This is a genomic window from Citrobacter sp. C5_2 (assembly GCF_014596845.2).
GTDB lineage: Bacteria > Pseudomonadota > Gammaproteobacteria > Enterobacterales > Enterobacteriaceae > Citrobacter > Citrobacter werkmanii.
In genome coordinates this window covers 4,895,096-4,952,766 of sequence record NZ_CP115032.1, presented here as the reverse complement: position 1 = coordinate 4,952,766, position 57,671 = coordinate 4,895,096, and the positions used below count along the sequence as shown (strand labels likewise).

Annotated in this window: 51 protein-coding genes, 2 tRNA genes, 3 rRNA genes and 3 pseudogenes (2 of these 59 running past the window's edge); 34 read left to right on the top strand and 25 right to left on the bottom strand. The window is 52.1% G+C overall.

Going from position 1 to position 57,671, the window contains the following annotated elements; translation table 11 throughout:
• The 5 genes from ubiB to tatD all read left to right on the top strand — a co-directional run.
• On the top strand, window positions 1–382 hold the end of the coding sequence (gene ubiB, locus ICA20_RS24015) for a ubiquinone biosynthesis regulatory protein kinase UbiB (RefSeq protein WP_038634465.1). 1,259 nt of this gene lie to the left of the window's left edge; 382 of the gene's 1,641 nt are visible here — the last part of the coding sequence; its start codon lies beyond the left edge, outside the window; it ends in the stop codon at window positions 380–382.
• A 78-nt stretch (window positions 383–460) separates the two neighbouring features.
• Entirely contained in the window at window positions 461–715 is a 255-nt protein-coding gene (gene tatA, locus ICA20_RS24010; protein WP_003017888.1) for a Sec-independent protein translocase subunit TatA, read from the top strand.
• A 3-nt stretch (window positions 716–718) separates the two neighbouring features.
• Complete coding sequence (gene tatB, locus ICA20_RS24005) at window positions 719–1,267, top strand: Sec-independent protein translocase protein TatB (protein ID WP_038634462.1); 549 nt, start codon at window positions 719–721, stop codon at window positions 1,265–1,267.
• A gap of 2 nt (window positions 1,268–1,269) precedes the next feature.
• Entirely contained in the window at window positions 1,270–2,061 is a 792-nt protein-coding gene (gene tatC, locus ICA20_RS24000; protein WP_038634459.1) for a Sec-independent protein translocase subunit TatC, read from the top strand.
• Between the two features lie 41 nt (window positions 2,062–2,102).
• Window positions 2,103–2,885 carry a 3'-5' ssDNA/RNA exonuclease TatD gene (gene tatD, locus ICA20_RS23995; protein ID WP_038634456.1) on the top strand — a complete coding sequence of 261 codons (783 nt, stop codon included), beginning with the start codon at window positions 2,103–2,105 and terminating at the stop codon, window positions 2,883–2,885.
• A gap of 6 nt (window positions 2,886–2,891) precedes the next feature.
• On the opposite strand, the gene rfaH is transcribed toward tatD, so the two are convergent.
• Window positions 2,892–3,380, bottom strand: a complete 489-nt coding sequence (gene rfaH, locus ICA20_RS23990) for a transcription/translation regulatory transformer protein RfaH (RefSeq protein WP_038634455.1) — start codon at window positions 3,378–3,380, stop codon at window positions 2,892–2,894.
• A gap of 204 nt (window positions 3,381–3,584) precedes the next feature.
• On the opposite strand from rfaH, the gene ubiD reads away from it, so the two are divergent.
• From ubiD to ICA20_RS23970, 4 genes are all read left to right on the top strand, one after another.
• Entirely contained in the window at window positions 3,585–5,078 is a 1,494-nt protein-coding gene (gene ubiD / locus ICA20_RS23985; RefSeq protein ID WP_038634451.1) for a 4-hydroxy-3-polyprenylbenzoate decarboxylase, read from the top strand.
• Between the two features lie 40 nt (window positions 5,079–5,118).
• The gene (gene fre, locus ICA20_RS23980) at window positions 5,119–5,820 is read left to right on the top strand and encodes an NAD(P)H-flavin reductase (RefSeq protein WP_038634448.1); all 702 of its coding nucleotides are present in this window, start codon (window positions 5,119–5,121) and stop codon (window positions 5,818–5,820) included.
• A gap of 228 nt (window positions 5,821–6,048) precedes the next feature.
• On the top strand, window positions 6,049–6,957 hold the full coding sequence (locus ICA20_RS23975) for an ROK family protein (RefSeq protein ID WP_038634445.1): 909 nt from the start codon (window positions 6,049–6,051) through the stop codon (window positions 6,955–6,957).
• Between the two features lie 14 nt (window positions 6,958–6,971).
• Window positions 6,972–7,952, top strand: a complete 981-nt coding sequence (locus ICA20_RS23970) for a LacI family DNA-binding transcriptional regulator (RefSeq protein ID WP_038634443.1) — start codon at window positions 6,972–6,974, stop codon at window positions 7,950–7,952.
• 213 nt (window positions 7,953–8,165) lie between these two features.
• Here the strand turns inward: ICA20_RS23970 and fadA are convergent, their stop codons facing one another.
• Both fadA and fadB read right to left on the bottom strand, forming a co-directional pair.
• On the bottom strand, window positions 8,166–9,329 hold the full coding sequence (fadA, locus tag ICA20_RS23965) for an acetyl-CoA C-acyltransferase FadA (RefSeq protein ID WP_038634440.1): 1,164 nt from the start codon (window positions 9,327–9,329) through the stop codon (window positions 8,166–8,168).
• A gap of 9 nt (window positions 9,330–9,338) precedes the next feature.
• Window positions 9,339–11,528: a fatty acid oxidation complex subunit alpha FadB gene (gene fadB, locus ICA20_RS23960; RefSeq protein WP_038634438.1), complete on the bottom strand. Its 2,190-nt coding sequence runs from the start codon at window positions 11,526–11,528 to the stop codon at window positions 9,339–9,341.
• Window positions 11,529–11,715: 187 nt separating this feature from the next.
• Here fadB and pepQ point away from each other — a divergent pair, with 187 nt between their 5' ends.
• The 9 genes from pepQ (at window position 11,716) to rrf (ending at window position 21,239) form a co-directional block, all read left to right on the top strand.
• Window positions 11,716–13,047, top strand: coding sequence for a Xaa-Pro dipeptidase (gene pepQ, locus ICA20_RS23955; RefSeq protein WP_038634435.1), 1,332 nt, complete (start codon window positions 11,716–11,718; stop codon window positions 13,045–13,047).
• Entirely contained in the window at window positions 13,047–13,661 is a 615-nt protein-coding gene (locus tag ICA20_RS23950; protein WP_038634432.1) for an IMPACT family protein, read from the top strand. Before pepQ ends, ICA20_RS23950 begins: the two co-directional genes overlap by 1 nt.
• A gap of 38 nt (window positions 13,662–13,699) precedes the next feature.
• Entirely contained in the window at window positions 13,700–15,151 is a 1,452-nt protein-coding gene (gene trkH / locus ICA20_RS23945) for a Trk system potassium transporter TrkH (protein WP_003017848.1), read from the top strand.
• Between the two features lie 11 nt (window positions 15,152–15,162).
• Window positions 15,163–15,708, top strand: coding sequence for a menaquinone-dependent protoporphyrinogen IX dehydrogenase (hemG, locus tag ICA20_RS23940; RefSeq protein ID WP_038634428.1), 546 nt, complete (start codon window positions 15,163–15,165; stop codon window positions 15,706–15,708).
• Window positions 15,709–16,059: 351 nt separating this feature from the next.
• Window positions 16,060–17,599 (top strand): 16S ribosomal RNA (locus tag ICA20_RS23935).
• A 71-nt stretch (window positions 17,600–17,670) separates the two neighbouring features.
• Window positions 17,671–17,747, top strand: a tRNA-Ile gene (locus ICA20_RS23930).
• A gap of 105 nt (window positions 17,748–17,852) precedes the next feature.
• Window positions 17,853–17,928 (top strand) — tRNA-Ala (locus ICA20_RS23925).
• Window positions 17,929–18,126: 198 nt separating this feature from the next.
• A 23S ribosomal RNA gene (locus ICA20_RS23920) occupies window positions 18,127–21,031 on the top strand.
• Between the two features lie 92 nt (window positions 21,032–21,123).
• Window positions 21,124–21,239: ribosomal RNA gene (gene rrf / locus ICA20_RS23915) — 5S ribosomal RNA — on the top strand.
• The 16S, 23S and 5S rRNA genes sit together here with 2 tRNA genes alongside, the layout of an rRNA operon.
• A 163-nt stretch (window positions 21,240–21,402) precedes the next feature.
• Here rrf and mobB read toward each other — a convergent pair.
• Both mobB and mobA read right to left on the bottom strand, forming a co-directional pair.
• On the bottom strand, window positions 21,403–21,906 hold the full coding sequence (mobB, locus tag ICA20_RS23910; protein ID WP_038635815.1) for a molybdopterin-guanine dinucleotide biosynthesis protein MobB: 504 nt from the start codon (window positions 21,904–21,906) through the stop codon (window positions 21,403–21,405).
• Window positions 21,903–22,487 (bottom strand): molybdenum cofactor guanylyltransferase MobA, encoded by a 585-nt coding sequence (mobA, locus tag ICA20_RS23905; RefSeq protein WP_038635818.1) that lies wholly within the window; start codon window positions 22,485–22,487, stop codon window positions 21,903–21,905. Before mobA ends, mobB begins: the two co-directional genes overlap by 4 nt.
• Window positions 22,488–22,556: 69 nt before the next feature.
• Here mobA and ICA20_RS23900 point away from each other — a divergent pair, with 69 nt between their 5' ends.
• From ICA20_RS23900 to dsbA, 3 genes are all read left to right on the top strand, one after another.
• A complete protein-coding gene (locus ICA20_RS23900; protein WP_003028616.1) occupies window positions 22,557–22,826 on the top strand; it encodes a YihD family protein in 270 nt (89 codons plus the stop codon).
• A 76-nt stretch (window positions 22,827–22,902) separates the two neighbouring features.
• On the top strand, window positions 22,903–23,889 hold the full coding sequence (locus ICA20_RS23895; protein ID WP_038635824.1) for a serine/threonine protein kinase: 987 nt from the start codon (window positions 22,903–22,905) through the stop codon (window positions 23,887–23,889).
• Between the two features lie 16 nt (window positions 23,890–23,905).
• The gene (gene dsbA, locus ICA20_RS23890) at window positions 23,906–24,529 is read left to right on the top strand and encodes a thiol:disulfide interchange protein DsbA (protein ID WP_038635827.1); all 624 of its coding nucleotides are present in this window, start codon (window positions 23,906–23,908) and stop codon (window positions 24,527–24,529) included.
• Between the two features lie 13 nt (window positions 24,530–24,542).
• On the opposite strand, the gene ICA20_RS23885 is transcribed toward dsbA, so the two are convergent.
• Entirely contained in the window at window positions 24,543–25,478 is a 936-nt protein-coding gene (locus ICA20_RS23885) for an acyltransferase (RefSeq protein ID WP_038635830.1), read from the bottom strand.
• Between the two features lie 363 nt (window positions 25,479–25,841).
• Between ICA20_RS23885 and polA the strand changes: the two genes are divergently transcribed.
• Entirely contained in the window at window positions 25,842–28,628 is a 2,787-nt protein-coding gene (polA, locus tag ICA20_RS23880) for a DNA polymerase I (protein ID WP_038635834.1), read from the top strand.
• A gap of 333 nt (window positions 28,629–28,961) precedes the next feature.
• Here the strand turns inward: polA and yihA are convergent, their stop codons facing one another.
• A complete protein-coding gene (gene yihA, locus ICA20_RS23875) occupies window positions 28,962–29,594 on the bottom strand; it encodes a ribosome biogenesis GTP-binding protein YihA/YsxC (RefSeq protein ID WP_038635836.1) in 633 nt (210 codons plus the stop codon).
• 209 nt (window positions 29,595–29,803) lie between these two features.
• On the opposite strand from yihA, the pseudogene ICA20_RS23870 reads away from it, so the two are divergent.
• The 3 genes and pseudogenes from ICA20_RS23870 (at window position 29,804) to hemN (ending at window position 32,230) form a co-directional block, all read left to right on the top strand.
• Window positions 29,804–30,052, top strand: a pseudogene (locus ICA20_RS23870) (hypothetical protein).
• Window positions 30,053–30,155: 103 nt separating this feature from the next.
• On the top strand, window positions 30,156–30,668 hold the full coding sequence (gene yihI, locus ICA20_RS23865; protein ID WP_038635839.1) for a Der GTPase-activating protein YihI: 513 nt from the start codon (window positions 30,156–30,158) through the stop codon (window positions 30,666–30,668).
• Window positions 30,669–30,856: 188 nt separating this feature from the next.
• Window positions 30,857–32,230, top strand: a complete 1,374-nt coding sequence (hemN, locus tag ICA20_RS23860) for an oxygen-independent coproporphyrinogen III oxidase (protein WP_038635842.1) — start codon at window positions 30,857–30,859, stop codon at window positions 32,228–32,230.
• Between the two features lie 87 nt (window positions 32,231–32,317).
• Here the strand turns inward: hemN and ICA20_RS23855 are convergent, their stop codons facing one another.
• The 4 genes from ICA20_RS23855 to glnA all read right to left on the bottom strand — a co-directional run bounded on the left by ICA20_RS23855 (window position 32,318) and on the right by glnA (window position 36,702).
• Window positions 32,318–32,428 (bottom strand): YshB family small membrane protein, encoded by a 111-nt coding sequence (locus ICA20_RS23855; protein ID WP_003028631.1) that lies wholly within the window; start codon window positions 32,426–32,428, stop codon window positions 32,318–32,320.
• Window positions 32,429–32,540: 112 nt separating this feature from the next.
• Complete coding sequence (gene glnG, locus ICA20_RS23850; RefSeq protein ID WP_038642954.1) at window positions 32,541–33,950, bottom strand: nitrogen regulation protein NR(I); 1,410 nt, start codon at window positions 33,948–33,950, stop codon at window positions 32,541–32,543.
• Between the two features lie 11 nt (window positions 33,951–33,961).
• A complete protein-coding gene (gene glnL / locus ICA20_RS23845) occupies window positions 33,962–35,011 on the bottom strand; it encodes a nitrogen regulation protein NR(II) (protein WP_038635845.1) in 1,050 nt (349 codons plus the stop codon).
• A 281-nt stretch (window positions 35,012–35,292) separates the two neighbouring features.
• Window positions 35,293–36,702, bottom strand: coding sequence for a glutamate--ammonia ligase (gene glnA, locus ICA20_RS23840; RefSeq protein WP_038635848.1), 1,410 nt, complete (start codon window positions 36,700–36,702; stop codon window positions 35,293–35,295).
• A 380-nt stretch (window positions 36,703–37,082) separates the two neighbouring features.
• Here glnA and typA point away from each other — a divergent pair, with 380 nt between their 5' ends.
• Window positions 37,083–38,906: a ribosome-dependent GTPase TypA gene (gene typA / locus ICA20_RS23835; protein WP_003028641.1), complete on the top strand. Its 1,824-nt coding sequence runs from the start codon at window positions 37,083–37,085 to the stop codon at window positions 38,904–38,906.
• 70 nt (window positions 38,907–38,976) lie between these two features.
• On the opposite strand, the gene ompL is transcribed toward typA, so the two are convergent.
• From ompL to yihU, 8 genes are all read right to left on the bottom strand, one after another.
• Window positions 38,977–39,669, bottom strand: a complete 693-nt coding sequence (gene ompL / locus ICA20_RS23830; protein WP_038635850.1) for a porin OmpL — start codon at window positions 39,667–39,669, stop codon at window positions 38,977–38,979.
• Between the two features lie 66 nt (window positions 39,670–39,735).
• The gene (locus ICA20_RS23825; RefSeq protein WP_038635853.1) at window positions 39,736–41,157 is read right to left on the bottom strand and encodes an MFS transporter; all 1,422 of its coding nucleotides are present in this window, start codon (window positions 41,155–41,157) and stop codon (window positions 39,736–39,738) included.
• Window positions 41,158–41,200: 43 nt separating this feature from the next.
• Window positions 41,201–42,583 (bottom strand): MFS transporter, encoded by a 1,383-nt coding sequence (locus ICA20_RS23820; protein WP_149282302.1) that lies wholly within the window; start codon window positions 42,581–42,583, stop codon window positions 41,201–41,203.
• Window positions 42,584–42,628: 45 nt separating this feature from the next.
• Window positions 42,629–44,665 (bottom strand): alpha-glucosidase, encoded by a 2,037-nt coding sequence (locus ICA20_RS23815; protein ID WP_038635859.1) that lies wholly within the window; start codon window positions 44,663–44,665, stop codon window positions 42,629–42,631.
• A 48-nt stretch (window positions 44,666–44,713) separates the two neighbouring features.
• A complete protein-coding gene (locus ICA20_RS23810; RefSeq protein WP_038635862.1) occupies window positions 44,714–45,556 on the bottom strand; it encodes an aldose-1-epimerase in 843 nt (280 codons plus the stop codon).
• 18 nt (window positions 45,557–45,574) lie between these two features.
• A complete protein-coding gene (gene yihS / locus ICA20_RS23805; protein WP_038635866.1) occupies window positions 45,575–46,816 on the bottom strand; it encodes a sulfoquinovose isomerase in 1,242 nt (413 codons plus the stop codon).
• Between the two features lie 14 nt (window positions 46,817–46,830).
• Complete coding sequence (yihT, locus tag ICA20_RS23800) at window positions 46,831–47,706, bottom strand: sulfofructosephosphate aldolase (RefSeq protein WP_038635868.1); 876 nt, start codon at window positions 47,704–47,706, stop codon at window positions 46,831–46,833.
• 10 nt (window positions 47,707–47,716) lie between these two features.
• On the bottom strand, window positions 47,717–48,613 hold the full coding sequence (gene yihU, locus ICA20_RS23795) for a sulfolactaldehyde 3-reductase (protein WP_038635871.1): 897 nt from the start codon (window positions 48,611–48,613) through the stop codon (window positions 47,717–47,719).
• A gap of 166 nt (window positions 48,614–48,779) precedes the next feature.
• Between yihU and ICA20_RS23790 the strand changes: the two genes are divergently transcribed.
• The 6 genes from ICA20_RS23790 to fabY all read left to right on the top strand — a co-directional run bounded on the left by ICA20_RS23790 (window position 48,780) and on the right by fabY (window position 53,504).
• On the top strand, window positions 48,780–49,676 hold the full coding sequence (locus ICA20_RS23790; protein ID WP_038635874.1) for a sugar kinase: 897 nt from the start codon (window positions 48,780–48,782) through the stop codon (window positions 49,674–49,676).
• A 33-nt stretch (window positions 49,677–49,709) separates the two neighbouring features.
• Window positions 49,710–50,513: a DeoR/GlpR family DNA-binding transcription regulator gene (locus tag ICA20_RS23785; protein ID WP_038635877.1), complete on the top strand. Its 804-nt coding sequence runs from the start codon at window positions 49,710–49,712 to the stop codon at window positions 50,511–50,513.
• A gap of 105 nt (window positions 50,514–50,618) precedes the next feature.
• Entirely contained in the window at window positions 50,619–51,218 is a 600-nt protein-coding gene (gene yihX, locus ICA20_RS23780) for a glucose-1-phosphatase (RefSeq protein ID WP_038635879.1), read from the top strand.
• Window positions 51,212–52,084 carry a virulence factor BrkB family protein gene (locus tag ICA20_RS23775; RefSeq protein ID WP_038635882.1) on the top strand — a complete coding sequence of 291 codons (873 nt, stop codon included), beginning with the start codon at window positions 51,212–51,214 and terminating at the stop codon, window positions 52,082–52,084. The genes yihX and ICA20_RS23775 overlap by 7 nt, the downstream gene beginning before the upstream one ends.
• On the top strand, window positions 52,081–52,518 hold the full coding sequence (gene dtd / locus ICA20_RS23770) for a D-aminoacyl-tRNA deacylase (protein ID WP_038635885.1): 438 nt from the start codon (window positions 52,081–52,083) through the stop codon (window positions 52,516–52,518). Before ICA20_RS23775 ends, dtd begins: the two co-directional genes overlap by 4 nt.
• A 44-nt stretch (window positions 52,519–52,562) precedes the next feature.
• Complete coding sequence (gene fabY / locus ICA20_RS23765) at window positions 52,563–53,504, top strand: fatty acid biosynthesis protein FabY (protein WP_032940213.1); 942 nt, start codon at window positions 52,563–52,565, stop codon at window positions 53,502–53,504.
• 5 nt (window positions 53,505–53,509) lie between these two features.
• Here fabY and ICA20_RS23760 read toward each other — a convergent pair.
• From ICA20_RS23760 to ICA20_RS23750, 3 genes and pseudogenes are all read right to left on the bottom strand, one after another.
• Window positions 53,510–53,797 (bottom strand): annotated as a pseudogene (locus tag ICA20_RS23760) (type II toxin-antitoxin system RelE/ParE family toxin).
• On the bottom strand, window positions 53,790–54,032 hold the full coding sequence (locus tag ICA20_RS23755; protein ID WP_038635888.1) for a type II toxin-antitoxin system ParD family antitoxin: 243 nt from the start codon (window positions 54,030–54,032) through the stop codon (window positions 53,790–53,792). The pseudogene ICA20_RS23760 and the gene ICA20_RS23755 overlap by 8 nt, the downstream one beginning before the upstream one ends.
• A gap of 64 nt (window positions 54,033–54,096) precedes the next feature.
• Window positions 54,097–55,005, bottom strand: a complete 909-nt coding sequence (locus ICA20_RS23750; RefSeq protein WP_038635890.1) for an alpha/beta hydrolase — start codon at window positions 55,003–55,005, stop codon at window positions 54,097–54,099.
• A gap of 217 nt (window positions 55,006–55,222) precedes the next feature.
• On the opposite strand from ICA20_RS23750, the pseudogene ICA20_RS23745 reads away from it, so the two are divergent.
• Together ICA20_RS23745 and nadS are read left to right on the top strand one after the other, a co-directional pair.
• Window positions 55,223–55,533: pseudogene (locus ICA20_RS23745) on the top strand (type II toxin-antitoxin system RelE/ParE family toxin).
• Window positions 55,534–55,821, top strand: a complete 288-nt coding sequence (gene nadS, locus ICA20_RS23740) for a NadS family protein (protein ID WP_038635893.1) — start codon at window positions 55,534–55,536, stop codon at window positions 55,819–55,821. It begins immediately after the preceding pseudogene.
• Between the two features lie 43 nt (window positions 55,822–55,864).
• Here the strand turns inward: nadS and fdhE are convergent, their stop codons facing one another.
• The 3 genes in view from fdhE to fdoH are tightly spaced (each overlapping or abutting the next) and all read right to left on the bottom strand, a layout consistent with a single transcriptional unit that may run on beyond the window.
• The gene (gene fdhE / locus ICA20_RS23735) at window positions 55,865–56,794 is read right to left on the bottom strand and encodes a formate dehydrogenase accessory protein FdhE (protein ID WP_006686145.1); all 930 of its coding nucleotides are present in this window, start codon (window positions 56,792–56,794) and stop codon (window positions 55,865–55,867) included.
• Complete coding sequence (gene fdoI / locus ICA20_RS23730; protein ID WP_038635897.1) at window positions 56,791–57,426, bottom strand: formate dehydrogenase cytochrome b556 subunit; 636 nt, start codon at window positions 57,424–57,426, stop codon at window positions 56,791–56,793. Before fdoI ends, fdhE begins: the two co-directional genes overlap by 4 nt.
• Window positions 57,423–57,671, bottom strand: the final stretch of a protein-coding gene (fdoH, locus tag ICA20_RS23725; RefSeq protein ID WP_003028691.1) for a formate dehydrogenase O subunit beta. It continues 654 nt past the right edge of the window; only the last 249 of its 903 coding nucleotides appear in the window; its start codon lies beyond the right edge, outside the window; its stop codon occupies window positions 57,423–57,425. Before fdoH ends, fdoI begins: the two co-directional genes overlap by 4 nt.

Below are 57,671 nucleotides of genomic sequence, written 5' to 3'. Positions count from 1 at the left end.
TCCGCAGTTAGATTTGTGGAAAACGGCCAAGCCGTTTCTCGAATCCTGGATTAAAGATCAGGTCGGTATTCCTGCGCTCGTCAGGGCATTTAAAGAAAAAGCTCCGTTCTGGGTCGAAAAAATGCCAGAAATACCTGAACTGGTGTATGACAGTTTGCGCCAGGGCAAATATTTACAGCACAGTGTTGATAAGATTGCCCGCGAGCTTCACACGAATCATGTGCGTCAGGGACAATCCCGTTATTTATTGGGCATTGGCGCAACATTGTTGCTAAGTGGAACATTCCTGCTGGTAAGCCGCCCTGAGTGGGGGCTTATGCCGGGCTGGTTAATGGCGGGAGGCGTCATAGCCTGGATAATCGGCTGGCGCAAAATGCGCTGAATTTTTCATCGCCCAAGGCAGGCCGTGTAACGTATACTACGGCCTTATTAATTCATCATCTATGACAGAGGAACATGTATGGGTGGTATCAGTATTTGGCAGTTGTTGATCATTGCCGTCATCGTTGTACTGCTATTTGGCACCAAGAAACTCGGCTCCATCGGTTCCGATCTTGGCGCGTCTATTAAAGGCTTCAAAAAAGCGATGGGTGATGATGAACCTAAGCAAGATAAAACCAGCCAGGACGCTGATTTTACTGCTAAATCCATTACCGATAAGCAGGGCGAAGTGAAAAAGGAAGACGCCAAAAGCCAAGATAAAGAGCAGGTATAATCCGTGTTTGATATCGGTTTTAGCGAACTGTTATTGGTATTCGTGATCGGCCTCATTGTCCTGGGGCCGCAACGACTACCCGTGGCGGTAAAAACGGTTGCTGGCTGGGTTCGCGCTTTGCGTTCCCTTGCAACTACTGTTCAGAACGAACTGACCCAGGAGCTTAAGCTTCAGGAATTCCAGGACAGCCTGAAGAAAGTAGAGAAAGCGAGCCTGACAAATCTGACCCCGGAGCTGAAAGCATCAATGGATGAGCTGCGTGAAGCGGCGGAGTCGATGAAGCGTTCTTATAGCGTGCACGATCCTGAGAAAGCCAGCGATGAAGCGCACACTATCCATAATCCGGTGGTGAAAGACGGTGAAGCGCAGCGAGAAGGGGCCACCCCAGCTGCCGCTGAAAACCAGGCCAGTTCGCCGGAGCAAAAACCGGAATCCACGGGTGCTAAAACGCCAGAGCCGACGGAAAACACTTCCGCCACGTTGATGGATGCAGAAAAGAAAGCTGCCGCACCTGTTGTCGAATCCTCCCCCTCGTCGAGTGATAAACCGTAAACATGGCTGTAGAAGATACCCAACCGCTCATCACGCATCTTATTGAGCTGCGTAAGCGACTCCTGAACTGCATTATTGCTGTGTTCGTGATCTTTCTGGCATTGGTGTACTTTGCCAACGACATTTACCATATGGTTGCGGCGCCGTTGATCAAACAGATGCCGCAGGGCGCAACAATGATCGCCACCGATGTGGCCTCGCCGTTCTTTACCCCGATAAAGTTAACCTTCATGGTGTCGCTGATTCTGTCAGCGCCAGTGATCCTTTATCAGGTCTGGGCATTCATTGCGCCTGCTTTGTACAAACATGAACGTCGCCTGGTTGTGCCGTTGTTGGTCTCCAGTTCGTTATTGTTCTACATCGGTATGGCATTCGCCTATTTTGTCGTCTTCCCGTTGGCGTTTGGTTTCCTTGCCAATACGGCTCCGCAAGGCGTACAGGTATCGACAGACATTGCCAGCTATCTCAGTTTCGTAATGGCGCTGTTTATGGCTTTCGGTGTCTCTTTTGAGGTCCCTGTCGCCATTGTGCTGCTATGCTGGATGGGCATTACGACGCCTGAAGACTTACGCAAGAAACGCCCTTACGTTGTAGTGGGGGCATTTGTCGTCGGGATGCTATTGACCCCGCCTGATGTGTTCTCGCAAACGCTGTTGGCGATACCGATGTACTGCCTGTTCGAGGTGGGTGTGTTCTTCTCTCGATTCTATGTCGGTAAGCGACGTACGCGAGATGAGGATAACGAGGCTGAAGAAGCAAAAGAAGCTGAAGCCACCGAGAAAACTGAAGAATAAACGCAACCGCCCGTCAGGGCGGTTGTCATATGGGAGGAAGCATGTTTGATATTGGCGTTAATTTAACCAGTTCACAATTTGCGAAAGACCGGGATGAGGTCGTGGCGCGCGCCTTTGCTGCGGGCGTAAACGGAATGCTTCTGACCGGAACAAACCTGCACGAAAGCCAGCAGGCTTTAACGTTGGCGCAGCATTATCCGCATTGCTGGTCCACGGCTGGCGTGCACCCGCATGACAGCAGCCAATGGCAGTCCTCAACAGAAGCAGAAATTATTGCGCTGGCAAACCATTCGCAGGTGGTCGCTATTGGTGAGTGCGGCCTGGATTTCAATCGCAATTTCTCCACGCCGCAGGAGCAGGAGCGTGCTTTTGTGGCACAACTGCGCATTGCTGCTGAACTGCAGATGCCGGTTTTCATGCATTGTCGGGACGCCCATGAGCGTTTTCTGACGTTACTGGAGCCATGGCTGGACAGCCTGCCCGGTGCGGTGCTGCACTGCTTTACAGGCTCGCGCCAGGAGATGCAGGACTGTGTAGACCGCGGTCTTTACATTGGTATCACCGGGTGGGTGTGTGATGAGCGCCGGGGCATGGAACTGCGTGAGCTGCTGCCCTTTATCCCGGTTGAGAGATTGCTGATCGAAACCGATGCGCCCTACTTACTTCCCCGGGATTTAACGCCTAAACCAGCGTCACGGCGCAATGAACCTGCGCACCTACCCCATATTCTTGAGCGTATTGCCCACTGGCGCGGCGAGGATCCTCAATGGTTGTCAGCAACCATTGATGCGAACGTCAGAACGCTGTTTGAAGTGACTTTCTAAGGCGACTTAAATTTTTCGAAAGCCGGTGTTTTTCACGCTCTGCTTAACCTCTTTATTCAATAGGTTAAGCAGCAGCATGGAACGCGCTTCGCCATCGGGTTCGGTAAAGATCGCTTTCAACCCCTCAAACGCACCTTCGGTAATAATCACACTGTCCCCCGGATGAGGGGTTTCAGGGTCAACAATACCTTCAGGTTTATAGATAGAAAGTTGATGAATGACGGGAGAAGGAACGGTCGCCGGCGTCGCACCGAAACGGACGAAATGGCTGACACCACGCGTGGCATTGATGGTGGTGGTGTGGATCACTTCCGGGTCGAACTCGACAAACATATAATTAGGGAATAGGGGTTCACTGACTGTGGTCCGTTTACCGCGCACCATTTTTTCCAGGGTGATCATAGGCGTCAGGCAGTTCACCGCCTGTCTTTCCAGATGTTCCTGGGCTCGCTGAAGTTGCCCACGTTTGCAGTACAGTAAATACCAGGATTGCATAATAACTCTTATCCGCTTGTTCTGAGCGCCAGCATAGCAAAAGCCATGAGTTAAGTTAATTATACCCGCCGCAAAGCAGGCTGAAACCCAATGGGTATATACTCCCAGGCCTGATATGTATCGCCAGAGTTCACGCTAATTTAACAAAAATACAGCATCACAATGATGAACGCCGTATAATGAAGCGCTTACGAAGAGGCCACAATGGACGCCATGAAATATCACGATTTACGCGACTTCCTGACGCTGCTTGAACAGCAGGGCGAGCTCAAACGCATTTCGCTTGAGGTGGATCCCCACCTGGAGATCACTGAAATTGCCGATCGCACCTTGCGTGCCGGTGGGCCTGCGTTACTGTTTGAAAATCCTAAAGGCTATACAATGCCGGTGCTGTGTAACCTGTTTGGCACACCGAAGCGTGTGGCGATGGGGATGGGGCAAGAAGATGTCTCGGCGCTACGGGAAGTGGGTAAGCTGTTGGCGTTTTTGAAAGAGCCTGAGCCACCGAAAGGATTTCGCGATCTGTTCGATAAGCTGCCGCAGTTTAAGCAGGTGTTGAACATGCCGACTAAGCGGTTACGCGGCGCGCCTTGCCAGCAAAAAATCTATTCAGGCGATGAAGTCGACTTAAACCGTATTCCGATTATGACCTGCTGGCCAGAGGATGCTGCGCCGCTGATTACCTGGGGGCTGACCGTTACGCGCGGCCCGCATAAAGAGCGGCAGAATCTCGGTATCTATCGTCAGCAGTTGATTGGCAAAAACAAGCTCATTATGCGCTGGCTTTCCCATCGCGGCGGCGCGCTTGATTATCAGGAGTGGTGCGCGGCGCATCCTGGTGAACGGTTCCCGGTTTCTGTGGCCTTGGGAGCAGACCCGGCAACAATTCTGGGCGCTGTTACCCCTGTCCCGGATACATTATCTGAGTACGCATTTGCCGGGCTGTTGCGTGGCACCAAAACTGAAGTGGTCAAATGTATTTCCAACGATCTGGAAGTGCCTGCCAGTGCTGAAATTGTGCTGGAAGGCTATATCGAACCGGGTGAAATGGCCCCGGAAGGACCATATGGCGATCATACTGGTTACTACAATGAAGTAGATAGCTTCCCGGTCTTTACCGTCACGCACATTACTCAGCGTGAAGATGCAATTTATCACTCTACCTACACCGGACGCCCGCCGGATGAGCCCGCAGTGCTTGGCGTGGCGCTGAATGAAGTCTTCGTGCCTATTCTGCAAAAGCAGTTTCCGGAAATCGTCGACTTTTACCTGCCTCCGGAATGCTGCTCATATCGCCTGGCCGTGGTAACGATGAAAAAACAGTACGCAGGTCATGCCAAACGCGTCATGATGGGTGTCTGGTCGTTTTTGCGTCAGTTTATGTACACCAAATTTGTTATTGTCTGCGATGATGACGTCAACGCACGCGACTGGAATGATGTGATTTGGGCGATTACGACGCGTATGGACCCGGCCCGGGATACTGTACTGGTAGAGAATACACCCATTGATTACCTGGATTTTGCCTCGCCGGTTTCCGGTCTTGGTTCAAAAATGGGGCTGGATGCCACCAATAAATGGCCGGGCGAAACCCAACGCGAATGGGGACGTCCGATAAAAAAAGATCCTGAAGTCACTGCACGTATTGACGCAATTTGGGATGAACTGGCCATCTTTAATGACGGCAAAAGCGCCTGAGGCGCGATCGTTTTGCCTATTGATCCGACAGAGAGAGCGCATGACAACCTTAAGCTGTAAAGTGACCTCGGTAGAAGCTATCACTGACACCGTATATCGCGTTCGTTTAGTGCCAGACGCGGCGTTTTCCTTTCGTGCCGGCCAGTATTTAATGGTCGTGATGGACGAACGAGATAAGCGCCCGTTCTCCATGGCATCTACGCCGGACGAGCAGGGGTTCATTGAACTGCACGTTGGCGCTTCTGAGCTAAATCTGTACGCCATGGCCGTGATGGACCGCATTCTGAAAGACCGGGAAATTAAGGTCGACATTCCGCATGGCGAAGCCTGGCTACGTGATGAGGACGAACGACCGTTGCTCCTGATTGCCGGCGGGACGGGATTCTCTTACGCGCGTTCCATTCTGCTTACCGCGCTGGCGCGCAATCCAAATCGCGATATCACTATTTACTGGGGCGGGCGCGAAGAGAAGCATCTCTACGATCTCTCTGAGCTGGAAGCGCTGTCAGTAAATCATCCGAATCTGCGCGTTGAGCCAGTGGTAGAACAGCCTGAAGAAGGCTGGCGTGGCCGTACGGGCACCGTATTAACGGCAGTATTACAGGATTACGGTACCCTGGCGGAACACGATATCTACATTGCCGGACGTTTTGAAATGGCTAAAATTGCGCGCGATCTGTTCTGCAATGAACGCAGTGCGCGTGAAGACCGCCTGTTTGGCGACGCGTTCGCGTTTATTTAAGCGCTGTGCGCCGGAGCCCTTCCGGCGCATTCATCACTCACCTTACTTCTACTACAGGGTGCAAGCCCGGTCCCGTTGCCTCTCTTATCTCACCAGTTTTTTAGTAAACTTTTTTTGTCTATCTATTAATCATAAAAATAAGCTTTTGTGACGGAACTCTTTTTGTTTAGTAAACAAAGTTGGCAAGCTATGCAGCATCACATTACAAGGCGCAAACGAGGGAAAACCATGAGGCTTGGTCTGGATATTGGCGGGACTAAAATCGAAGCGGTAGTGATTGATAATACGGGGGAAATTGTTTATCGCGAGCGATGCGCAACCCCAAAGCAGAGCTATGGCGATTTTTTCCACGCCGTAACGGAGATGATTGCTAAGGCCAGGCAGGCCGTTAATCAGCCTTTCTCGGTTGGCGTTGGGGTGCCCGGTGCGGTGGATAGCGAAGGGTTAATCAAAAACTCCAACATTCTGGTGCTGAATCAGCAGAGCTTTGCGCAAGATCTTGAGCAAGCGTTAGGGATGGCTGTGCCCGTCACCAACGATGCTAACTGCTTTACGCTGTCAGAGGCGATGGACGGCAGCGGATATGGACACAGCGTCGTTTTTGGCGTCATCCTCGGTACCGGTTGCGGCGGCGGTGTGTGTATCGATAACCGCCTGATTTCCGGCCCTAACGCCTGCGCAGGCGAGTGGGGGCATAATGCCTTGCCGCGTTATCATGAATCCCGGGATGGGGCCGCAGTGACATGCTATTGCGGACAGTTGAACTGTATCGAAAGCTTTATTTCCGGCAGCGGTCTGGAACGCCAGTATTTGAACCACACCGCGCAACATGCGGGTGTGCCACAAATTATGCGACAGGTAGAATCGGGTGATGCAGATGCGTGTTCGTTATGGGAACGCTATTGCGATCAACTGGCGCGGGCGTTGGCAAGCGTGGTGAATACGCTCGATCCCGATGTGATTGTGTTGGGGGGCGGGGTATCTAATATCGATTTACTGTATTCTGGCTTGCAGGCGCGAGTAGCACAGTACGTATTTGGTAAACAGTGCCGTACACCGATCGTTCCGGCCAGACACGGCGACAGCAGCGGCGTGCGTGGTGCCGCCTGGCTGGGGGCGCAACGAGCCTGCGTATAATCAATGAGAGTGAAATGACGAAACCTGTACGTATCAGAGACATTGCCGAAGCATGTGGGGTCTCAGTTGGCGCTGTTTCCCGCGCCCTAAAAGGGCAGCCGGGGCTGCGTGAAGATACCCGGTTGCGCATTATTTCTGTGGCGCAGCAGCAGGGTTATGATTTTTCCCGCTTGCGCAGCGACAAGATCAAACGCGTCCTGTTTTTGCTGCATCGTCAGCACAATATTAGCCGCGCATTACCGTTTTACTCCCAACTGCTGTTAGGTATAGAAGATCTTTGTCGCGAGAATGGTATTGCGCTGAGCTTTCTGTCTATCGGTCCGGGTGATACGGTGAGTGAGCAGGTGCTGCTGCACCAGCCGGATGCGCTGATCTGCGCCGGATTTTTTGAGCCTGAATTGCTTGGGCTGCTGCAACAGATGAAACTGCCGCTGGTGCTGGTGGATCTCTGGGCGCCTGGCCTGCCTTGTGTCAATCCGGACAATACCCAGGGCGGCTATCTGGCCACGCAACACCTGATTGCACAAGGTCGCAACCGCATCGCGTTTCTTGCCAGTACACTTTCTCACTACAGTATTCGTCAGCGTGAGAAGGGCTATCGTCATGCATTGTATGAAGCCCGGTTGCTGATGCCGCCAGAGTACGAAGCCATCGCGCCGCCGTTGCTCGATACCGAGCAATCTTTGGTAGAGGCGGTTAATGAGCTGCTCAGGTTGCCGGAGCCACCCGATGCCATTTTTGCCTATAACGATGCGGCAGCGATGGTTGTTCAAAGAGTGTGCGCGCAGCAGGGCATACGTATCCCGGAAGACCTTGCGCTGGTAGGGTTTGATGATATTGATGCCGCAGCCTGGTCACATCCGCCGCTGAGCACTATCGCGGTTGATAAGCAACAGCTGGGTCGGGAAGCGCTGCGTTTACTACTCGAAGAGAAGCAGGAAGAGAATCTGCTGCTGCCGGTGCAGTTAGTGGTACGTGGTAGTTCAGGGAAATAAAAAACCCGCCCCTGACAGGCGGGAAGAACGGCAACTAAATTTTCTCTCTTCGCCATTGGCACCATAACTGTGTTGGCTGCGCTCATTCACCCGAATCACTTACTACACGTAAGCTCATCGGGATTCATTCACTTGCCGCCTTGTTCTGGCACCAATGCCTTTGAGATAACATTTCGTAGGCCGGGCAAGCGAAGCGCCCCCGGCGTGCCTTGATTAAACTCGCTCGAATACCGTCGCGATACCCTGACCTAACCCGATACACATCGTCGCCAGACCAAACTGTACGTCTTTGCGTTCCATCAGATTGAGCAGGGTAGTGCTGATACGCGCACCGGAACAACCCAGCGGGTGACCCAATGCGATCGCCCCGCCGTTGAGGTTGATCTTCTCGTCGATCTGCTCCATCAGCCCCAGATCTTTAATACACGGCAGGATCTGGGCGGCAAAAGCTTCATTCATCTCAAACAAGCCGATGTCGCTGGTGGAGAGTCCCGCTTTTTTCAGCGCCAGCTTTGAAGCCGGAACCGGACCGTAACCCATGATGGAAGGGTCGCAGCCGACAACGGCCATTGAACGAATTCGGGCACGTGGCGTCAGACCCAGCTCACGGGCACGGCTTTCGCTCATGACCAGCATCGCGGCAGCACCATCGGAAAGCGCGGAAGAGGTACCGGCCGTCACCGTGCCGCTAACTGGATCGAATGCCGGGCGCAGGGTAGAAAGCGCTTCAACCGTGGTCTCCGGGCGGATAACTTCATCGTAGTTAAACTGCTTCAGCACGCCGTCTGCATCATGACCGCCAGTCGGGATGATTTCATTTTTAAATGCGCCAGACTGTGTAGCAGCCCAGGCGCGAGCGTGTGAACGCGCGGCGAAGGCATCCTGCATTTCACGGCTAATACCGTGCATGCGGGAGAGCATTTCCGCCGTCAGGCCCATCATCCCCGCGGCTTTCGCCACGTTGCGGCTCATACCCGGGTGGAAATCAACCCCGTGACTCATCGGCACATGGCCCATATGTTCCACGCCGCCAATCAGGCACGCCTGAGCATCGCCGGTCATGATCATGCGTGCTGCATCATGCAGCGCCTGCATGGATGAACCACAGAGACGGTTAACGGTCACTGCCGGTACTGAATGTGGGATTTCCGCCAGTAGTGACGCGTTACGAGCGATATTGAAACCCTGCTCCAGCGTTTGCTGCACACAGCCCCAGTAAATATCATCAAGCGCGGATGGCTCCAGCGCCGGATTACGCGCCAGCAGGCTACGCATTAAATGTGCGGAGAGGTCTTCTGCCCGCACGTTACGAAACGCTCCCCCTTTTGAACGGCCCATCGGGGTACGGATCGCATCAACAATTACAACCTGTTCCATTGTGACTCCTTAAGCCGTTTTCAGGCTGCCAACCGGGCGGGCAGGCTCAACCTGGGGATAATACGGTTCGTTATGGCGCGCTTTATCACGCATACCGGCCGGAACTTCATACAGTGGGCCTAGGTGCTGATACTGTTGGGCCATATCGAGATACTTCGCGCTGCCGAGCGTATCCAGCCAGCGGAACGCGCCGCCGTGGAACGGAGGGAAGCCCAGGCCATAAACCAGCGCCATATCGGCTTCTGCCGGGCTGGCGATAATGCCTTCTTCCAGACAACGCACCACTTCGTTGACCATTGGGATCATCATGCGGGCGATAATCTCGTCATCGCTGAAGTCGCGTTTCGGTTGGCTGACCTCTGCCAGCAGACCATCAACGGCGGTATCTTCTTCTTTCTTCGGCTTGCCCTTGTTGTCTTCTTTATAACGCCAGAACCCGAGACCGTTTTTCTGTCCGAAACGGTTAGCATCAAACAGGGCATCGATCGCATCGCGATAATCTTTCTGCATACGCTGTGGGAAGCCCGCAGACATCACCGCCTGTGCGTGATGCGCGGTATCAATCCCCACCACGTCCAGCAGATAAGCCGGGCCCATCGGCCAGCCAAACTGTTTTTCCATCACTTTGTCGACTTTGCGGAAATCCGCTCCGTCGCGCAGCAACTGGCTGAAACCGGCAAAATAGGGGAACAGCACGCGGTTGACGAAGAAACCAGGGCAGTCATTGACCACAATTGGCGTTTTGCCCATCTGGCTTGCCCAGGCGACAACCTTAGCGATGGTTTCATCTGAGCTTTTTTCGCCGCGAATGATCTCAACCAACGGCATGCGGTGTACCGGGTTAAAGAAGTGCATGCCACAGAAGTTTTCCGGGCGTTTGAGCACGCTGGCCAGTTCGTTGATTGGAATGGTTGAGGTGTTCGAAGCCAGTACGGTGTCCGGGCGTACCTTATCTTCGGTTTCCGCCAGTACCGCTTTTTTCACTTTCGGGTTTTCCACAACCGCTTCGACTACCACGTCCACACGCTCGAAGCCGCTATAGTCGAGGGTTGGATGGATAGTGGAAATCACGCCCGCCATTTTCAGGCCGTCAATTTTGCCGCGCTCGAGCTGTTTGTTCAGCAGCTTGGCCGCTTCGGTCATGCCCAGCGTTAATGATTTGTCGTTGATATCTTTCATCACAACCGGCACGCCTTTCCAGGCCGACTGGTAAGCGATACCGCCGCCCATAATCCCCGCGCCCAGCACCGCCGCTTGCTTTGGCGCCTCAATATTTTTGGTGAGCTTTTTGGCTTTGGCTTTCACGAACTGATCGTTAAGGAAGATCCCAACCAATGCGCGAGCTTCACTGGTGTGCGCCAGTGGAACAAAACTTTTATTTTCCAGGTTCAGCGCTTCTTCACGGCCAAAACGGGCTGCCGCCTCAATCGTTTTCACGGCAGTGATTGGTGCGGGATAATGCTTCCCGGCCGTCTGCGCCACCATACCTTTGGCGATAGTAAAGCTCATCGCCGCTTCAATTTTGCTGAGTTTCAACGGTTCCAGCTTCGGCTGGCGTTTGGCTCTCCAGTCGAGATCGCCGTTAATCGCCTGACGTAATATGGCGATCGCGCCATCAAGCAGTTTCTCGTGTTTCACGACGCCATCGACCAGGCCGATTTTCAGCGCCTGCTCAGCACCAACATCTTTACCCGCAGCAATGATTTCCAGCGCGCTGTCCGCGCCCAGCATACGTGGCATACGCACGGATCCGCCAAAGCCCGGCATAATGCCCAGCTTGGTTTCCGGCAGGCCGATGCGTAGGTCCGGCGTTGCCAGACGGTAATCGGTCGCCAGCACACACTCGCAGCCGCCGCCCAGCGCATAGCCATTTACCGCTGAGAGGGTCGGAACAGGTAGATCTTCCAGACGATTAAAGACGCTGTTGGCAAAATGCAGCCACTGGCTCAACTGTTCTTCAGGCACGAGGAACAATGAAAGGAATTCGGTGATATCGGCACCGACAATAAAGGCTGCTTTGTTAGAGCGCAGCAGCAGCCCTTTTAAATTCGGTTGTTTTTCCAGCACGTCAAGCGCATGGCCCAGGCTGGCAACGGTGGCCGTGTCGAGTTTATTGACCGAACCAGGGGCATCGAACACCAGTTCGGCGATGCCATCTTCCAGCCAGTCGAGGTACAGGGTGTCGCCTTTGTAAAGCATGTCAGTCTCCTGAATCCGCAAGGTGATCTGGTCATACCAGATGAATCGAAGTGTGTGTTTTATGTTAAAAAAATGCAAATGAATGATTAAAGAAATGACGATTTGATCACGCTCGGCAGAAATCACGCACTCACAAAGCGATGTGCTAAGATGCGGAGTCTTGAGGTCAAAAACAGAAGGATAGAAAATGGAATCACTGGCCGCACTCTATAAAAATCATATCGTTACCTTACAAGAGCGGGCGCGCGATGCGCTGGAACGCTTCAAGCTGGATGCGTTACTTATTCACTCTGGCGAACTTGTTAACGTCTTCCTTGACGATCATCCGTACCCGTTTAAGGTCAATCCGCAATTCAAAGCCTGGGTACCCGTAACGCAGGTCCCTAACTGCTGGTTGCTGGTGGATGGTGTGAATAAGCCAAAATTGTGGTTCTATCTGCCGGTCGACTACTGGCATAACGTTGAGCCGCTGCCGACCTCCTTCTGGACAGAAGAAATCGAGATCATCGCGCTGCCAAAAGCGGACGGTATCGGTAGCCAACTGCCAGCTGCTCGCGGCAATATCGGTTATATCGGTCCGGTTCCGGAACGTGCGTTGCAACTGGACATCGCGGCCAGCAACATCAACCCGAAAGGGGTGATCGACTACCTGCATTATTACCGCGCCTTTAAAACGGATTACGAACTGGCCTGTATGCGCGAAGCGCAGAAAATGGCGGTGAATGGACACCGTGCCGCGGAAGAAGCGTTCCGTTCCGGGATGAGCGAATTTGACATCAACCTGGCTTATCTGACCGCGACCGGTCACCGCGACACCGACGTGCCATACAGCAACATCGTTGCGCTTAATGAGCATGCGTCGGTTCTTCATTACACCAAACTGGATCATCAGGCGCCGTCTGAAATTCGCAGCTTCCTGCTGGACGCTGGTGCGGAATATAACGGCTATGCGGCAGACCTGACGCGTACCTGGTCGGCGAAAAGCGACAACGACTATGCGCATCTGGTGAAAGATGTTAACGACGAAGAGCTGGCGCTTATCGCTACCATGAAAGCAGGTACCAGCTACGTGGATTACCACATTCAGTTCCATCAGCGCATCGCGAAGCTGCTGCGTAAGCATCAAATCATCACCGATATGAGTGAAGAGGCGATGGTGGAAAACGATCTTACTGGACCGTTTATGCCGCACGGTATTGGTCACCCGTTGGGTCTGCAGGTGCATGATGTCGCTGGCTTTATGCAGGATGACAGCGGTACCCACCTTGCTGCCCCGTCGAAGTATCCTTACCTGCGCTGCACCCGTGTTCTGCAGCCGGGCATGGTTCTGACCATCGAACCGGGCATCTACTTTATTGAATCGCTGCTGGCGCCGTGGCGTGAAGGGCAGTTCAGCAAACACTTCAACTGGCAGAAAATTGAAGCTCTGAAACCGTTCGGCGGTATTCGTATTGAAGACAACGTGGTGGTCCACGAGAACAATATCGAGAACATGACGCGGGATTTAAAACTGGCGTAATGGACAGTTGGTTAATCCCTGCGGCGCCGGTTAGCGTCGTTGAAGAGATCAAAAAAAGCCGCTTTATTACGCTGCTCGCCCATACGGACGGCGTAGAAGCGGCGAAAGCATTCGTTGAGTCCGTCAAAACGGAACACCCGGACGCCCGCCACCATTGTGTGGCATGGGTGGCGGGTGCGCCGAATGACTCGCAGCAGTTGGGCTTTTCAGACGATGGCGAACCGGCGGGAACGGCAGGCAAGCCGATGCTCGCGCAACTGATGGGCAGCGGTGTCGGTGAGATTACCGCGGTGGTGGTGCGCTACTACGGCGGTATTCTTCTCGGTACGGGTGGGCTGGTAAAAGCCTACGGTGGCGGTGTGAATCAGGCGTTGCGTCAGTTAACGACACAGCGCAAGACGCCATTAACCGAATATACTTTGCAGTGTGAGTACGGTCAGCTGGCAGGCATAGAAGCTTTGCTGGGTCAGTTTGACGGTAAAGTCGTTGCCAGTGATTACCAGGCTTTTGTTTGGCTCAGGGTGGCGCTTCCTTATGCCAAAGTGGATGAATTTTCGGCAAAACTGGCGGATTTTAGTCGTGGTTCATTGCAATTGTTAGCGATTGAAGAATAATCCCCACCTCATTTTAAAGAACTAAGGAAGCGGTAGAGATGCATTTTCGCGCCATTACCCGAATCGTTGGACTACTGGTCATCTTATTCTCGGGAACAATGATTATCCCCGGACTGGTGGCGCTCATCTATCGTGATGGGGCAGGGCGTGCATTTACCCAAACTTTCTTCGTTGCTCTGGCGATCGGCTCCATGCTGTGGTGGCCGAACCGCAAAGAGAAAGGCGAGCTGAAATCTCGCGAAGGTTTTCTGATTGTCGTCTTGTTCTGGACCGTGCTGGGTAGCGTGGGTGCGCTGCCGTTCATCTTTGCGGAAAGCCCTAACCTGACGATTACCGATGCATTTTTTGAATCCTTTTCCGGATTGACCACCACCGGGGCAACAACGCTGGTGGGGCTGGATTCATTGCCACACGCTATCCTCTTTTATCGACAGATGCTGCAATGGTTCGGCGGGATGGGGATCATCGTGCTGGCGGTGGCTATTCTGCCTATTCTTGGCGTTGGGGGGATGCAGCTCTACCGGGCAGAAATGCCGGGGCCGCTGAAAGATAATAAAATGCGCCCGCGTATTGCCGAAACGGCGAAAACCCTGTGGCTTATCTATGTATTGCTGACGGTGGCATGTGCACTGGCGCTATGGTTTGCCGGGATGCCAGCGTTTGACGCCATTGGGCACAGCTTTGCCACGATTGCGATTGGCGGCTTTTCCACGCACGATGCCAGCGTGGGATATTTCGACAGTCCCACGATCAACACCATCATTGCTATCTTCTTGCTGATCTCCGGCTGTAACTATGGCCTGCACTTCTCTTTATTAAGCGGCCGTAGCCTGAAGGTCTACTGGCGCGATCCGGAATTTCGCATGTTCATCGGCGTGCAGTTGACGCTGGTGGCTGTCTGTACGCTGGTACTGTGGATACACAATACCTACGGTTCAGCGCTCACGACCATCAACCAGGCCTTTTTCCAGGTGGTATCAATGGCGACGACCGCCGGATTTACCACCGACAGCATTGCCCGCTGGCCGCTGTTCCTGCCGGTGCTGTTGTTGTGTTCTGCCTTTATCGGCGGCTGTGCCGGGTCTACGGGCGGTGGCTTGAAGGTGATTCGTATCCTGTTGCTGTTTAAGCAAGGTAACCGCGAGTTGAAACGTCTGGTTCACCCGAATGCTGTTTACAGTATTAAGCTGGGTAACCGTGCGCTGCCGGAGCGAATTCTTGAAGCCGTATGGGGATTCTTTTCTGCCTATGCGCTGGTCTTTATTATCAGTATGCTGGCGATTATTGCGACCGGTGTTGATGACTTCTCCGCGTTTGCCTCCGTGGTGGCGACGCTGAATAACCTCGGGCCAGGGCTGGGCGTTGTCGCCGACAACTTTGCCAGTATGAACCCCGTGGCGAAGTGGATCCTGATTGCCAATATGCTGTTTGGTCGTCTGGAGGTCTTTACTCTGCTGGTACTCTTTACCCCTACTTTCTGGCGTGAATAATGGAGTAACACGTGAAAACACTGATTCTTTTTTCTTCCCGGGACGGGCAAACGCGTGAAATCGCCGAGTATCTGGCTTCTGAACTCAAAGAGCTGGGCGTTTGGACGGATGTTGTTAATTTGCATCGCACCGCGGAGCCTGACTGGCAAAATTATGACAGCGTGGTGATTGGCGCCTCGATTCGCTATGGTCATTACCATGCCGCATTTCAGGAGTTTGTGAAAAAGCATGCCACGCGGCTGAATGCGATGCCGAGTGCGTTCTACTCCGTTAACCTGGTTGCCCGTAAACCGGAGAAGCGTACGCCGCAAACCAACAGCTATGCGCGTAAGTTCCTGATGAGTTCACCGTGGCGGCCGGATCGAAGTGCGGTTATTGCCGGCGCTTTGCTGTATCCCCGCTATCGCTGGTATGACCGTGTGATGATCCAACTGATAATGAAGATGTCAGGCGGTGAAACGGATACGCATAAAGAAGTGGTGTATACCGATTGGGAACAGGTCGCGGGTTTTGCACGGGAAATTGCCCAATTAACCCACAAAACGTTGCCAAAATAAGCGCAAAGAATAAAAAATAATCACTCGGAAAATTATTTTGAATTTCCCCTTGTCAGCCTGAAATAACTCCCTATAATGCGCCTCCACTGACACGGAACAACGGATTACACGCCGCCGGGTCAGCGGAGAAAAGCGTAAATAAACGCTTGACTCTGAAGCGGGATAGCGTAATATGCACACCCCGCGCCGCTGAGAAAAAGCGAAGCGGCACTGCTCTTTAACAATTTATCAGACAATCTGTGTGGGCACTCGAGGATACGGATTCTTAACGTCGCAAGACGAAAAATGAATACCAAGTCTCTGAGTGAACACGTAATTCATTACGAAGTTTAATTCACGAGCATCAAACTTAAATTGAAGAGTTTGATCATGGCTCAGATTGAACGCTGGCGGCAGGCCTAACACATGCAAGTCGAACGGTAGCACAGAGAGCTTGCTCTCGGGTGACGAGTGGCGGACGGGTGAGTAATGTCTGGGAAACTGCCCGATGGAGGGGGATAACTACTGGAAACGGTAGCTAATACCGCATAATGTCGCAAGACCAAAGAGGGGGACCTTCGGGCCTCTTGCCATCGGATGTGCCCAGATGGGATTAGCTAGTAGGTGGGGTAACGGCTCACCTAGGCGACGATCCCTAGCTGGTCTGAGAGGATGACCAGCCACACTGGAACTGAGACACGGTCCAGACTCCTACGGGAGGCAGCAGTGGGGAATATTGCACAATGGGCGCAAGCCTGATGCAGCCATGCCGCGTGTATGAAGAAGGCCTTCGGGTTGTAAAGTACTTTCAGCGAGGAGGAAGGCGTTGTGGTTAATAACCACAGCGATTGACGTTACTCGCAGAAGAAGCACCGGCTAACTCCGTGCCAGCAGCCGCGGTAATACGGAGGGTGCAAGCGTTAATCGGAATTACTGGGCGTAAAGCGCACGCAGGCGGTCTGTCAAGTCGGATGTGAAATCCCCGGGCTCAACCTGGGAACTGCATCCGAAACTGGCAGGCTAGAGTCTTGTAGAGGGGGGTAGAATTCCAGGTGTAGCGGTGAAATGCGTAGAGATCTGGAGGAATACCGGTGGCGAAGGCGGCCCCCTGGACAAAGACTGACGCTCAGGTGCGAAAGCGTGGGGAGCAAACAGGATTAGATACCCTGGTAGTCCACGCCGTAAACGATGTCGACTTGGAGGTTGTGCCCTTGAGGCGTGGCTTCCGGAGCTAACGCGTTAAGTCGACCGCCTGGGGAGTACGGCCGCAAGGTTAAAACTCAAATGAATTGACGGGGGCCCGCACAAGCGGTGGAGCATGTGGTTTAATTCGATGCAACGCGAAGAACCTTACCTACTCTTGACATCCAGAGAACTTAGCAGAGATGCTTTGGTGCCTTCGGGAACTCTGAGACAGGTGCTGCATGGCTGTCGTCAGCTCGTGTTGTGAAATGTTGGGTTAAGTCCCGCAACGAGCGCAACCCTTATCCTTTGTTGCCAGCGGTCCGGCCGGGAACTCAAAGGAGACTGCCAGTGATAAACTGGAGGAAGGTGGGGATGACGTCAAGTCATCATGGCCCTTACGAGTAGGGCTACACACGTGCTACAATGGCATATACAAAGAGAAGCGACCTCGCGAGAGCAAGCGGACCTCATAAAGTATGTCGTAGTCCGGATTGGAGTCTGCAACTCGACTCCATGAAGTCGGAATCGCTAGTAATCGTGGATCAGAATGCCACGGTGAATACGTTCCCGGGCCTTGTACACACCGCCCGTCACACCATGGGAGTGGGTTGCAAAAGAAGTAGGTAGCTTAACCTTCGGGAGGGCGCTTACCACTTTGTGATTCATGACTGGGGTGAAGTCGTAACAAGGTAACCGTAGGGGAACCTGCGGTTGGATCACCTCCTTACCTTAAAGAACCGACCTTTGCAGTGCTCACACAGATTGTCTGATGAAAATTAGCAGTAAGAAAATCTCTGCAGGCTTGTAGCTCAGGTGGTTAGAGCGCACCCCTGATAAGGGTGAGGTCGGTGGTTCAAGTCCACTCAGGCCTACCAAATTCTTTCTGATACCGCGTTGTGAAACGACTCACATACTGAAGTATGCTTCGCCGTTCCACGCCTTGTCTCAGCAAGAATTAAGGTGAATGAGATAACTACGATGGGGCTATAGCTCAGCTGGGAGAGCGCCTGCTTTGCACGCAGGAGGTCTGCGGTTCGATCCCGCATAGCTCCACCATCTTTACTGCAACAACCCAAGAAAACTTCAGAGTGTACCTGAAAAGGTTCACTGCGAAGTTTTGCTCTTTAAAAATCTGGATCAAGCTGAAAATTGAAACGACACACTGTGTCTGTTCTCCGTAATAAGAACAGATAAAAGGTGTGTTCGAGTCTCTCAAATTTTTGCAATCAGAAGTGAAACATCTTCGGGTTGTGAGGTTAAGCGACTAAGCGTACACGGTGGATGCCCTGGCAGTCAGAGGCGATGAAGGACGTGCTAATCTGCGATAAGCGCCGGTAAGGTGATATGAACCGTTATAACCGGCGATTTCCGAATGGGGAAACCCAGTGTGATTCGTCACACTATCGTTAACTGAATACATAGGTTAACGAAGCGAACCGGGGGAACTGAAACATCTAAGTACCCCGAGGAAAAGAAATCAACCGAGATTCCCCCAGTAGCGGCGAGCGAACGGGGAGCAGCCCAGAGTCTGAATCAGCATGTGTGTTAGTGGAACGGTCTGGAAAGTCCGACGGTACAGGGTGATAGTCCCGTACACAAAAATGCACAGGTTGTGAACTCGAAGAGTAGGGCGGGACACGTGGTATCCTGTCTGAATATGGGGGGACCATCCTCCAAGGCTAAATACTCCTGACTGACCGATAGTGAACCAGTACCGTGAGGGAAAGGCGAAAAGAACCCCGGCGAGGGGAGTGAAAAAGAACCTGAAACCGTGTACGTACAAGCAGTGGGAGCACCTTCGGGTGTGACTGCGTACCTTTTGTATAATGGGTCAGCGACTTATATTCTGTAGCAAGGTTAACCGTATAGGGGAGCCGAAGGGAAACCGAGTCTTAACTGGGCGTTAAGTTGCAGGGTATAGACCCGAAACCCGGTGATCTAGCCATGGGCAGGTTGAAGGTTGGGTAACACTAACTGGAGGACCGAACCGACTAATGTTGAAAAATTAGCGGATGACTTGTGGCTGGGGGTGAAAGGCCAATCAAACCGGGAGATAGCTGGTTCTCCCCGAAAGCTATTTAGGTAGCGCCTCGTGAATTCATCTTCGGGGGTAGAGCACTGTTTCGGCTAGGGGGTCATCCCGACTTACCAACCCGATGCAAACTGCGAATACCGAAGAATGTTATCACGGGAGACACACGGCGGGTGCTAACGTCCGTCGTGAAGAGGGAAACAACCCAGACCGCCAGCTAAGGTCCCAAAGTCATGGTTAAGTGGGAAACGATGTGGGAAGGCACAGACAGCCAGGATGTTGGCTTAGAAGCAGCCATCATTTAAAGAAAGCGTAATAGCTCACTGGTCGAGTCGGCCTGCGCGGAAGATGTAACGGGGCTAAACCATGCACCGAAGCTGCGGCAGCGACACTATGTGTTGTTGGGTAGGGGAGCGTTCTGTAAGCCGTTGAAGGTGGCCTGTGAGGGTTGCTGGAGGTATCAGAAGTGCGAATGCTGACATAAGTAACGATAATGCGGGTGAAAAACCCGCACGCCGGAAGACCAAGGGTTCCTGTCCAACGTTAATCGGGGCAGGGTGAGTCGACCCCTAAGGCGAGGCCGAAAGGCGTAGTCGATGGGAAACAGGTTAATATTCCTGTACTTGGTGTTACTGCGAAGGGGGGACGGAGAAGGCTATGTCGGCCGGGCGACGGTTGTCCCGGTTTAAGCATGTAGGCGGAGGTTCCAGGTAAATCCGGTACCTTTTAACGCTGAGGTGTGATGACGAGGCACTACGGTGCTGAAGTGACAAATGCCCTGCTTCCAGGAAAAGCCTCTAAGCATCAGGTAACATCAAATCGTACCCCAAACCGACACAGGTGGTCAGGTAGAGAATACCAAGGCGCTTGAGAGAACTCGGGTGAAGGAACTAGGCAAAATGGTGCCGTAACTTCGGGAGAAGGCACGCTGATAGGTAGGTGAAGTGATTTACTCATGGAGCTGAAATCAGTCGAAGATACCAGCTGGCTGCAACTGTTTATTAAAAACACAGCACTGTGCAAACACGAAAGTGGACGTATACGGTGTGACGCCTGCCCGGTGCCGGAAGGTTAATTGATGGGGTTATCCGTAAGGAGAAGCTCTTGATCGAAGCCCCGGTAAACGGCGGCCGTAACTATAACGGTCCTAAGGTAGCGAAATTCCTTGTCGGGTAAGTTCCGACCTGCACGAATGGCGTAATGATGGCCAGGCTGTCTCCACCCGAGACTCAGTGAAATTGAACTCGCTGTGAAGATGCAGTGTACCCGCGGCAAGACGGAAAGACCCCGTGAACCTTTACTATAGCTTGACACTGAACACTGGTCCTTGATGTGTAGGATAGGTGGGAGGCTTTGAAGTGTGGACGCCAGTCTGCATGGAGCCGTCCTTGAAATACCACCCTTTAATGGCTGGTGTTCTAACGTGGGCCCGTAATCCGGGTTGCGGACAGTGTCTGGTGGGTAGTTTGACTGGGGCGGTCTCCTCCCAAAGAGTAACGGAGGAGCACGAAGGTTAGCTAATCCTGGTCGGACATCAGGAGGTTAGTGCAAAGGCATAAGCTAGCTTGACTGCGAGAGTGACGGCTCGAGCAGGTGCGAAAGCAGGTCTTAGTGATCCGGTGGTTCTGAATGGAAGGGCCATCGCTCAACGGATAAAAGGTACTCCGGGGATAACAGGCTGATACCGCCCAAGAGTTCATATCGACGGCGGTGTTTGGCACCTCGATGTCGGCTCATCACATCCTGGGGCTGAAGTAGGTCCCAAGGGTATGGCTGTTCGCCATTTAAAGTGGTACGCGAGCTGGGTTTAGAACGTCGTGAGACAGTTCGGTCCCTATCTGCCGTGGGCGCTGGAGAATTGAGGGGGGCTGCTCCTAGTACGAGAGGACCGGAGTGGACGCATCACTGGTGTTCGGGTTGTCATGCCAATGGCACTGCCCGGTAGCTAAATGCGGAAGAGATAAGTGCTGAAAGCATCTAAGCACGAAACTTGCCCCGAGATGAGTTCTCCCTGAGACTTAGAGTCTCCTGAAGGAACGTTGAAGACGACGACGTTGATAGGTCGGGTGTGTAAGTGTAGCGATACATTGAGCTAACCGATACTAATGAACCGTGAGGCTTAACCTTACAACGCCGAAGGTGTTTTGGCGAAGAGACAGATTTTCAGCCTGATACAGATAAGATTAACCGGCGACAAGCGGGTTAATAAACAGAATTTGCCTGGCGGCTGTAGCGCGGTGGTCCCACCTGACCCCATGCCGAACTCAGAAGTGAAACGCCGTAGCGCCGATGGTAGTGTGGGGTCTCCCCATGCGAGAGTAGGGAACTGCCAGGCATCAAACAAGTGAAGAAGCCCATCCTGCCGGATGGGCTTTTTTGCGTCTGTGTGAAATGAAACCTGCCGGATGCGGCACACCGCCTTATCCGGCCTACGTTGTACTGAACGTATTTTGTAGGCCTGATAAGCGCAGCGCATCAGGCACATTGCGGCTCCGTGGTTATCTTCTTACCCATTGCATAACAAAATCAGCAATTTGCTGTATATCATTAATATCTAATGATGGAACATCCACAGGTAACGGAACATCACTGGCAACCGCGATAACAAACTCATCCATCGCCAACTCTTCAGAACTATGTCCGCAGCCCTCGCGAAAAAGCAGGATCTTCGCAACAGGTTCATGCTTAAATCCCTCAACCAGTACCATATCCAACGTCGAAGCATCCATCCTGCTTACCAGATACGCTAAATCCAGTTCGGGTTCTTCCGGTGTTTCTACCATTAACGCCCAACGTTGCTGACTGGCGACCAGTGTTTGTGCCGCCCCTGCCTTGCGCAGCTCATAGCTATCTTTGCCGGGCTTGTCGATATCCATATTATGGTGAGTATGCTTAATCAATCCGGGTCTAATACCTCTGGCGCGCAGCTCAGGGATCAGTTTCCTTAGCAGCGTGGTTTTTCCCGTACCGCTCCATGCCGCAATGGCAAGTAATGGGATCATGATTTTTCCTGCCATTTTGCGAGTTCTTCAGGTGTGTTCACGTTTACGAATGCATCTTTATGATCGCTGAAATCGACGGCATGACCGCCAGCCTGACGCATAAAAACCATGACGCGTCGTTCACCTGACTGAAGATAATCCTGTAGCAAGGGCTGCAAGGAACGGTGCATCAGGGCAATGGTCGGGTGATCTCTTTCCCCATCATGCACCCAGACGATTGGTGCAGCTTTGCGCTGCTCTTTTAAACGAGAGACCAGATCGTGAGGAATATAGGGCATATCGCACGGGCAGAACAAAAACCAGTCTCCCGCTTGCTGCAGGAATACCGACAGCATCCCGGCCAGTGGGCCAGGGAAATCGGCCAGGGCATCGGGAATCACTTTCAGGCCGCTTTGTTGGTAGATATCCCGGTGGCGATTGGCATTAACGACTACGGTTTCGACCTGCAAAGCGAGGGTATCGGCTACATGCCGCCAAAGCGGTTTACCGTCCAGCTCAAGCAAACCTTTATCCGTTCCGCCCATCCGTCTGGCCTTACCGCCCGCCAGCACAACCCCTGTTATTGCACTATCCAGAATCACTGATATCGCCTCTTTTAATGTGGGATTGACCCTGCTAACGTATCCGTATTGAGCCTAAGGAGCACAACCATGAAATGTAAACGCCTGAATGAAGTTATTGAACTCCTCCAGCCAGCCTGGCAGAAAGAACCCGATCTTAACCTGATGCAATTTTTACAGAAACTGGCGCAAGAGTCAGGTTTTGACGGTGAACTGGCGGATTTAACTGATGACATTCTGATCTATCACCTGAAAATGCGTGACTCGGCGAAAGACGCCGTTATCCCAGGTATTCAGAAAGATTATGAAGAAGATTTTAAAACAGCCCTTCTCCGCGCACGTGGCGTAATTAAAGAGTAAAAGCTTGTAATCGCCGCCACCGAAAGCGCTGCGAAATGATATCCTGAATCATTCGTAGTATTTTCCGGATGATGGGATGAACGACAACGCTTTTACTTTCCAGACGCTACACCCGGATACCATCATGGATGCGCTGTTTGAGCAGGGGATCCGGGTGGACTCCGGGCTTACCCCGCTTAACAGCTATGAAAACCGTGTCTATCAGTTTCAGGACGAAGACCGCAGACGCTTTGTCGTTAAGTTTTATCGCCCTGAGCGTTGGTCCGTCGATCAGATCCAGGAAGAGCACCAGTTTGCGCTGGAGCTGGTGAGCGATGAAGTGCCGGTTGCTGCACCGCTGGTACTGAACGGCCAAACACTGTTAAGCCATCAGGGTTTTCATTATGCGATCTTCCCAAGCGTCGGCGGGCGCCAGTTTGAGGCAGATAACATCGATCAGATGGAGGCGGTTGGGCGCTATCTGGGGCGTATGCACCAGACTGGCGGCAAGCGTAATTTCGCTTTCCGTCCCACGATTGGCCTTGAAGAGTATCTGACCGAACCGCGTAAACTGTTTGAACAGGCCCAACTTATTCCTTCAGGGCAAAAAGCAGCCTTCCTGAAAGCAACGGATTCACTTATTACAGTAGTTTCCGAATGCTGGCATACGCGTTTTGCCACGTTACGCCTGCACGGTGATTGTCATGCCGGCAATATTCTGTGGCGTGACGGCCCAATGTTTGTCGATTTAGATGATGCCCGCAATGGTCCGGCTGTTCAGGATTTATGGATGCTCCTCAATGGTGATAAAGCTGAACAACGCATGCAGCTTGAAACCATTATCGAGGCTTATGAAGAGTTTAGTGAGTTCGACACGACAGAAATCGGACTGATCGAACCTTTACGTGCTATGCGTTTAGTTTATTATCTTGCATGGCTGATCCGACGTTGGGGTGACCCTGCGTTTCCAAAAAACTTCCCGTGGTTAACCGGGGAAGATTACTGGCATCGTCAGACCGCAACTTTTATTGAGCAGACAAAAATTCTGCAAGAGCCCCCCTTACAATTAACGCCAATGTATTAATCGGAGAAACTTGAACATGAAAAAAATATGGCTGGCGCTGGCTGGTATGGTTTTAGCTTTTAGCGCATCTGCGGCGCAGTTCCAGGATGGCAAACAATACATCACTCTGGAAAAGCCTGTTGCGGGTGAACCGCAAGTGTTGGAGTTCTTCTCCTTCTACTGCCCGCATTGCTACCAGTTTGAAGAAGTGCTTCATGTGTCTGATAACGTGAAGAAAAAACTGCCGGAAGGTACCAAGATGACCAAATACCACGTCGAGTTTCTTGGGCCTTTGGGTAAAGATCTGACGCAGGCCTGGGCTGTTGCTATGGCACTTGGCGTTGAAGATAAGGTCACTGTTCCGCTGTTTGAAGGGGTTCAGAAAACCCAGACCGTTCAGTCTGTTGCAGATATCCGTAAAGTGTTTGTCGACGCGGGTATTAAAGGTGAAGACTACGATGCGGCATGGAACAGCTTTGTGGTGAAATCACTCGTGGCGCAGCAGGAAAAAGCGGCGGCTGATTTACAGTTGCAGGGCGTTCCGGCGATGTTCGTGAATGGTAAATACCAGGTAAACCCGCAAGGCATGGATACCAGCAGCATGGATATTTTTGTACAGCAGTATGCGGATACCGTGAAATTCCTGGTTAGTCAGAAGTAAAAGCGAAAGCCGGTCATTGACCGGCTTTTTTGTTTGTGGCTTTAATCGCATCTATTTGCGCGTCTTTCTCGCTCCAGAGCGTATTCAACCATAGCTGAAACCGACGCTTGAAACCTTTATCGTTCACGTAATCACCGTGCAACTCTTCTTGAATTTGCTCCAGGTTCACCCGCACGACAATACGCGTTAATTTGCCGCTCAGCATATCGTAGAAAGGGCGGCTGCTATTTTCCGGGTAGCACAACGTGACGTTCAGCAACTTATCAAACTGCGACCCCAGCACATTCAATGCCATAGCGATACCGGCCGCCTTAGGTGGGAGCAGGTTTTGATAGGGGGAGCGGGTTTGCTCACGTTTCTCGTTAGTAAAGCGTGAACCTTCGACAAAATTTACGATAGTTGTCGGGTGTACGCGAAACTTCTCGCAGGAACGACGCGTTGTTTCCACATCTTTACCGCGCCGTTCCGGATGACGGAGCAGATAGCCGCGTGAATAACGTTTCATAAACGGCATATCCAGTGCCCAGCAGGCCAGACCAATAAACGGCACCCAGGCCAGCTGTTGCTTGAGAAAATATTTATTCATCGGGATGTGCTTACGGAACAGAACGCAAAGCACAACGATATCGGCCCAGCTGTAATGATTACAAATGAGCAGATACCAGTTTTTTTTGCTAAGACCTTCCAGCCCTTCGACGTCCCACTTCAATCGTGGATTGAGGTGTAGAAGTAGCGCCAGACCTTCACACCAGCAATACATCATGAAATTACAGAAGATGGAAACCTTGCGCCAGACGACAGGAACAGGCAAAAGGAGCTTTACAACCCCGGCAAGGATGATCGGCACAGAACAAAAAATCGTGACCAATATGGTCAATACGATACTCAGCAACAGCGTTATCGCAGCGAGTATTCTTGTCATAATTAAATTATTCAAAAGGTTAGCCATAGACAGTGCGCTAAAGAGGCGCAAGAGGCTAATTTTATCAGAAAACGAACCAAATGATGGATCTTCCCTGAATAGAAAAAAAAGGAATATCTATCCACATCAGGAGACAAGCGATAAAAATGGAATAAAATGCTGTAAGTTTCTTTAATTGACTGAAATATATGAAAAAATGTAATTGATCAATAATTAACTTGCTATATTTAAAGCGCTGAAAATTATTTATTCACAAAGTTATCCACAGTTTGATTTGCGCTCAAAGCAGAAGAACTGCAAAAGTTTTTCAACAAAAACGGCGAAAAACTCATGTTTTCATCCCGTCTGTGGCATCCTTTACCCATAATCTGATAAACAGGCACGGACATTATGGTTCAGATCCCAGAAAACCCACTTATCCTTGTAGATGGCTCATCTTACCTTTATCGCGCATATCACGCGTTTCCGCCGCTGACTAACAGCGCAGGCGAACCTACTGGTGCGATGTACGGTGTTCTCAACATGTTGCGTAGCTTGATTCTACAATATCAGCCGACCCATGCTGCTGTGGTATTCGACGCTAAGGGTAAAACCTTCCGTGATGAATTATTCGAGCATTACAAGTCACATCGTCCGCCAATGCCTGACGATCTGCGCGCGCAGATTGAACCTCTGCATGCGATGGTAAAAGCGATGGGGCTGCCATTACTGGCTGTTTCAGGCGTGGAAGCCGATGATGTTATCGGTACGCTGGCGCGTGAAGCGGAAAAGGTTGGTCGTCCGGTATTGATCAGTACCGGTGATAAAGACATGGCTCAGTTGGTGACTCCAAACATCACCCTGATCAACACCATGACTAATACGATCCTCGGCCCGGATGAAGTGGTGAATAAGTATGGTGTGCCGCCTGAGCTGATCATTGATTTCCTGGCGCTGATGGGCGACTCCTCCGATAACATTCCAGGCGTTCCTGGCGTGGGTGAAAAAACGGCTCAGGCTCTGCTCCAGGGCTTGGGGGGGCTGGATACCCTTTATGCCGAATCTGACAAAATTGCGGGGCTGACTTTCCGTGGTGCGAAAACCATGGCGGGCAAGCTTGAGCAAAATAAAGAGGTGGCGTACCTCTCTTATCAATTAGCGACCATTAAAACAGATGTTGAGCTGGAGTTAACCTGCGAGCAACTGGAAGTGAAGCAGCCCGCAACAGATGAACTGCTTGGCCTGTTTAAACAGTACGAATTTAAGCGTTGGGTTGCAGACGTAGAATCCGGTAAATGGCTACAGGCGAAAGGAACGAAGCCAGCGGCTAAACCGCAGGAAACAATCGTCGTCGAGGCTACGCCGGAAGAACCTGCGACGGCTCTTTCCTACGATAACTACGTGACGATTCTGGATGAAGCGACGCTGGAAGAGTGGATCGCAAAGCTGAAAAAAGCGCCCGTCTTCGCCTTTGATACAGAAACTGACAGCCTGGACAATATCTCCGCGAATCTGGTTGGACTGTCTTTTGCCATTGAACCGGGCGTGGCGGCGTATGTTCCTGTTGCCCATGACTACCTGGACGCCCCCGATCAGATCGCGCGCGACCGCGCGCTGGCGCTGCTGAAGCCGCTATTGGAAGATGAGAACGCGCACAAAGTCGGGCAAAACCTGAAGTACGATCGCGGTATCCTGGCGAATTATGGCATCGAGCTGCGCGGCATCACCTTTGACACCATGCTCGAATCCTACATTCTTAACAGCGTTGCCGGCCGACACGATATGGACAGCCTGTCGGACCGCTGGCTGAAACATAAAACCATCACCTTTGAAGAGATCGCCGGAAAAGGCAAAAACCAGCTGACCTTTAACCAGATAGCGCTGGAAGAGGCCGGTCGTTACGCTGCGGAAGACGCCGACGTTACGCTACAGCTGCATCTGAAGATGTGGCCAGAATTGCAGCAGCATAAAGGGCCGCTGAACGTCTTTGAAAATATTGATATGCCGCTGGTGCCGGTTTTGTCTCGCGTTGAGCGCAACGGTGTGAAAATCGATCCGGCTGTTCTGCACAAGCATTCAGAAGAGCTGACGCTGCGTTTGAACGAGCTGGAGCAAAAAGCGCACGAGATTGCCGGCGAAGCGTTTAACCTCTCTTCCACCAAGCAACTGCAAACCATCCTGTTTGAAAAGCAGGGCATTAAGCCGCTGAAGAAAACGCCTGGCGGCGCGCCATCAACGTCGGAAGAGGTACTGGAAGAGCTTGCGTTGGATTACCCATTGCCGAAAGTGATCCTGGAATATCGCGGGTTAGCAAAACTGAAGTCGACCTATACGGACAAGCTTCCGTTGATGATTAACAAGAAAACCGGGCGCGTACATACCTCCTATCATCAGGCTGTTACCGCGACCGGGCGCTTGTCTTCAACGGATCCGAACCTGCAAAACATCCCGGTACGTAATGATGAAGGTCGTCGTATTCGCCAGGCGTTTATTGCACCGGAAGACTACGTGATTGTTTCCGCGGACTACTCGCAGATTGAACTACGTATCATGGCGCACCTCTCGCGTGATAAAGGCTTGCTTACCGCATTTGCCGAAGGGAAAGATATTCACCGCGCAACGGCCGCTGAAGTCTTTGGCTTACCGCTGGATTCAGTAACTAACGAACAACGCCGCAGCGCGAAAGCTATCAACTTCGGTCTGATCTACGGGATGAGCGCCTTTGGTCTTGCTCGCCAGTTAAATATTCCGCGCAAGGAAGCACAGAAGTACATGGATCTCTACTTCGAACGCTATCCTGGCGTGCTGGAATATATGGAACGCACGCGTGCACAGGCAAAAGAGCAGGGTTACGTTGAAACGCTGGAAGGTCGTCGCCTCTATTTGCCGGATATTAAATCCAGTAATGGCGCTCGTCGTGCGGGTGCTGAACGTGCCGCAATCAACGCCCCGATGCAAGGTACTGCCGCAGACATTATTAAGCGAGCCATGATAGCCGTAGACGGATGGCTGCAAACCGAGCAACCGCGCGTGCGCATGATCATGCAAGTTCACGATGAACTGGTGTTTGAAGTGCACAAAGATGACCTGGAAAGTGTGTCGAAAAAGATCCATCAACTGATGGAAAACGAGACCCAGATTGACGTGCCGCTATTAGTGGAAGTCGGTACTGGTGAAAACTGGGATCAGGCGCACTAAGGGGTGACTGAATAACGGCCTTTTTTCGTAACTAAGCAACATAAGATAGAACTTTTTGTGATGTCCATTAGAATTCCCTATGTAAGGAATGAAAAAAAATTACAAAAAGTGCTTTCTGAGCTGCTCAAAAAAGAGTAAAGTTATTCTCGTAGGGTACAGAGGTAAGATGTTCTATCTTTCAGACCTTTTACTTCACGTAATCGGATTTGGCTGAATATTTTAGCCGCCCCAGTCAGTAATGACTGGGGCGTTTTTTATTGTGCGCAAGAAAAGTTTCGCTCACGCCGTAGGCCGGATAAGACGCGCAGCGACGCCATCCGGCATAGCGGGAGATTATTCCCCGTCCTGAATCTCTTCAACCGGTGCCAGTTCACTAAACCAGCTATCCAGCTTCTGACGCAGTTTGTCTACGCCCATTTTTTTCAGTGATGAAAAGGTTTCTACCTGCACATCGCCATTAAATGCCAGCACGGCTTCACGTACCATATTCAGTTGAGCTTTGCGCGCGCCGCTGGCCAGCTTGTCTGCTTTGGTCAGCAGCACCAGAACCTGAACGTTGCTCTCTACCGCCCATAGGATCATCTGCTGGTCCAGATCTTTAAGCGGGTGACGAATATCCATTAACACGACCAGGCCTTGCAGGCTCTGACGCTTTTCCAGATATTCCGCCAGTGCGCGCTGCCATTTGCGCTTCATCTCTTCCGGCACTTCGGCGTAACCGTACCCCGGCAGGTCAACCAGGCGTTTGCCGTCAACGACTTCAAACAGGTTGATGAGCTGAGTACGGCCCGGTGTTTTAGATGTACGCGCCAGACTCTTTTGATTAGTCAGGGTATTTAGCGCACTGGATTTGCCTGCGTTGGAACGGCCAGCAAAAGCCACTTCGATTCCGGTATCGGAAGGTAAGTGGCGAATATCAGGCGCACTCATCACAAAATGCGTCTGTTGATAATTCAAGTTAGTCAAAGCGGTCCTCTCCATCAATCAAGGCTTTGCAGCGATTATACCTGAACACCAGCAAAAGGCTGGTTTTTCGACGCGTAGCCAGTGTAAGCAAAAACCACTCACTTTGTGAGACATTGCCGATAGTATCTATACGAGATGACAGGGTAAAAAATGACATGTCCTAAATAAATCATAGGGTTACGGTTAGGCAGTATTCTTAAAATCCGAAATTGTTACCTTGGTTACTTGTACGTTTAAGCCAAAACGGTAAAGTAGTGCCCATAGCGAGGAAGCTGACAGGATAGACGACTCAGGATGAGGGTCAGGAGCGCCAGGAGGCGAAGACACAGGATTGTCAGGAAGACAAACGTCCGGAGACGTTAGTAAAAGGAAATGGAAACAACACGGAATGTTTCAGGCTAAGGGAAAAACAGGGTGTGTTGATAGCCAACAGGGATAGTAGAGCCCGTAAGGGTTGAGAGTCAGGAAAAAAGGCGACAGATTACTCTGTCGCCTTTTTTCTTTATTTCTGCTAGATTCCGGCGCAAATATATACTGAATAAAAACAGCCAAAGACGAATCATGATGAAACCAACTTCTACACCACGCGGTAAAGGTCCTGCAAAAGCGCGTCGTAAAACACGCGAAGAAATTAACCAGGAAGCTCGCGACCGTAAGCGCCAGAAAAAACACCGTGGTCATGCGGCGGGTAGCCGTGCGTCCGGAAGCGATGGCGCATCTGGTGGCGGAAAGCAAAATAAGCAACAAGATCCTCGTATTGGCAGTAAAACCCCCATTCCATTGGGCGTGACCGAAAAAGTCACCAAACAGCACAAACCGAAGAGTGAGAAACCTATGCTTTCACCACAGGCTGAGTTGGATTTACTGGAAACGGATGAGCGCCTGGATGCGCTGTTGGAACGTCTTGAAGCAGGAGAAACCCTGAGTGCGGAAGATCAGACCTGGGTTGATGCCAAGCTGGATCGCATTGATGAGCTGATGCAAAAGCTGGGTCTCTCTTACGATGATGAGGAAGACGAGGAAGAAGAAGAAAAACAGGAAGACATGATGCGCCTGCTGAAAGGCGGCAACTAACGGTTTTACACCGTGGGTCTTCCCGTCCTGCTTATAACCCTTCCGGTTATATGTTATCTGGTGTGGTTATTCGTTAAACTACAGCGGTTGTCGCGGCGACAGAAGTGGCTGCGCAACCGGCTTATTACTCGCACAGGGGTTAAGCCGGTACGCCGTACCCGCCAGAGACGCCATCGGAAGGAGTGAGCATGTCAGAGCAGCTAATAGACTGGGACCTGGCCCTGATCCAGAAATATAACTATTCCGGGCCACGATATACCTCGTACCCAACCGCGCTGGAGTTTTCTGAAGACTACGGCGCCGAGGCGTTTTTAAACGCTGTGGCGCGTTACCCTGAGCGTCCGCTCTCGTTGTACGTTCACATCCCGTTCTGCCATAAACTGTGTTACTTCTGCGGCTGCAACAAGGTTGTGACGCGCCAGCAGCATAAAGCCGATCAATACCTCGATGTGTTAGAACAAGAGATCATTCATCGCGCACCGCTGTTTGCCGGACGCCATGTCAGCCAACTGCACTGGGGCGGCGGCACGCCAACGTACCTGAATAAAGCGCAAATCAGTCGTTTGATGTCGTTGCTGCGTGGCAACTTCAACTTTAATGCGGACGCGGAAATCTCGATCGAAGTTGATCCGCGTGAAATTGAGCTGGATGTACTCGATCACTTACGTGCTGAAGGTTTTAATCGCCTGAGCATGGGCGTACAGGATTTCAATAAAGAAGTTCAGCGTCTGGTTAACCGTGAGCAGGATGAAGAATTTATCTTTGCGCTGCTGAATCATGCGCGGGAGATTGGCTTTACCTCGACGAACATCGATCTGATTTATGGCCTGCCAAAACAGACGCCGGAGAGCTTTGCCTTTACCCTGAAACGTGTGGCTGAGCTGAATCCAGACCGATTGAGCGTTTTTAACTACGCGCATTTGCCAACGCTGTTTGCTGCTCAGCGCAAAATCAAAGATGCCGACCTGCCCAGCGCGCAACAGAAGCTGGATATCCTGCAGGAGACCATCTCGTCACTGACCGAAACCGGTTATCAGTTCATTGGCATGGATCACTTTGCTCGCCCGGATGACGAACTGGCGATTGCTCAACGCAAAGGTGTGCTGCATCGTAATTTCCAGGGGTATACCACCCAGGGGGATACCGATCTTTTGGGGATGGGTGTATCGGCCATCAGTATGATTGGCGACAACTACGCGCAGAACCAAAAAGAGCTGAAGCGCTATTATCAGCAGGTAGACGAGCAGGGGAACGCGTTATGGCGTGGAATTGCGCTGACCCGCGATGACTGTATTCGTCGGGATGTGATTAAGCTGCTGATCTGCAACTTCCGCCTCGACTATGCCGCCGTGGAACAGCAATGGGATCTGAATTTTGCTGACTATTTTGCCGAAGACCTGAAACTGCTGGCGCCGCTGGCGAAGGATGGGCTGGTGGATGTGAATGAGAAGGGGATTCAGGTTACGCCTAAGGGCCGCCTGCTGATTCGGAATATTTGCATGTGCTTTGATGCCTATCTGCGCCAGAAAGCGCGGATGCAGCAGTTCTCACGCGTCATTTAGCCGGGTTGCCCGGTGGCGCTGCGCTTACCGGGCCTACGAAATATCAATACGTAGGTCGGGTAAGCGCAGCGCCACCCGACAAACCCACTAGCTGAACAGTCCAACCAGCGCCGCGCACAGCACTGCGGCAACCGCAGTTTGTGGCGTATGGCTTTCGACCGCACCGCTCGACAGCAGATTAATCATTGATTCCAGCATGATGACTTCTCCCCGTTAGCCGGGCACGATCATACTTAACTCATCGGAACAGTAAAGCGCAAAATAGCAGCTATTTGCGCTCAATTATCAATCTTTACACAGCGACCGATCGTCACTCCATTCCGAGTTCTTTTAACTTACGCGTCAAGGTATTACGGCCCCAGCCGAGCAAACGCGCTGCTTCCTGTTTATGCCCCTGGGTATGACGCAGCGCGGTGGTCAACAGCGTGCGCTCCATCTCTGGTTGAGCTTCAGAAAGCAAGTTTTGATGACCGGAACGTAATGCCCGGTCTGCCCACTGCGCTAACAGCGTTGCCCAACTGTCCGGCTGCATAGTGGACGGCGCGTCTGGCACGCTGGTTTCAAAAAGCTCGGTCGGCAAGTCCTGAATCAATACTTCCTGTCCGGCAGCCATGACGGTTAACCAGCGGCAGGTGTTTTCAAGCTGGCGTACGTTGCCCGGCCAGGCCAGACGCGTAAGCGCTGCCTCGGTTTCGGGATGTAATTGCTTGGCTTCCACCCCCAGCTCGCGGGCCGCTTCCTGCAGGAAATGACGTGCCAGGCGAGGGATGTCTTCCCGACGTTCACGCAGCGGGGGCAAATGAACGCGAATGACATTCAGACGGTGGAATAAATCTTCACGGAATTTGCCTTCCTGTACGCGCAGTTCCAGATTCTGATGCGTGGCGGCGATGATGCGTACATCCACCTTCACCGGCGCATAACCACCCACACGGTAGAACTGTCCATCGGCTAATACGCGCAGTAAACGCGTTTGCACGTCCAGCGGCATATCGCCGATTTCGTCGAGGAACAGCGTACCACCGTCAGCCTGCTCAAAACGCCCCTGACGAATGGTATTTGCCCCGGTAAACGCCCCTTTCTCATGACCGAACAGTTCAGACTCGATCAAATCTTTCGGGATAGCCGCCATGTTCAGCGCGATAAACGGCGCTTTGACGCGTGGGCTGTGGCGGTGTAGGGCATGAGCGACCAGCTCTTTACCAGTCCCAGACTCACCATTAATCAATACGCTGATTGAAGAACGCGAAAGCCGGCCAATAATGCGAAAAACATCCTGCATCGCCGGCGCTTCGCCAATGATGTCGGTCGTTGGACCGTGGATTTGTACATTACGCGGCTGCTGCTGTTCCTGATAATGACTGATGGCGCGTTCGACCAGCGCCACAGCTTCGTCAATATCAAAAGGTTTGGGCAGATAATCAAACGCCCCTTGCTGGTAGGCGCTGACGGCGGCATCCAGATCGGAATGCGCCGTCATTATGATGACCGGAAGCATCGGATGACGCTGTTTGATCTGTTTTAACAGGGTCAGACCATCCATACCCGGCATGCGAATGTCTGACAACAGCACGTCCGGTGTTTTGCTGGCCAGTGCATCCAGTACCTCTTTACCGCTTTCAAATGCGGTACAGCTCAGACCAGCTCCTGCGAGCGCACGTTCTAGCACCCAACGGATGGAACTATCGTCATCAACGACCCAGACTATTCCTCGTTGCATAAACGTCACCTTTATTTCCTGATAGGCAGGTAAACCGAGAACTCGGTATGACCCGGCCAACTGGTAAATTCAATTTTGCCGGAATGCTGATCAATTAAATTACGGGCGATGGATAATCCAAGGCCGGTACCGCCCTCGCGACCGCTGACCATTGGGTAGAACAGCGTGTCCTGCAAATGAGGGGGAATACCCGGGCCGTTATCCTCAACATCGATCCGCGCCGCCAGACGGTAACGCACGCCGTGCAGCGTGAGCTGAAACGCAGTGCGGGTACGCAGGACGATCTCGCCGCCTTCCGGCCCTAACGCTTGCAGGGCATTGCGCACGATATTCAGCAGGACCTGTTCTATCTGGTCCGGGTCGTGCAATAACTCAGGCAGGCTCGGATCGTAATCACGAATTAGCGTAACGTTTTCTGGCACTTCCATCGAAACCAGCGCCACCACACGCTCCGCCACTTTGTGAATACTTTCCGTGATATGCATGCCCGGTTGTTGCGGTCCTAACAGACGGTCGACCAGATTACGCAGGCGGTCGGCCTGCTCAATAATAACTTTGGTATATTCGGTCAGCGCCGGGTCCGGGAGCGCTTTACTGAGAAGCTGCGCCGCGCCGCGTAAACCGCCCAACGGGTTTTTAATTTCATGCGCCAGACCGCGTACCAGATCGCGGGCGGCAATTTGCTGGGCATGCTGGAGCTGTTCCTGACTCAGACGGCGCTGGTTATCCATTGGCGCCATCTCCAGCAGGATAAGCCCATCAGGCAGCCTCTGGGCGGTGACAGAGAGGATATGCGAGTGGCTGTCTATCACCAGCGTCACTTCGTTATCCGTAAAGCCCTGACCAGCTTCCAGGCTCTCACGCATCAGTCCGATGTTTAACGAAAAATAACTCAACAGATCGGGCAGCGGTGTACCAAACAGTTTGCGGGAGCTTTGGGCGAGCAGTTGTTGCGCCGCCGGGTTGGCGTAATGTATCGACAGCTCATCGTCGACGAGTAAGATGCTATTGATTAAAGAATTGAGGATCTGCCCAGCATCGGGCAGCGTGCCGGTTGCCATTCAGCAGTCTCCTGAAAAGTGTTGCACCATTTTAGTGCATTATAGCTTTTTATGGATAAAAAGCGCGAGAAAGCAGGTTGTTAGTGGAGAAAAAAGCCCATCCTGGGATGGGCTACAGATTGCTGACAAACCGTGATGCCGGATGGCGGCTTCGCCTTATCCGGCCTACAAGGTGGTTGCCCGGTAGGTCCGATAAGGTTGCGCCATCGGGCATCGTAATGTTTGCCATCAACCTCAAACCTGTCAGAAACAGGCTAAAGTTTCCACGGCAACTCAAACGATTAAACGCTGTAGTACAGCTCAAACTCTACCGGGTGCGGCGTCATGCGCACACGGTCATCTTCTTCACGACGCAGCGCAATGTACGCATCGATCGCTTCATTGGTGAACACGCCGCCTGCAGTCAGGAACTCGCGGTCCAGATCCAGTTCTTTCAGTGCTTCTTCCAGAGAACCTGCAACCTGTGGGATCTCCTTCGCTTCTTCAGGCGGCAGGTCGTACAGGTTTTTGTCCATCGCTTCACCCGGGTGGATCTTGTTCTTAATACCGTCAAGACCCGCCATCAGCAGCGCGGCGAAGCACAGGTACGGGTTAGCAGCCGGGTCCGGGAAGCGCACTTCGATACGACGCGCTTTCGGAGAAGCCACTACCGGAATACGGATAGAAGCAGAACGGTTACGGGCAGAGTAAGCCAGCATTACCGGCGCTTCGTAACCCGGGACCAGACGCTTGTAGGAGTTGGTGGTCGGGTTCGCCAGGGCGTTGATCGCTTTAGCGTGTTTGATAACGCCGCCGATGTAGTACAGCGCCTGCTCAGACAGACCCGCATATTTGTCACCGGAGAACAGGTTTACGCCGTTCTTGGACAGGGACATGTGGCAGTGCATGCCGGAACCGTTATCGCCAAACATTGGTTTTGGCATAAAGGTCGCGGTTTTACCGAAACGGTGAGCGACGTTGTGAACCACATATTTGTAGATCTGAATTTCGTCCGCTTTTTTGGTCATGGTGTTGAAGCGGGTCGCGATTTCGTTCTGACCAGCAGTCGCTACTTCGTGGTGATGCGCTTCAACGACCAGGCCCATTTCTTCCATGATCAGACACATGGTAGAACGGATGTCCTGAGAAGAATCTACCGGAGGAACCGGGAAGTAACCGCCTTTCACGCCCGGACGGTGACCTTTGTTACCACCTTCGTATTTGGTGGAGGAGTTCCATGCGCCCTCGATATCATCGATAGCCACGTGGGAACCGGAAATGGACGCGCCGAAACGGATGTCGTCAAACAGGAAGAACTCTGGCTCTGGTCCGAACAGAACGGTGTCTGCGATGCCGGTAGAACGCAGGTACTCTTCAGCGCGTTTAGCGATGGAACGCGGGTCGCGGTCGTAGCCCTGCAGCGTACCGGGTTCCAGGATATCACAACGGATGATCAGGGTGGACTCTTCATAGAACGGGTCAATGAGTGCAGTAGACGCATCTGGCATCAGAACCATGTCTGATTCGTTAATGCCTTTCCAGCCACCGATTGAGGAGCCGTCAAACATTTTGCCTTCTTCAAAGAATTCGGCATTTACCTGATGAGCAGGAATAGTGACGTGCTGTTCTTTACCTTTAGTATCAGTGAAGCGCAAATCAACAAACTTCACTTCGTGTTCGTTCAGCATCGTCAAAACGTGTTCAGCGGACATACTTACTCTCCCGGATTGGTCATGGTCGTCGTGGTAACGAAGTCTTCAATTCTGCAAAAAATTGGCCGTGTCGCCGTAAAAAAGATAAAGCGAAATCTGTGCCAACTTTTAAATTGCCCCTAAAAGGCGTTATCATGCGCACTATCGTGCAAAGGGGCTGCACCATGAAGGATGTATTGCACCATTATAGTGCTTTAATGTGAACATTAAGCACCATATTGGTGCAACGCACCCCAGATTACCCCTTTTAACGCTCCGTGAATGTGATCACAAAGAAACTCTGCAATACTTGTTTGCGGAGGATGTTTGTGATCCTGTTTTGTACTGCGATTAATCCGTGTACAATAACGCGCTATTTCTAAAATGCCTGAGGCAAAGTTGTGATCGAAAATTTGCGTAACATCGCCATCATCGCGCACGTAGACCATGGTAAAACGACCCTGGTAGACAAGCTGCTCCAACAATCCGGTACGTTCGATGCACGTGCTGAAACCCAAGAGCGCGTGATGGACTCCAACGATTTGGAGAAAGAGCGTGGGATTACCATCCTCGCTAAAAACACCGCTATCAAATGGAATGACTACCGTATCAACATCGTTGACACCCCGGGGCACGCCGACTTCGGTGGTGAAGTTGAACGTGTAATGTCCATGGTCGACTCCGTGCTGCTGGTGGTGGATGCAATGGATGGTCCGATGCCGCAGACGCGCTTCGTGACCAAAAAAGCCTTTGCCCATGGCCTGAAGCCAATTGTTGTTATCAACAAAGTTGACCGTCCTGGCGCGCGCCCTGACTGGGTTGTTGATCAGGTATTCGACCTGTTCGTTAACCTCGACGCTACCGACGAACAGCTGGACTTCCCGATCGTTTACGCTTCCGCGCTGAACGGTATCGCAGGTCTGGATCACGAAGATATGGCGGAAGACATGACTCCGCTGTATCAGACCATCGTTGATCGTGTACCGGCTCCGAACGTAGACCTTGACGGCCCGCTGCAGATGCAAATCTCTCAGCTGGACTACAACAACTACGTTGGCGTTATCGGTATCGGCCGCATCAAACGCGGTAAAGTTAAACCGAACCAGCAGATCACTATCATTGATAGCGAAGGCAAAACCCGCAACGGTAAAGTCGGTAAAGTTCTGACCCACCTGGGTCTGGAACGTATCGAGAGTGATATTGCCGAAGCAGGCGATATCATCGCGATCACCGGTCTGGGCGAACTGAACATCTCCGACACCATCTGCGACCCGCAGAATGTCGAAGCGCTGCCGGCTCTGTCCGTTGATGAACCGACCGTAACCATGTTCTTCTGCGTAAACACCTCTCCGTTCTGTGGTAAAGAAGGTAAATATGTTACCTCTCGTCAGATCCTTGACCGCCTGAACAAAGAGCTGGTGCACAACGTTGCGCTGCGCGTTGAAGAAACCGAAGATGCGGATGCGTTCCGTGTGTCCGGTCGTGGTGAGCTGCACCTGTCTGTTCTGATCGAAAACATGCGTCGTGAAGGTTTCGAAATGGCGGTTTCCCGTCCGAAAGTTATCTTCCGCGAAATCGATGGCCGTAAACAAGAGCCGTTCGAAAACGTAACGCTGGACGTTGAAGAGCAGCATCAGGGTTCTGTGATGCAGGCTCTGGGTGAGCGTAAAGGCGATCTGAAAAACATGAATCCAGATGGCAAAGGCCGCGTACGTCTTGACTACGTGATCCCAAGCCGTGGTCTGATCGGCTTCCGTTCAGAATTCATGACCATGACCTCTGGTACCGGTCTGCTGTATTCCACCTTCAGCCACTACGACGACGTTCGTGCGGGTGATGTGGGTCAGCGTCAGAACGGCGTACTGATCTCCAACGGCCAGGGTAAAGCAGTTGCGTTCGCACTGTTCAGCCTGCAGGACCGCGGTAAGCTGTTCCTGGGTCACGGTGCTGAAGTTTACGAAGGCCAGATCATCGGTATTCACAGCCGCTCTAACGACCTGACCGTAAACTGCCTGACCGGTAAGAAACTGACCAACATGCGTGCGTCCGGTACTGACGAAGCAACGGTTCTGGTTCCGCCGGTTAAGATGACTCTGGAGCAGGCTCTGGAATTCATCGATGACGACGAACTGGTAGAAGTGACTCCAACCTCTATCCGTATCCGTAAGCGTCACCTGACTGAAAACGATCGTCGCCGTGCAATGCGTGGCGCGAAAGAAGAGTAATTAACGCTCTTTCTCAGGTAAGCATAAAAAAGCCGCTGGTTATCAGCGGCTTTTTTTTATCTTGGGAGTATCAGAAGAAATACTTTGCCCCAATACGAATCTGATTTTGCTCGCGATGATAAGGTTCCACATTGCGATCTAACCAGCGTAACTCCAGATAGGGTAGCCAGTGTTCATTGATACGATACTTAAAGGTATTTGTAATTTCCCAGTGATGATCTTTTCCGTTACTGCTGTTGAAGTCATTGACTCGTATAAAATAGTGCGGCTCAAAGGTATAGGAAAACTTATCGGTGATAGTAAAATTCCAGTAGTTACCTATTTCATAGGTATCGTTATTATCCTGATCACCGTTTAGATCGGTTGAACTGTAGTTATTATGGTTATAACGATTACGTACGGTAAGATTAAACCACGGGGTAAATTTATAGTTAACATCCAGGTAGGCAGCGCCACCGGAACCCGTACTCTTATCGTTGATCAACCCGCCGGGCTGGATAGTTAATTTATCCGTCGGTTTAAATAAAGGATACCAACCTTCTATTTCGTTATAGCCGTGTTTTAACTCATCTTTGCGTTGCATGGTGTAGGTGTTGGTGAGCATGATACCTGCGCCCATATCGGAGTTATAGCCAACGCGCATCATCACTTCTATCTGATCGGATGCCAGATTATATGCCTCGCGGTTCTCGACATAGGCGCCTGCAAAAACAGAAGTAGACATAACAGAGGATAAGAGAATTAGTGTTGTTAACTTTTTCATAATAAATCCATTTTTTAAGCGTAGGGAGGCCGCCATCCATTAAGATGGAATAAGCGGCAATTATTTTTATACGTTTACAGCAGAGGTATTATTTTTAGTGGTAACAGGATCCGCTTGAGTGTTGTTTTTCTTCCGTTGGCTGATTTCCTCAATAATAAAAGCAAAACGCGTTTCATTGAGTTTATAAAATAAACCCATCGTGAATGCAGCGATAATAGCCAGTCCGCAAGGCCACAGAAAAATAAGCTGACGCAGGCCAAGCAGGGTGGCATCGCTCTGGGTTATGTTGGGAATATAACCGATTTGCGTCAGCATGATGCCTGGCAGGAAACCCGCGAGCGCAGCGGAAATTTTGCGAGAAAAGGTATAACCCGTATACACCGAACCTTCCGCGCGGATTCCCGTTTTCCATTCGCCATAATCGACCGTATCCGGAACCAACGCCCAGTTCAGGCTGTTGACGAATGCTGTCCCGAAGAAGGCCATACAGGAGAATGTTACGAACAAAAATGACGTACTGCCCCAGAAAAAGTTCAGAACATCACCGACAGCCCATAATGCCAAACCGCCGAGATAAACTTGCTTTTTACCGAAGCGTTTCACAGTCGCGGGAACCAGTAGCACGCCGACCAGAATGCATCCCATGCTGAAAAAACCCATCCACGACAGCAGATGAATATCATTGAGCACGTACTGGGTGTAATACACCTGGATTGCCAGTTTGATGTTGAATGCGGCCAGTGTGCACAGGTTGGCAACACACAGCACCAGCAGCGGGGGATTACGGAAAATGGCACAGAATGATTTGAGAATGCTGGGCTTATGGTGATCTGGCACGATTTCGATATAACGTTCTTTCACACCGCTAAAGCACCACCACATGCTGAACAGCCCGCAGACTGAAAAGAGCAATGCGGCAATCAGATAACCCAATGAGGGGGAACTGACAAATAGCGCCTGAATCGGCATAAAGCCAACGGTACACAATAGCAGGCCCATGGTTGCACCGCCCTGACGCCAGGCGGCGAGCTGAGCGCGTTCATGTGGGTTTTTCGTGATAGCAGGCACCATCGCGCCGTAGGAGCAGTTCATCAGGCTATAGAACAGACCAAACAGCATAAACAGCACCGTCGCCAGCCCGGTTTTCACCGTGAGCGTAAAATCTGTTGCTAAAAACTGCGCGCTGGCAACGATTGCGACAGGGAATGACGCATATAAAATAAAGGGTCTGAATTTTCCTTTTGTGCCAATATTTCGCCTGGAGTCCAGCAATACACCAGTCAGCATATCGGTAAAGGCGGTGAAGAACTTCGCCACCAGAAAGATAATCCCACCGTAATATGCAGGCATCCCTAGTTCATCGGTATAAAATTTAAGCAGATACAGCGTGCCGATACACAGCATCAAATTTGAGCCGAAGTCACCTACTCCGTAGGCGAATTTTTCACGCAGGCTCAGTTTTAGCGTTAGCGGATCATGAAAAGACATAATCGCTCCTCAATAGCGCCCCGTAGAGCGCTATTCATTATTATCAAACGGGTTGTTTACGTGCTTCTATCTCTTCAACGATGCGGACATACATCTTTTCGTTGAGATTGTAGAAACAGCCCATTGCCACGATGGTGATAACTGCCAGGGCACACGGATAAATAAAGATCAGCTGCCGCAAACCTTCGACCGTGCTCGCAGATTGCACCACGTTGGGGACGTAGCCGATTTGCGTCAGCATCCAGCCAGGGAAGAAGCCTGCCAGCGCCTGTGAAACTTTACGGAAGAAGGTGAAGCCAGTGTATACCGTGCCTTCAGAGCGTACGCCGGTACGCCATTCGCCATATTCCACCGTATCGGAGACCAGCGCCCAGTTCAGACTATTAACGAAGGCTGAGCCGAAGAACGCCAGACAAGAGAAGGCGACAAAGCTGACTGAGCCACCGCCAAGGAAGTAGTTAAGCAGATCGCCCGCGACCCAAATCAGCAGTCCGCCAATATAAACCTTCTTCTTACCAAAACGTCTGACCATCCCAGGCATCAGGAAGACGCCAATGAAGATACAGCCCATGCTGAAAAAACCCATCCAGGAAAGGAGGATCGGATCGTTCAGTACGTACTGGGTGTAATAGACCTGAATCGCCAGCTTGACGTTGAATGCGCCCAGCGTGCAAAGGTTGGCAATGCACAGAATAAATAGCGGGCGGTTACCGGCGATGGCGCGGAAGGATTGCAGCAATCCCGGTTTTTGCGCGGCATCCACGGGTTTCACTTCCACGTAGCGTTCTTTTACACCGGCATAGCACAACCACATGAATAACAGGCCAAATAGCGAAAACAACGTGGCGGCGAAAATATAAGCCAGCTGTGAATTGCCTTCGATCAGGTTCATTACCGGTACAAAGCCGACGGTGCACAGCAGCAGCCCGAGAGTTGCGCCTCCTTGTCGCCAGGCGGCCAGCGACGCGCGTTCGTCCGGGTTTTTCGTGATTGCAGGCACCATCGCGCCGTAAGAGCAGTTCATCATGCTGAAGAACAGCCCGTACAGCATAAACAGCACCGTTGCCATGACCGTTTTACCGGTGACTTCAAACGGTGTACCGACAAAGTTGGCAATCGCCAGCAAGGTAACCGGAAATGCGGCATAAAGGACGAATGGACGGAATTTTCCTTTCGGGCCGATTTTGCGGCGCGAATCGAGCATAATCCCGGTGCCCATATCGGTAAACGCGGTAAAAAACTTGGCGATAAGGAAAATGATACCGCCATAAGTTCCCGGTAAAACAAGGACATCAGTATAAAACTTGAGTAAATAGAGCGTACCAATGTCCAGCAGGATATTGGAGCCTAAATCACCCATCCCATAGGCGAGTTTTTCTTTGAACGGCAAGCGTAGGGTTGCCGGATTAGAGGAAGTCTGACTCATTATTATTCTCCATGTGCCCGCGAGTTGCCCCGCGGGCGAGCCGTGTTAGATGTTGCGTAAAGTGGCAAACAGTGATGCCCATTCACTCTTCGCGCGATAAAACACCGGAGGCTGGCCAATAGGCGCATCCACGGTAATTTCACCCCCCTGGTAAGTTTCCCCGGTCCAGACGTTGATCCAGCTATCCTCTGGCAGATACAGCGTCCAGTCGCTGCGTCCCTGTTCGTGAACTGGCGCTACCAGCAAATCTTGTCCCAGCAGGTACTGATACTTCAGGGTGTAAGTACGCGCATCGTCTTCGTAATGCAGGAACAGCGGGCGCATCACCGGCAGACCGGTGGCGCTGTTTTGCGCGACGGCCTGTTTGAGATACGGCTTCAGGGTGGTGAAGACGGTGGTCATGCGGGCAAAGTGGGCAATGGTTTCTACATCGCCATCAAACTGCCAGTTATCGCCCGGGCGGTTACCTTCATGGGTGCGCATCATCGGGGTGAAGGCGCTGAAATCACACCAGCGTAGCAACAGCTCTTTGCTGCGTTTCATGTCAAACAACGTGGTGTAACCACCGATATCGCTATGGTGCAGACCGTGGCCGGTCATCGCCAGCGACAGCGCGGCAGGAACGACCGAGGCCAGACCATCGTCGAGGCTCCAGTCAACGTTCTGATCGCCCGCCCACATCATGGTGGAGTATTTCTGGCTGCCGGTGTAGCCCGCACGCATAAAGAACAGGATCTCGCCGAGCTTGCCGGTCTCCTGTAGCGCTTCGTAGTTACATTTCGCCCACAGTGCGGGCCACGCATTATGCATAATTTCGGCGCTGACGCCGTTGTGCAGGTAAGTGTCGGTTGGCAGGTATTCGCCAAAGTCGGCCATCCAGCCACCGCAGCCCAGCGCGATCATGTTCTTTTTGATCACTTCTTTGAACCAGCCGTAAGCTTCGGGGTTGGTCAGATCGACTACGCCGCCGTAAAACTCGCCGAACTCAACCAGATAGTCATCGCCAGAAGCATCTTTCGCCAGATAACCGTGTTTGGCTGCTTCAGCGCAGAGATCTTTGTCGCTGGCGACGTACGGGTTGATATAGGAGAGGAACTGCACGCCTTCTTCTTTCCACTGCTTAATACGACTGTCCAGTTGCGGGTAGTTGTCGCTGTTCCATTTCCAGTTCCACATCACGCGCTTACCAAAGGAGGTCATGCGGATCCCGGACCAGTCCTGTGCCCAGATGCCGTTAACTTTCACGCCAGCGTTACGCATGGTGTCCAGTTTGTTCTGGCAAATCTCAGTCCCGCCCTGAATGCCCAGCGTGACGCCGTCGTAAATCCAGTCCGGCAGCTCCGGCTGGCGGCCTAACAATGCGGTTAATTTCTCCAGCAGGGAGATGTAAGTGTCAGCGCACTCAAAGCGCAGGGTGGTTTTATCCTCCCACAACGCCAGTTCGTGATACTCCGGCGCGCTGAAGTCGAAATTCATATAGCAGCTGTTATCAACGTGGCAATAATACTTCTGCGTACTGACAAAGGTTGGTTGTGGGAAGAAGGTCCAGTAGTAGTCACCGCCAGCATTTTCTTTGCAGTCGGCCTGCCAGGTGACATAGCTTTTTTTGTTGCGGCCCACGCCCTGTTCGCTGGTCCACAGTGGGAATGGCTTACCGCGCAAATCGAAATAAGAGAACTGTTCGCCGCAGCCGTAAATATGGTCGTCTGGGTTAGCGGCCAGACGCAGCCAGATACGGTTATGGCTGCGTTCCTCGTTATGAAGGGCGAGCTTCAAACGACCCTGTTCATCGGTAGAGATGTGCAGCGTGGCGTTGATAGTATTACCGCGGCTGAAATCTACCCGCCAGCCTTCAGGAGACTCGCTTACCGTGGCGTCGGTCAGGGCAATCTTCTCATTGAGCTTGTCTTTAATGCTGAAGTTACCGCGGAACATATCAATGTCGGCAACGCCAGCGCCAATCCACAGGCAAGGGGTCTCTGCGCTGTGACGTAAGATCGGGCGCTGGTGGTACGTCAGTGTAAATCCATTTTGTAACGTCGTCAGTTCTAATGCGGTGGACCATTGTTGTAGCGAATTCATTTTCGTCTCCGTAAAAATAGGGTATTTCGGTAATTTGTCGGAAATCTGTTATTCACTGCCGATTAAAAAATGCATTTGATGCGTTTCTCCGGGCGCGAGATGAATCAGGCTAATCCCGGAGTTAAAGGCGTCGGGCGGGCAGGTCATCGGTTCTACCGCCAGGCCGCGGCGTGCTAATTTTTCGCCGGTATACACCTGCAGCCAGGGCTGGTGGCTGCGTAAATACGTCGACATGTTTTGAGCGGGGCTGGTCATCCTGACCTCCCACCCAGCGTCAGGCTGCAAGCTCCTGAATGTATGATCGAGAGTGGTTTGCGCGATTAAGCGCGGCGTTGTGAAATTGCGTTCATCACACATTTCTGCACTCATCGGGAGCGTTAATTCGCAGCTATCGATGGGTTGCAAATTGCAGGTCAGGTAGGGATGTGCTCCCGCGCCATACGGTGCAGTTTCATCGCCCACATTCTGGGTACGAATAAAAACGTGCAGTCCGCGGGGAGCATCCAGCCGGTAATTCACCTCTGAATACAGCGCAAAGGGATAACCATAAGAAGGCGGTAGAAAAATCGTCAGCGACACTTCCGTGTTCGACAGTTGGTTAATCTGCCAGTCGCGCCAGGCCAGTAATCCATGAATGGCGGTATGCAAAACAGGGTCGTTAACGGCAAGCTGATAGGTCTTGCCGTTATGTTGATAGCAGCCGTCTGCAACGCGGTTTGGCCAGGGAATTAACACTTTTCCCAAATGCGCCAGCGGCATCTCTTCCGGCTTATGTGGAATAACGACGTGACGCCCACGGTGCGTCAATTCTGCTAACCCAGCGCCAACCGTGACGATTTTCGCCTGGTAATGGCCAGCCTGAAGATGAAGGGTTTTTCCACCGCTATGCATGACTGCTCACCTCGTGACTTATTTGGCGTTGATATCCAGCAGACCGGCTGCCACCGCCGGAGCAAGACCCGGAGCCAGCGGCAAACGTGGGATCACGAGGCAGTGCAGCAGATGGTAAATATCCTGCTTACCGTCCCAGACTTTGGTAGTTACCTTGTTATCGGTATCCAGCTCCTGCCACCATGAACCGGTCTCGTAGTCCATCAGATACGTGATGCAGTAATCCCACCACTTCTGATACCAGGCTTCGTACTGGCTGTCGCCAGTGAGGGTGTAGAGGGCGTAAGCGGTGCCCATGGCCTCGACTATCGGCCAACGCACTCTTTCACGCACGATGGGTTTTCCGTCCCAGTCCACCGAGTAGACAAAGCCGTCTGCGCCGTCCGGCGCCCAGGCATCGCGGATAGTGGCGTGGAACAGACCCTTAGCATCTTCCAGCAACCAGGTGGGAGGCGTTTCAAAGCGGGCCTCCAGCGCAGCATGCAGATGCAACATCAGGCGGCCCCATTCGATCCAGTGGCCCGGCGTGCCGCCGTAGGCGCGGAAACGATGCGCTGGATTATCTTTGTTGTAATCGCGGATTGGGTTCCACTGTGAATCGAAGTGTTCGTTGACGCGATACTCACCCCTGCGAGCCACGTCGTGAATAATTACCGATGCGATACGTAGCGCGCGATCAAGCCATTTGCGGTCATGGGTAACGTCATAAACGATCAGGAAGGCTTCAACCGCGTGCATGTTGGCGTTGCCGCCGCGGTAATCTTCCGTCTGGCTGAAGGCTTCGTCCCAGGACTCCAGACACATCTGCTCATCTTCGCTCCAGAAGTACTTCTCAATCACTTCGATAGCGTCATCCAGCAATTGTCTGGCCTGTGGATGCCCGGTAGTGACCGCGCTGGCTGCACCAAGCAAGACGAAGAAATGCTGATAGCCCTGTTTGGAGGCATCCATCACGCCTTCGTCATTTACGCAGGCGTACCAGCCTCCGTAACGTGTGTCGCGTAGCGCGCCATTCAGCGCTTTAATTCCGTGATCGACTAGCTGATATGCGCCGGGGCGACCCATGGATGCGGCAACGGAGTAAACGTGCAGCATGCGGGCGGTGATCCACAGATGTGTTCCCATATCCGCTCTGACCTGACCACTATTTCCCAGCCAGCCAAAACCGGTAGGAACAGCAGCATTTTTACCAAAGTTAAAGATGCGGTCAGTTTCCTGCTCCAGCCAGCGATTGTGGCTTAAGGTGTTAAACCATTTCATGTTTTGATCCTCGATTAACGGCGGGCCATCATTTCGTCGACGATATCGCCCAGACGCTGCAACTTAGGTGCGGAAACGTCGCGCAGCATCAGTTCGGTGTCCGGCAGGCCAATAACTGATGACCAGACAGCACGCCCGGCCAGGAAGCCGGATGCGCCAGCGGTCATCGCCACACTGACCGCGCGTGGGAACAGTTTTTCATCCACACCAGAGGAGAGAATGACCCACGGCATGTTGATGTTTTCATGCAGACGCTGAGAGGCGCTGAGCAATTCCTGTTGGGTCCCTTTGCCGTACAGCGGCATCTCGACCTTGTAGAGATCGGCACCGCTATCGCCCAGCTCTTTCGCGGCATCGATAATGGCCTGTTCGCGATCGAACTTATCGCCACGACGCGGTGGACGAACAACCGGCTCAATAATGCTCAGTAGACCATTGGAATGGCATAGCTCATTGAATTCTTTGACCATATCCAGACGCTGCTGGGCATCTTCATCACTACGCCACAGCACCAGCAGTTTGAGAGCCTTGGCGCCATCTTGCTTCACGGCCTGTGGATTAATTTTTTTATCAATCACCACGCTATCGACCGGAATGCCATTACCCGGAATAAAGTCATCAGCGGCAACAATCATGGCGCAGCTTTTGGCAACCGCGTTTTGCTCTACGACCTGGCGGTAGCAGAACTGCTGATCGACCAGAATGGCGGATGCATAGGGAGAAAGGATCTTCGCCGCATTGACTTTGAAGTCGGTCAGCACGCTGTCATTGATCGGGGATTTTGCACCCGCTGCGGCAAACATTAAGCGCATGGCTTCGCGCTGATCGACCGCCAGCATGGCAAAACCGCCGGAAGCGCGGGTGATATCTTTCAGGGTGTACTTCGTCATTGTTCAGTCCTTACTTATCTGTGTGTTTATTTAGCCCGGCGGATGCGCGAACCTGTTCAAGAATTGCGGTCCAGTCTTCCCGGCCACGGCCAGCGGCGCGTGCCTGGTTATAGACTTCGCGGGAGGCGGCGCCGAGCGGCATCGGCACATGCAGAAGGTTTGCGACATCCAGCGCGATGCCAAGATCTTTGTGAGCTAAATCGATCATGAAGGCGGGAGAAAGATCGCCTTTGAGCACTTTGTTCGGCCAGGAGGTAGTGAAATGGCCTTTTCCGGCAGGGGTGCCGCTCATTACCTTCAGAGCCACATCGAAGGAGAGACCGAGCGCTTCGCACAACACGGCTGCTTCGGCTGAGAGGGCGTTCAGCGCGATACTCATGTAATTGTTGATGAGCTTCACGCGGATCCCCATGCCGGGCCCCCCTGCGGTGATCAGCTCATTCCCCATCGCTATCAGCACCGGTGTGGCGCGTTCCACCTGTTCTGGCGTTCCGCCCGCCAGCAGCAGCAGCGTTCCCGCGATGGCGTGATCGGAGGTGCGTCCAACCGGGCAATCCATCATGTCAAAGCCTTTGGCACGCATATCGGTAATCAGTTTGTCGGTTTGCAGCGGGTGAATGGTGGACATATCAATCACCAACGCCTGCGGGGAGAGGCTTTCGCAGATGCCCTGTTCGCCGAACAGTACGCTGCGCACCAGATCGCCGTTGGGGAGCATAGTGATGACAAATTCCGCCCCTTTTGCTGCCTGAGCCGGGCTGCTGGCAGGCTGTGCACCTTTTTCCACCAGGCGCTGAACGGCATCCGGGTTAACGTCAAAGACGCTGAGTTGATGGCCCAGCTTCAGCAAGTTGCTCGCCATGGGGGAACCCATCTGACCTAATCCGATAAATGCTATAACTGCCATAACGTTCTCCTGAGACGTGGATGTCATTTTTTGTCATTTAAGGTCGTTTGTTTTTGTCTATTTTTGATCGTATTTGTAATTTATGGTCAAAAAATTGACAGCCGTCACTTTTTAAACATTTTGTGAAATTAAAATGATCCCATCTTGAAACGCCTAAGGAATGACCATGATTCGTATTGCTTGTGTAGGGATTGCCGTAATGGATCGCATCTATTACGTAGAGGGGTTACCGACTGAAGGGGGGAAATATGTGGCGAAGCGTTATACGGAAGTGGGCGGCGGGCCTGCGGCAACGGCCGCTGTGGCTGCAGCGAAACTGGGGGCGCAGGTGGATTTTATTGGCCGTGTGGGCGACGATGACACCGGAAATAGCCTGCTGGCGGAGCTGGAATCCCTGGGGGTGAATACCCGCTACACCCGACGCTACGTGGGGGCGCAATCCTCCCAATCGGCAATTCTGGTTGATGCACAAGGGGAACGAATTATCGTTAACTATCCCAGCCCAGATTTACTGCATGACGCTGACTGGCTCAATGAGATCGATTTTTCCCAGTGGGATGTGGTGTTGGCGGATGTTCGCTGGCACGAGGGGACTAAACAGGCGTTCACACTGGCACGCCGGGCGGGAGTCATGACGGTATTGGATGGCGATGTAACGCCGCAGGATATCCGTGAGCTGGTGACGTTAAGCGATCATGCTGCGTTCTCTGAACCAGGTCTGGCGCGTATGACCGGGATAAACGATCCACTGGTAGGACTGAAAAAAGCAAAAACGCTCACAAATGGACATGTCTATGTGACAAGGGGTAGTGACGGTTGCGACTGGATAGAAAATAATACTTTGCAGCATCAATCTGGTTTTACCGTTGACGTTGTTGACACCACCGGGGCCGGAGATGTTTTTCACGGTGCGATCGCATTCAGTCTGGCCAACGGAAATACTCCGGAAGACGCTGTCAGGTTCGCCAGTGGTGTTGCGGCGCTTAAATGCACGCGCCCGGGAGGACGAGCCGGAATCCCTGACTGTGATCAAACCCGATCTTTTCTGTCACTTTTTGTATAAAATGCCAGGGCAATGGTTTTTCGAGGAAATTTCATGAGTCTTACCGAACTGACCGGTAATCCGCGACACGATCAGCTACTGATGCTGATTAGCGAGCGCGGTTATATGAATATTGATGAGCTGGCCAGCCTGCTGGATGTGTCCACGCAGACCGTGCGTCGAGATATTCGTAAACTCAGCGAGCAGGGATTAATTACGCGTCATCATGGTGGCGCGGGCAGAGCCTCCAGCGTGGTGAATACGGCGTTCGAGCAGCGTGAAGTCTCGTGGACGGAAGAGAAAAAGGCCATCGCCGAAGCGGTGGCCGACTACATTCCTGATGGGTCAACGGTGTTTATTACTATTGGCACCACCGTTGAGCAGGTGGCGCGGGCGCTGTTAAACCATAATCATTTGCGCATTATCACCAACAGCCTGCGGGTAGCACATATTCTGTATAACAATCCACGTTTTGAAGTTATGGTGCCAGGTGGAACGTTACGCCCGCATAACAGTGGCATTATCGGTCCTTCCGCCACGGCATTTGTCGCTGATTTTCGCGCTGATTACCTGGTAACCAGCGTGGGGGCGATCGAAAGCGATGGTGCGCTGCTGGAGTTTGATGTCAACGAGGCCAGCGTCGTGAAAACGATGATGGCCCATTCAAGGCATATTCTGCTGGCTGCGGATCATACGAAATACACGGCTTCTGCCGCGGTAGAGATTGGCAATGTGTCTCAGGTGACCGCGTTGTTTACCGATGAATACCCTGGTCCCGCATTGCATAATTTGCTCCAGTCTCAGCAGGTGGAAATTGTGCAGGTGAGTCCGTCACAGGATGATGCTCAGGTCGGGTAATTCTCTCCAATGATGGCTCGATAAATTCGCAGCCATCATTCGCGCATAGTCAAACTTCTTCTTTCCCGCTACAGTTATTCATCCACGGCGAATAAGGAGAAGGGCATGCTCTATATCTTTGATTTGGGTAATGTGATTGTCGATATCGACTTCAATCGCGTGTTAGGCACATGGAGCGATCTGAGCCGTGTACCGCTAGCTTCGCTAAAGCAAAGTTTCAGTATGGGCGAGGCTTTTCACCAGCATGAGCGAGGTGAAATAACCGATGAAGCGTTTGCTGAGGCACTATGCCACGAGATGGCGCTGCCGCTAAGCTACGAGCAATTTTCCCACGGCTGGCAGGCGGTTTTTGTCGCGTTACGCCCAGAGGTTATCGATATCATGCACAAACTGCGTGAGCAGGGGCATCGGGTAGTCGTCTTGTCTAATACCAACCGTCTGCACACAACGTTTTGGCCGGATGAATACCCCGAGATCCGTCAGGCTGCTGACCATATTTATCTTTCCCAGGATTTGGGCATGCGTAAACCGGAAGCGCGGATTTACCAGCATGTCCTGCAGGCTGAAGGTTTTTCTGCGCACGATGCGGTCTTTTTTGACGATAACGCCGATAATATTGAAGGGGCTAACCGGTTAGGTATTACCAGTATCCAGGTCATCGATAAAGCGACCATTCCTGACTATTTCGCGAAGTTGTTATGCTAAAAAATGTTCAGCAACAAGCCAGGCATCATACGCGGCCCGTACGCGCCTGGCTGAGGCTGCTATGGCAGCGCATTGATGAGGACAACATGACGACGTTGGCAGGAAATCTTGCCTACGTTTCATTGCTTTCATTAGTACCGCTTATTGCCGTCGTTTTTGCGCTTTTCGCCGCATTTCCGATGTTTTCCGACGTCAGTATTCAGTTACGCCATTTTATTTTTGCGAACTTTATCCCGGCGACGGGAGACGTCATCCAACGTTATATCGAACAGTTTGTCGCCAACTCGAACAAAATGACCGCCGTCGGGGCATGTGGGCTGATTGTGACGGCGTTATTACTGATGTATTCCATTGATAATGCGCTGAATACTATCTGGCGTAGTAAGCGCACTCGGCCCAAAGTTTACTCTTTTGCCGTTTATTGGATGATTTTAACGCTGGGACCTCTACTGGCGGGGGCCAGCCTGGCGATCAGCTCTTATCTGTTGTCATTGCGCTGGGCCAGCGATCTCAACACGGTGATTGATAACATTCTGCGTATTTTCCCGCTGGTGCTTTCCTGGCTCTCGTTCTGGCTGCTTTATAGCATCGTGCCGACCACGCGCGTACCTAACAGGGATGCGGTTATTGGTGCCTTTGTAGCCGCCGTATTGTTCGAGGCCGGAAAGAAAGGATTTGCGCTCTATATCACGATGTTCCCGTCTTATCAGCTCATTTACGGTGTTCTTGCGGTGATCCCCATTTTATTTGTCTGGGTGTACTGGACGTGGTGTATCGTCTTGCTAGGCGCGGAAATAACTGTCACTCTCGGGGAATACCGCAAACTTAAACAAGCCGCAGAACAAGAAGAAGCAGAGCAACCATGATTGCATTAATTCAGCGCGTAACCCGTGCCAGCGTCACCGTGGAGGGCGAGGTGACGGGTGAAATTGGCCCAGGACTTTTGGTCCTGTTAGGTGTCGAAAGGGATGATGACGAACAAAAAGCGAACCGCCTGTGCGAACGCGTACTCGGTTATCGAATCTTTAGCGATGCCGAAGGCAAAATGAACCTGAATGTGCAGCAGTCAGGCGGCAGCGTGCTGGTGGTCTCGCAATTTACTCTGGCGGCAGATACTGAGCGCGGTATGCGCCCGGGCTTTTCAAAAGGCGCCGCGCCCGATCGGGCAGAAGCACTGTATGAGTACTTTGTTGAGCGTTGCCGCCAACAGGAAATGAATACGCAAACCGGTCGATTCGCTGCGGATATGCAGGTTTCGCTGGTTAATAATGGCCCCGTGACGTTCTGGTTACAAGTATGAACCAGCTACCGGTGTGGCCGCGGGCAACAAGAGAGAGTACAGCTATGTATCACCTTCGAGTACCGCAAACAGAAGAAGAGTTGGAGCGTTACTACCAGTTTCGCTGGGAGATGCTGCGTAAACCGTTGCACCAGCCAAAAGGCTCCGAACGGGATGCCTGGGACGCAATGGCGCATCACCAGATGGTGGTGGACGAAGAGGGGAATCTGGTCGCGGTAGGACGTCTGTATATCAATGCGGATAACGAAGCCTCTATACGCTTTATGGCCGTTGACCCTTCCGTGCAGGAGAAAGGACTGGGTACGCTGATGGCGATGACCCTGGAATCTGTAGCGCGTCAGGAAGGGGTAAAGCGGGTAACCTGTAGCGCCCGTGAAGATGCGGTCGAATTTTTCGCCAAACTGGGGTTTGTGAGCCAGGGAGAGATCACCACACCGCAAACCACGCCGGTGCGCCACTTTTTGATGATTAAGCCCATCGCTACATTGGACGATATTCTCCATCGCGGTGACTGGTGCGGACAGTTACAGCAAGCCTGGTACGAACATATTCCCTTGAGTGAGAAAATGGGCGTGCGTATTCAACAGTATACCGGGCAGAAATTTATTACGACGATGCCCGAGACGGGGAATCAGAATCCGCACCATACTCTGTTTGCCGGGAGCCTGTTTTCTCTGGCCACGTTAACGGGGTGGGGGCTGATCTGGCTGATGCTGCGCGAACGTCATCTGGGGGGAACCATTATCCTTGCCGATGCACATATCCGCTACAGTAGGCCGATCACCGGGAAGCCTACCGCCATCGCCGACCTGGGCTCGCTGAGTGGCGATCTCGACCGTCTGGCGAGAGGGCGTAAGGCGCGTGTGAAGATGCAGGTCGAGGTATTTGGCGATGACTCGCCAGGCGTCGTGTTTGAAGGCACGTATATTGTCCTACCCGCGAAACCGTTTGGCGCGTATGAAGAGGGCGGGAATGAGGAAGAGTAGCTCCTCTAGCTGAAATGTAATATTGGGTTCATTTGCTGATGTAAAATGCGGATTATGAGAATGCCATAATCCGCATTTTGATAAAAAATCGCATGTTGTCGATGATTGTATTGACGGGTACCTTCCTTAATCTCAGAACGGTTGCGCCCCATCAAAGCGTTTTTCTCTAACAGTAAAAAAAGCTGTTCCATCTCAGTAGTGTATTTATCTGCCTGTTAATAACCGAATTTTCTCCAGGTGTATTCATAGATAGATTCAAAGTCTTCGACTGCCTGATTAGAGAGTTTATACATTCAGACTGCGCTTTTTCCTTTGCGCGACCTCCTGTAGAGTCAGGTCGCTTGTGCCGCTGTGTATCCCATTCTCCAGCGCGTCGCGTAATGCGCTATTTCGCAATTCTTGTTCCTCCAGTAAACGTAATGCCGAACGGACAACTTCGCTGGTGGAACCATAGCGCCCACTTTCAATCATTTCGTTAACAAAACGATCGAGATGCTCGCCAATTGTAATGCTGGTAGTTCTGGGCATAGGTTTGTCCTCTGTGTTATCTATTCACACAAGATAGCACCCGTGGACGAAAATATGAACAAACTTACAGACCAAGCCGCCAGGCCATATCCCGCATGGCGCTTCGTGCCGCCTGGCTCACGCCTCCGAGCTGGAAAAAGCCATGAATGACACCGAGATAGCGCTGGCAAGTGCATTCCACACCCTGTTCCTGGAACCGTTGATACAGGGCCTCGCCTTCATCGCGCAGTGGGTCGAATTCGGCAGTAATGATGTGCGTGGGTGGCAGACCGGTGAAGTCTTCACGCCAGAGCGGACTGGCTTCAGGATGCAGTGGATCGGTTTGCGGCACATACATCTCGTAGCCTGAAAGCAGCGTGTCACGCGTGATAATGTAATCCTGCCCGTTACGGGCGTAGCTCTCAAATCTGGCGGTGGCGTCCAGCATGGGATAGATCAGCATCAGCTGTGCAGGTTGCCATTGACGGGCGGCTTTCAGGCGTAGCGCGGTGACAAGCGCCAGATGCCCGCCCGCGCTGTCACCGGCAAGCGTAATGTTCGCGCGGTCTATCCCCAGTTTATGGGCATATTTCCAGATAGTATTGGCTCCGGCTTCGGCATCGTTATGGGCTGCCGGGAAGGTGTGCTCTGGCGCAAGGCGGTACTGCACCGCAATTACGCGACAGCCGCTGTAAAAAGCTAACTGCCTTAGCTGGTTATCGTGAGTAGCAAAACCACCGCTGACAAAGCAGCCGCCGTGATAATAGATAACACAGGGTAGCTTCCCCATGGTGTCCCGTGGCGAAACCACGCGAAACGTCATGGCATCAAGTTCAATATCTTCAACCTGGACGCGGGTTTCTGTTTCCCCTGCCAGCATCGTACTGGCGATGTAGCCTGCTCTCCGGTCATCAATATTCTGCTTACGAGAAGAGGGGCGCCCCACCGCGATAAATTCCTCCACTAACTGCGCAATCCCGCTTTCCAGTGCCATTTTTATTCCCTTTCTCTGTATGGATATACAGTGTTATAACCCGATTCGGTACGAATGGAAATGGAAAAATTGGGCTGAGTACGATTCTGGAAAGCGGCTCGCACATTAAATACCATCATTGGTTTCTGCGGCTTGAATTCTGTATTGTGAGAAAAATGCACTATACGCCATTGACGTATAGTCAATTTCTATTAATATAGTCCAATGGCGTACTGAAATGTTATTCATAGAAACGGAAATCTTCACTGAAGACGTAAAAAATTACTGGATGATGATGAATACCGTAGATTACAGATATTCCTTGCGATTCAGCCCGATTGCGGCGATCTGATACAAGAAACGGGGGGCCTGAGAAAGGTTCGCTGGAGAGCGCGAGGGAAAGGAAAACGTGGCGGTGTGAGGATTATCTACTTTCATCAAATCAGACAATCACAAATTCGATTGTTGCTGATTTATCAGAAAGGGATCAAGGATGAGCTGACTCCACAAGAAAAAGTACTGCTGCGGATGTTGAATGAGGGGGGGTAAATGGATAAGGCACTATTTGAGCGATTAACTCAAAGTATGGTTCAGATGAATGAGATTGCTGAAGGAACGCGGCAACCTTCCCGTACCTTTCATATTGACGCCATGAAAATAAAGGAAATCCGCCAGTCTTCGGGATTATCACAGACCCGTTTCGCAGATTTGATATCGGTAAGTGTGGATACGTTGCGAAATTGGGAACAGGGGCGTCGTTCACCGACCGGTCCAGCAAAAGCGTTGTTACGCGCCATTGCCAACGATCCAAAACATGTCATTCAGGCGCTAAGATAACCCCCGGCAGCCAGGTTCACTTACCGAGGGAAGATCTTAAAACCTACTCCCCTTCACCCGGGAATAAGAACGGGTTGATGGAGCTGCGGGCAAAGCCTTCTTGCTCCATGTGGGCGTCCAGCATCAGTGACGCGAGGTCGTCGGCCACGGCCTCGACTTTCGGGTCTTTTTCCTGGTAGAGAATCTTCAGGTAAGTCCCGCAGTCGCCGCAGCTTTCCGCTTTAATTGCCGCCTGCTCGTTATCCAGCGACCAGTAGTTCAAATCGCGGCTCTGTTCGCAGTTGCTGCACTTCACGCGCACCACGTGCCATTCGGTTTCGCACAGGTTGCAGTGCAAATAACGTAGTCCCTGCGTTGTGCCGATTTGCACCACGCTGGAGACCGGCATCGAACCGCATACCGGACAGAACTGGCGTTGTTCGCCGTACTCAGCGCGCGCTTTGCCGGGGATCAGGCTTGCCATCTGTGCCCAGTAGAGCGACAGCGCAGCCCAAATAAACGGGGCTTTGTCGCTGCTGACGGAGGCAAAATCTGAGGCAAACAGCGCGCTGGCCATCAGCTCCAGTTCCTGCTCAGAGGCTTTTTCCAGATTCTCAATTACGGCCAGTGCAGGGCCGCTCATCTCCGGCTTCAGCTCAGCAATTAGCGATTGCAGCAGTTTTTGCCAATGTTTGTCGCGTGGCAGGACGTGGATATCCAGCGGCGGCTTGCCCTGATCGTTCGCTTCTTTGATACGAGCGGTCAGATCCATCTGCAGCGGATGATCGTACAGCACCACTTCTTGTGCGTGGGCGATCAGCGCGGCAAAGCGCAGATAATCGCCCAGCGGGTTGTTTTCGGCCAGCTCGCGCAGACGTTCAGCACGGCGGTTATACAAATTTTTGAGTCTGGGGAACAATAACGGCGGAATCATATCCGCCGTGCGTTTCTCGCTCGAACCCAGCTCATCTTGCGGGATTATGCGAATACTCATTCAGATGATTTTTCCTGTTTCTGGCGGACTTCACGGTACCAGCGCGGATGATGTTTCTTCGCCCACGATTTAGTAACCCATCCCTCCACCATCGCGGTAATGGTGCCTTTCACCCAAAGGGCGGCGTAAATGTGCACCATGATAACCACAATTAACGCTACTGCGGCAAATGAATGCAGCATTAACGCGAATCGGATCACCGGGATTGAGAAAGCAGGCGCAAAATAAGGACGCCAGATGATCACTCCGCTCACCAGTAACAGCACCAGGAAGATAATCGCCGCCCAGAATACGCATTTCTGGCCGAAGTTATAACGTCCCGTGTCACCTACTTCCTCGTTGACGACAATCTTACGAATATTCTTCGCCCAAAAGATATCATCCCGATTGATTAGATTGTGGTGCCAGTAACGGAAAAACATGATGATAAACGAGGCAAACATGATCACGCCGACAAACGGGTGCACAATTCGCGCCAGTTGCGGCGTGCCCATGATGTGCATCAGCCAGTTAAAAGACGGGAAGAGAAAACCCATCCCGCTCACTGCCGCCAGAATAAAGCAGAAGGCGGTTACCCAGTGGTTGATGCGTTCCGGCGCCGTGTAGCGCACGATGGTGTCACGTCGTTTCATTTGCGCACCTCGTCTTTCTCTTCATGCAGATTGTCTTCTTCCTCTTCCGCACGGTTTGGACCCACACCGACGTAGTGGAAGATACTGGCCGCAAACGTCGCTGCGAAGCCGACCGCTGCCAACGGTTTCCAGATGCCTTTCCAGAACTTCACGGTGGCGCTGATTTCCGGGTTCTCCGGCAGACCGTGGTACAGATTCGGCTTGTCGGCATGGTGCAATACGTACATCACATGCGTACCGCCAAC

Excerpts from the sequence above, each read along its gene's own strand:
- ICA20_RS23900 (WP_003028616.1), top strand. The coding sequence starts at position 22,557 with ATGAAATGTAAACGCCTGAATGAAGTTATTGAACTCCTCCAGCCAGCC.
- hemN (WP_038635842.1), top strand. The coding sequence starts at position 30,857 with ATGTCAGAGCAGCTAATAGACTGGGACCTGGCCCTGATCCAGAAATAT.
- dsbA (WP_038635827.1), top strand. The coding sequence starts at position 23,906 with ATGAAAAAAATATGGCTGGCGCTGGCTGGTATGGTTTTAGCTTTTAGC.
- ICA20_RS23895 (WP_038635824.1), top strand. The coding sequence starts at position 22,903 with ATGAACGACAACGCTTTTACTTTCCAGACGCTACACCCGGATACCATC.
- ICA20_RS23855 (WP_003028631.1), bottom strand. The coding sequence starts at position 32,428 with ATGCTGGAATCAATGATTAATCTGCTGTCGAGCGGTGCGGTCGAAAGC.
- fabY (WP_032940213.1), top strand. The coding sequence starts at position 52,563 with ATGTATCACCTTCGAGTACCGCAAACAGAAGAAGAGTTGGAGCGTTAC.
- ICA20_RS23885 (WP_038635830.1), bottom strand. The coding sequence starts at position 25,478 with ATGGCTAACCTTTTGAATAATTTAATTATGACAAGAATACTCGCTGCG.
- tatC (WP_038634459.1), top strand. The coding sequence starts at position 1,270 with ATGGCTGTAGAAGATACCCAACCGCTCATCACGCATCTTATTGAGCTG.
- ompL (WP_038635850.1), bottom strand. The coding sequence starts at position 39,669 with ATGAAAAAGTTAACAACACTAATTCTCTTATCCTCTGTTATGTCTACT.
- tatD (WP_038634456.1), top strand. The coding sequence starts at position 2,103 with ATGTTTGATATTGGCGTTAATTTAACCAGTTCACAATTTGCGAAAGAC.
- yihU (WP_038635871.1), bottom strand. The coding sequence starts at position 48,613 with ATGGCAGTTATAGCATTTATCGGATTAGGTCAGATGGGTTCCCCCATG.
- rfaH (WP_038634455.1), bottom strand. The coding sequence starts at position 3,380 with ATGCAATCCTGGTATTTACTGTACTGCAAACGTGGGCAACTTCAGCGA.
- ubiD (WP_038634451.1), top strand. The coding sequence starts at position 3,585 with ATGGACGCCATGAAATATCACGATTTACGCGACTTCCTGACGCTGCTT.
- pepQ (WP_038634435.1), top strand. The coding sequence starts at position 11,716 with ATGGAATCACTGGCCGCACTCTATAAAAATCATATCGTTACCTTACAA.
- nadS (WP_038635893.1), top strand. The coding sequence starts at position 55,534 with ATGGATAAGGCACTATTTGAGCGATTAACTCAAAGTATGGTTCAGATG.
- fadA (WP_038634440.1), bottom strand. The coding sequence starts at position 9,329 with ATGGAACAGGTTGTAATTGTTGATGCGATCCGTACCCCGATGGGCCGT.
- ICA20_RS23790 (WP_038635874.1), top strand. The coding sequence starts at position 48,780 with ATGATTCGTATTGCTTGTGTAGGGATTGCCGTAATGGATCGCATCTAT.
- dtd (WP_038635885.1), top strand. The coding sequence starts at position 52,081 with ATGATTGCATTAATTCAGCGCGTAACCCGTGCCAGCGTCACCGTGGAG.
- ICA20_RS23975 (WP_038634445.1), top strand. The coding sequence starts at position 6,049 with ATGAGGCTTGGTCTGGATATTGGCGGGACTAAAATCGAAGCGGTAGTG.
- glnG (WP_038642954.1), bottom strand. The coding sequence starts at position 33,950 with ATGCAACGAGGAATAGTCTGGGTCGTTGATGACGATAGTTCCATCCGT.
- ICA20_RS23820 (WP_149282302.1), bottom strand. The coding sequence starts at position 42,583 with ATGAGTCAGACTTCCTCTAATCCGGCAACCCTACGCTTGCCGTTCAAA.
- yihT (WP_038635868.1), bottom strand. The coding sequence starts at position 47,706 with ATGACGAAGTACACCCTGAAAGATATCACCCGCGCTTCCGGCGGTTTT.
- ICA20_RS23815 (WP_038635859.1), bottom strand. The coding sequence starts at position 44,665 with ATGAATTCGCTACAACAATGGTCCACCGCATTAGAACTGACGACGTTA.
- mobB (WP_038635815.1), bottom strand. The coding sequence starts at position 21,906 with ATGATCCCATTACTTGCCATTGCGGCATGGAGCGGTACGGGAAAAACC.
- yihS (WP_038635866.1), bottom strand. The coding sequence starts at position 46,816 with ATGAAATGGTTTAACACCTTAAGCCACAATCGCTGGCTGGAGCAGGAA.
- fadB (WP_038634438.1), bottom strand. The coding sequence starts at position 11,528 with ATGCTTTACAAAGGCGACACCCTGTACCTCGACTGGCTGGAAGATGGC.
- yihI (WP_038635839.1), top strand. The coding sequence starts at position 30,156 with ATGATGAAACCAACTTCTACACCACGCGGTAAAGGTCCTGCAAAAGCG.
- ICA20_RS23775 (WP_038635882.1), top strand. The coding sequence starts at position 51,212 with ATGCTAAAAAATGTTCAGCAACAAGCCAGGCATCATACGCGGCCCGTA.
- glnA (WP_038635848.1), bottom strand. The coding sequence starts at position 36,702 with ATGTCCGCTGAACACGTTTTGACGATGCTGAACGAACACGAAGTGAAG.
- ICA20_RS23755 (WP_038635888.1), bottom strand. The coding sequence starts at position 54,032 with ATGCCCAGAACTACCAGCATTACAATTGGCGAGCATCTCGATCGTTTT.
- fre (WP_038634448.1), top strand. The coding sequence starts at position 5,119 with ATGACAACCTTAAGCTGTAAAGTGACCTCGGTAGAAGCTATCACTGAC.
- fdoI (WP_038635897.1), bottom strand. The coding sequence starts at position 57,426 with ATGAAACGACGTGACACCATCGTGCGCTACACGGCGCCGGAACGCATC.
- tatA (WP_003017888.1), top strand. The coding sequence starts at position 461 with ATGGGTGGTATCAGTATTTGGCAGTTGTTGATCATTGCCGTCATCGTT.
- ICA20_RS23810 (WP_038635862.1), bottom strand. The coding sequence starts at position 45,556 with ATGCATAGCGGTGGAAAAACCCTTCATCTTCAGGCTGGCCATTACCAG.
- glnL (WP_038635845.1), bottom strand. The coding sequence starts at position 35,011 with ATGGCAACCGGCACGCTGCCCGATGCTGGGCAGATCCTCAATTCTTTA.
- ICA20_RS23825 (WP_038635853.1), bottom strand. The coding sequence starts at position 41,157 with ATGTCTTTTCATGATCCGCTAACGCTAAAACTGAGCCTGCGTGAAAAA.
- yihX (WP_038635879.1), top strand. The coding sequence starts at position 50,619 with ATGCTCTATATCTTTGATTTGGGTAATGTGATTGTCGATATCGACTTC.
- ICA20_RS23750 (WP_038635890.1), bottom strand. The coding sequence starts at position 55,005 with ATGGCACTGGAAAGCGGGATTGCGCAGTTAGTGGAGGAATTTATCGCG.
- ICA20_RS23970 (WP_038634443.1), top strand. The coding sequence starts at position 6,972 with ATGACGAAACCTGTACGTATCAGAGACATTGCCGAAGCATGTGGGGTC.
- fdhE (WP_006686145.1), bottom strand. The coding sequence starts at position 56,794 with ATGAGTATTCGCATAATCCCGCAAGATGAGCTGGGTTCGAGCGAGAAA.
- ICA20_RS23950 (WP_038634432.1), top strand. The coding sequence starts at position 13,047 with ATGGACAGTTGGTTAATCCCTGCGGCGCCGGTTAGCGTCGTTGAAGAG.
- ICA20_RS23785 (WP_038635877.1), top strand. The coding sequence starts at position 49,710 with ATGAGTCTTACCGAACTGACCGGTAATCCGCGACACGATCAGCTACTG.
- trkH (WP_003017848.1), top strand. The coding sequence starts at position 13,700 with ATGCATTTTCGCGCCATTACCCGAATCGTTGGACTACTGGTCATCTTA.
- polA (WP_038635834.1), top strand. The coding sequence starts at position 25,842 with ATGGTTCAGATCCCAGAAAACCCACTTATCCTTGTAGATGGCTCATCT.